The sequence below is a fragment of the Umezawaea endophytica genome, from assembly GCF_025061645.1.
In the GTDB taxonomy this organism is placed as follows: Bacteria; Actinomycetota; Actinomycetes; order Mycobacteriales; family Pseudonocardiaceae; genus Umezawaea; species Umezawaea endophytica.
In genome coordinates, this window is sequence record NZ_JANYMP010000001.1 from 839,102 (window position 1) to 894,764 (window position 55,663).

A 55,663-nucleotide genomic window follows, 5' to 3' on the forward strand; every position below is an offset into this window, starting at 1 on the left:
GCGCGGCGCCGGGTCGCCACGGGGTGGGGACGTCCGCGGACGTCCCCACCACCGGTTCAGCCGCCTACCTGGTACGCCCGCAGGACCGTCTGCCGCACCGAGGTGCCGTCGGCGGCGGTCGCGGTGGCGCGCAGGGACGCGTAGCCGCTGCCGGGGTGCCGCACGGTGGCGGTCCAGTGGTCACCGGCGGCCCGCACGCCCGCCTGCTCCCAGGTCCGACCGTCGTCGTAGGACACCTCGACGGCGGGCCGGACGCCCGGCACCGCGCCATCATGGCGTTCGACGTGGACGGGGAAGGAGAACAGCCTCCCGGCGGGAGCCCGGTTGCGCAGGTCCACCGCCGGGTCGAACCGGGTCGTCAACAACGGCAACGCCTTCGCGTCGGCGGCCGACGACGAGCGGAACGTCCACTCCGCAGAGACCGTCGTCGACAGCGGCCAGCGGTCGGACGCGACGTGGTTCTCCACGACCAGGCGGTACGCGTCGTCCTGCGCGGGCACCGGGATGGTCGCCCGGTCCGGTTCCGGCACCGTCGCCACGAGCGTGCCGCCCCGGTACAGGCTGATCGATCCGCTCATGCCCATCTCCGGGAAGACGTCGAGCTTGCGCGGCCTGCCCACCGCGTCGCCGTGCATCGGCAGCGACAGGTCGAACACGTCGTCCTTGCGCCACGCCCACGGCCGCGGCGGTTCGCTGACGTAGGTCTGGGTGAGACCGCGCAGCGAGGGGCTCGCCACCGCCTTGTTCCAGGCGATCCGGTGCTGTCCGCCCACCGTGAGCTCCCGCGTGTCGGTCAGCAGGCCCCGCCAGGCCGAACTCCACATGAGCTGCCACCTGCCCGGCGTGAAGTACTCCTTCCGCTCCTGCTGGGCGGCCGCGGGCTGGGTCAGGCCGAAACCCACCCAGCGACCGAAGAACTCCCGCGCGGCGTTGTACCTGACCTCCCCCGCGGCGTTGTCGTGGTACGCCGTGGTCACCTCCACGAGGTCGCTGGTCCTCGGTCGGTGCACCTGGTCCGCCGTGACCTGCTTCTCCACCCCGTAGACCAGTTCGTAGCGGTGCTCCGGCAGCGGGTTGCTCGCGTAGGTCGCCGTGGCGCCCGCCGTCCTGGCGTACGCGGTGAACCGCGTCCCGGTCACGCTGTACATGCTGTACATGGTCGGCAGCGCGAACGGTTCCGGCAGTGCGGAACGGAGCTGGACCAGGCCACTGGTGGAGAAGACCAGCAGCACCAGCCTGCCGCCCGCGGCCTTGACGGCGGCGACGCGCCTGCCCAACTCGTCGAAACCCGTGTTGGCGGGCAACTCCAGCACCACCAGCCTGCCGTTGGCGTCGATCCGGGCCAGGTCCTCCGGCGTGCCCGCGCCGCCGTGGGCCACGGGCAGCGCCAGGCTCTCGGCCGGACCGGCTCGGTCGAGCCAATTGGCCTTCACGTCGAAGCGCCGCCCGTCGTCGGCGGCGAGTTCCAGGACCGGCTCGGTCGCCCGGCGCACCTGCGCCATGGCGTAGCCGTCCGAACCGGTGCCGGGCACGGTCCCCCCGTACACCTCCTCCAACCGGGGGTCGACGGACAGCGTGTGGGACCACGTGCAGTCGCACGCGGTGACCTTCCGGTGGCTCCCGACCTCGTGGGAGCCACCGCGTGCCGCCGCGTTGTCCGGTTCGGCGGAGAACCGCTTGCCGTCACGGGCGTCCAGCACCTGGGTGACGTCGTGGTCGAGCACCAGTTCGGGATGGCTGATGAGGGTGGACGACGGCTCCTGGCCCGGCCGCGGCGTCTGGATGAGCCCGTCCACGACGTACCGGCCCTTCGGCAGTCGAACCGGCTCCGCACCGACGCTCGTGAAGCGGCCGGTGTCCAGGTTCTGGGCCGTGACCCGTGCGACGTCCGCCGGGACCGGGTCCCCGTTCCGGTCGGTCGCCGTCACGGAGAGGTGGTACATCTCCTCCTGCTGCCGCACGGACAGCGCGGTCCGGGTCGTGACCGAGCCGCTGGTGGCGGTGAGGACACCGGGAAACGTGCCCGGCCGGTCCTTGGCCGTGACGGTCAGCTCGACCGACGCGTCGCCGCCCGCGGGCACGGTGACGCTCGACGCCGACAGCGCGACCAGCCCGTCCGGAGCGCCCGGCAGGTCCGCGCGCAGGGCGAGGGTGACCGGCGCCGCGCCGGAGTTGTGCCACGTCGCGGTCCGCTTCTCCTGTGCGCCCCGGTTGGGCCACGGGAGGAAGGCCGAGACGGCACCCGTCGCGACGACGGGCGTTGCCGTGGCACGGGCGACGTCCACCCGGCCCGCGCCCACCCCGAACGGTCCGGTGCCCGCGACCTCGACCGCGCTGCTCACCAGCGCGTCCTTCAGCCGACCCGAGGTCCAGTCCGGGTGCTGCTGCGCGAGGATCGCCGCCGAGCCCGCCACGTGCGGCGCCGCCATCGACGTGCCGGACAGCCGCTGGTAGGCGTCCCCGACCGGCTCGCCGAGCGGTGGGACGCCGGACGGCATCGCGGCCACGACGTCCTCGCCGGGCGCCGCGATCTCCGGTTTGACCGCGCCGTCGCCGTCGCGGGGTCCCCTGCTGGAGAACGGGCTCGGCACGTCCTGCTTGGACACGCTGCCGACCGCGAGCGCAGCGTCGGCGGCCGCGGGGGAACTGACCGACCCGTCGGCCCCGGAGTTGCCCGCGGCGACCACGAAAAGGGTGCCGTGGTCGCGGGTCAGGGTGTTGACCGCCGCGGAGATCGGGTCCGTGCCATCGCTCGGGCGACCGTCGCCGAGGCTCATGTTGACGACCTTCGCGCCCGTCTCGGCCGCCGCCCAGGTCATGCCCGCGATGATGGCGTCGAAGCTGCCGCTGCCGTAGTCGTCGAGCACCTTGCCGACGGCGAGCCCGGCGTCCGGGGCCACTCCCCTGTTCCGGCCGCCCGACGCGGCGCCGGAGCCGACGACCGCGGACGCCACGTGGGTGCCGTGCCCGTGGCCGTCCTCGACGGTCCCCTTGCCGGAGAAGTCCTGGCTCTGCTCGACCTTCCCGACCAGGTCGGGGTGGTCGGTGTCGATGCCCGTGTCCAGCACCGCGACGCGCACGCCGCGCCCGGTCAGCCCGGCGGCCCACGCCGTCGGCGCGCCGATCCGCGGCACGCTCTGGTCCAGGTTCGCCCGCACGCGGCCGTTCAGCCACACCTTCCGCACGGCACCCGCGGCCCGCGCCCGCTCCCCGGTGGCCAGGTCGCCCCAGAACCGGGCCACGTCGGCCTTGGTCGCGTCGAGCGCCGTCATGCCGACGTCCGGCAGCTCCCGCCGGACGGTGCCGCCGGACGGCGTCGCGACCCGTGCCGCGGCGTCCTGCTGCACGAGCAGCGGCAGCGTCGGGGTGTGCGCGTCGTCGTAGCCCTGCCGGAGCAGGCCGGTGACGTTGAACAGTTCGAGGTCCAGCAGGCCGGAGCTGACCGCGCCCGCGGCGTCCGCCGGGACGACGTAGGTGTCGCCGTCGCGGGTGAACTCGCGGAAGGACGCGGTCCGGTCGCGCGCGGCCGGTTCCACGCGCACGGAGGTCCGCCCGTCGATGGTCGACGAGGTGACCCGGTCGCCCGTGATCAGCGTGACCCGGCTCTCCGGTGTCGACACCGGGTCCCCCGCGGGCGCGGCCTGCGCCGGAGCGCCGCCGGGTGGGGCCACCAGGGCGAACGTGAGCACCGCCGCGAGCAGAACCGGGCCCGGTGGTCGTTTCAGTCGTCTCATGACCACGACCATGGCCGCGGAGTGTTCGGGTTCCGTGACTGTTGCGCACGCTTTCCTCGACAAGATCACCTTGGCGCTAGGGTGCTGCCATGCCACGAGTTCTCCTGGTCGAGGATGACGAGGCGCTCGCCGAGGCACTGGCGCTGGGGCTCGGCGGGCTGGGACACCGGGTCGAGGTGGCCCGCACCGGCGCGCAGGGCCTGGCCGCGCTGTTCGGCCCCGGTTCGGCGGTCGAGGTGGTGCTGCTCGACGTGATGCTGCCCGACCTGGACGGCTTCGAGGTCTGCCGCCGCATCCGGGCCAAGAGCCTGGTGCCGGTGCTCATGCTGACGGCGCGCGGCGACCCCGTCGACGTGGTCGTCGGTCTGGAGGGCGGCGCGGACGACTACGTCGTCAAGCCCGCCGAGCCGCGGGTGCTCGACGCGCGGATGAAGGCCGTCCTGCGCCGGGCGACGGCCGGGGCGACCGCGCCGGAACCCGTGCTGCGGTTCGGCGCGCTGACCGTCGACCCGTCAGCGATGCTGGTGACGAAGAACGGCGTCGACCTGCGCCTCACGGCCACCGAGCTGAGGCTGCTCATCGAGTTCGCCCGGCACCCCGGCCAGGTGCTGAGCAGGCAGGTGCTGCTCAAGCGGGTGTGGGACTACGGGTACGTCGGCGACTCGCGGATCGTCGACGCCACGATGGCCAGGCTGCGCGCGAAGGTCGAGGACGACCCGGTCGCCCCGGCGCTGCTGCTGACCGTGCGCGGCTTCGGCTACCGCCTGGTGCCCGTGTGAGGCCGCACCTGGGGCTGCGCACCAGGATCACGCTGGTCATCGTGCTCATCACCACCGCGACGGCGACGGTGACGGCCGTGGCCGCCTACCGGCTGCAAGCCAACTCCACCGAGGGGCGCTTCCTCGCCGCGGCGCTGGCCGACTTCCGGTCCGACGCCGACCAGGCCCGCGCGGTCGCGACGCGGGTCGAGTCGAGCGACCAGGTCCTGAGGGCGACCACCGACTACCTGTGGGGCAGGCACGGCGTCGACTGGGCGGTGTTCGACTTCCGGTCCGAGGTCGCGCCCCCGGTGCGCGGCTCCTACCCGGTGAGCAGCGCGGCGCGGACCAACACGAGGGCGGCGGAGCCCGGTCCCCTGTCGCGGATGACCGACCTGCCCGCCGATCTCGTCGACAACGGGCACCGCGGCGCCCTCAACCACGCCACGGTGGTGACGGACCAGGTGTCGGTGCTGGCGCTCGCCGCGCCGCTGGGCGACGACCTCGTGCTCGTCGAGGTCTACGACTTGGCGTCGGTGCGGATGGAGCTGGCGTCCCTCCAGCGCAAACTCGTGCTCATCGCCCTGGTCGTCGCGGCCGTCGGCGTCCTCGCCGCCCTGCTGGCCGCGCACGCGGTCCAACGCCCGGTGCGCCGCGTCACCGCCGCGGCGGGCCGACTGGGGCAGGGGGAACTGGACGTCCGCCTCCCGGTCCGCGGCCGGGACGAGCTGGCGGACCTCGCCCGCTCGTTCAACGTCATGGCGGGGCGGCTCGGCAGGTCCATCGAGGAGCTGACGGCGAAGGACCTCCAGCAGCGCCGGTTCATCGCCGACGTCACCCACGACCTGCGCACCCCCGTGGCGTCGATGGTCGCGGTCGCGGACAGCCTCGCCGACACCGATCCCGAGGCCCGCTCCCGTGCCGCCCACCTGATGGGCACCCAGTCCCGCAGGCTCGCGAAGCTCGTCGAGGACCTGCTGGAGATCTCCCGGTTCGACGCGGGCGCGGCCGACCTCCGCCCGGAGCCGGTCGACCTGCACACCCTGTTCCTGGACGCCGTCGCGGTGACCGGCGTCCCGGTCGAGCCGCGCACCACCGGTGATCCGCTGGTGGTCGCGGATCCCCGCAGGCTGTACGCGATCGCCCGCAACCTGCTCGCCAACGCCGGGCAGCACGGCGCGGATCCCGTCACGGTCGCGATCGACGGTACGGGGCCCGACGGGGTGGTGGTCCGCGTCGCCGACTCCGGCCCCGGTGTGCCGGAGGACCTGGTCCCGATCCTCTTCGACCGCTTCGTCCGCGGCGACCGCTCCCGTGCCGCGACCGGCGGGAGCGGACTGGGCCTCGCCATCGCCCGCGAGAACGCGCGGGCCCACGGAGCCGGCCTGTCGGTCCACAACGAGGGTGGCGCCGTGTTCACCCTCACCCTGCCCCGCGTGCCGAAGTCCTTTGAGGACAACGGAACGCGGTGAGCGGCCGCCACCACGACGTCCGGTCCTCAGTGGACCTCCGACCGCGTCGCGGGTCACCGCCATGCGCCGGACGCATGGCGGTGACCCGCAACTCGCGTTGGCGGTGGCCCCGACCGCCGTGAACGCTGGACCGCATGACGCAGCACGAAGGCATCACCAGACGCGGCCTGCTCGGCATGGTGGGCACGGCCGCGGCGGCCGCCACCGTCCCGTTGGGCGGCGGGAGCGCCGCGGCGCAACCCGACACCGGAGAGGTCACCGTGCGGATGACCGTCAACGGGACGGCCACCTCGCTGACCGCCGACCCGCGCGTGACCCTGCTGGACGCGGTGCGGGAGCGGCTGGGGTTGACCGGTACCAAGAAGGGCTGCGACCGCGGCCAGTGCGGCGCGTGCACGGTGCACGTCGACGGGCGGAGGGTCGTCTCCTGCCTGACGCTGCTGGCCACGCTGGACGGCGCGTCCGTGACGACGATCGAGGGCCTCGCCGACGGCGACCGCCCGCACCCGCTCCAGCGGGCGTTCGTCGACCAGGACGGCCTCCAGTGCGGGTTCTGCACCCCCGGTCAGATCATGTCCGCCGCCGCGGTCATCGCCGAGGGGCGGGCCCGCACGGACGACGAGATCCGCGAGCAGATGTCCGGCAACATCTGCCGGTGCAGCGCGTACCCCGGCATCCTGGCCGCGATCCGCCAGGCGCGGACGGAGATGCGCTGATGCGCTCGTACGCGTTCGAGCGCCCCGGCACCGTCACCGACGCCGTGCGGCGCGCCGGTTCCGGCTCCGCCTTCCTCGCGGGCGGGACCACGCTGGTGGACCTGATGAAGCTCGAGGTCATGACGCCCGACCGGGTCCTCGACATCAACCGGCTCCCGCTGCGCGGGCTCGACACGACGGGCGGCGGCCTGCGGATCGGGGCGCTGGAACGGATGAGCGACGTGGCGGCCGACCCCCGCGTCCGCCGCGCCTACCCGGTGCTCGGCCAGGCACTCGACCTGAGCGCCTCCGGTCAGCTCCGCACCATGGCCAGCATCGGCGGGAACCTGTTGCAGCGCACGCGGTGCGGCTACTTCCGCGACGTGAGCACGCCCTGCAACAAGCGGCTGCCGGGCAGCGGGTGCCCGGCGATCGGGGGTGAGAACCGGACGCACGCCGTGCTGGGCGCCAGCGGCTCGTGCGCGGCCACCCACCCCAGCGACCTCGCCGTGGCGCTGGTCGCGCTCGACGCGAAGGTGCGGCTGCAAGGCCGGGAGGGCGCGCGCACCGTCGACCTGCGCGACTTCTACCTGCTGCCGGGCGACACCCCGCACCTGGAGCACGACCTGCGGCCCGGCGAACTGGTCACCGAGGTCGTCGTCCCCGCCCTCCCCTGGGCCAGGCGCTCGACCTACGTGAAGATCCGCGACCGGCGGTCGTTCGAGTTCGCGCTCTCGTCGGCGGCGGTGGCGGTCCGGCTCGACGGCGACACCATCGTCGAGGCGCGCGTGGCGGTCGGCGGCATGGGCACCAGGCCGTGGCGGCTGACGGCGGTCGAGCGGGCGCTGGTCGGCCGCCGGGCGACGGAGGAGACGTACGTGGCGGCGGCGGCCACCGCCGTGGAGGGGACCCGACCGTTGCGGCACAACGCCTACAAGCCCGAACTGATGAAGCGCACGCTGGTCCGCGCGCTGCTGGAACTGGAGCAGACCCGATGACCACCTCCCCCATCGGACGCATCGGACGCGAGACCGATCGCGTCGACGGCCCGCTGAAGGCCGCGGGCGGGGCGCGGTACGCCGCCGACCACCAGCCGGAAGGCCTCCTGCACGCCCACCTCGTCCAGGCCACCGTCGGCCGGGGCTCGGTCCGCCGCGTGGACGTGTCCCGCGCCGAGGCCGCACCGGGCGTCGTGGCCGTCTTCACGCCGTTCCGCCCACTCCCGTTGAACCCGCCGAGCCCCCAGCAGAGCGGGGAGAACTACAGCGCGTTGCAGGACACGGCGGTCCGGTTCCGCGGCCAGGTCATCGGCCTGGTCGTGGCCGACACCCCCGAACGCGCCAGGGACGCGGCCGCGCTGGTCTCCGCCGACTACGCGGTCACGCCGTCGCGGACCTCGCTGGCCGACGGGAGCCCCGGCGTCGCGCAGGGCGTCGTGCAGAAGCTGGCCGACGGCGTGCCGTCCATCGACGCCGCGCTGGCGGCGAGCCCGGTCACCGTCACCACCTCGGTCTCCCAGCACGCCCAGCACCACATCGCGATGGAACCCCACGCCACGACCGCGGTCTGGGTGGACGACCACCTCACCGTCTACACCGGGGCGCAGGCGCCGCAGCGGGCCGCCGCCACGATCGCCGCCCGCCTCGGCGTCGACCCCGCCAAGGTCCGGGTGCTCTGCCGCTACACCGGCGGCGGTTTCGGCCAGCGCTCCCCGGTGTGGAACGAGGCCCTGCTCTGCGCCGCGGCGGCCCGCGCGCTCGGACGTCCGGTGAAGGTGGTGCTGAGCCGCGAACAGGTGTTCACCGCCATCGGCCACCGGGGAGCCGTCCGGCAGACGATCCGGCTCGGCGCCGACACCGACGGCAGGCTCCTCGCGCTCAGCCACGAGAGCGACGGGGAGCTGCCCGCGGCGGGCGGCTGGCAGATGATGCCCGGCCGCGACACGTCGGCCGTCATGTACCGCACGCCGAACATCCGGATCGACCAGCGCCTGGTCACGTTGGACACCCCGCCGACCTGGTCGATGCGGGCACCGGCCGAGGCGCCCGGCATGTTCGCGCTGGAGACCGCGATGGACGAGCTGTCCGTGCGCACCGGGGTCGACCCGGTGGAGCTGCGGCTGCGCAACCACGCGACGGAGGACCCGGTGGAGGGCCGTCCCTTCTCCAGCAAGCACCTGGAGGAGTGCTACCGGGTCGGGGCCGAGCGGTTCGGCTGGAGCGGGCGCCGCGCGCGTCCCCGGTCCCGGACCGACGGCGACTGGCTGGTCGGCACGGGCATGGCGAGCGCCATCTACCCGGCGTGGCGCCAGTCCGCCACGGCGCGGGTGCGGTTCGGCGACGACGGCCGGGTCACCGTGTCGTCGGCCACCTCCGACCTCGGCACCGGCTCCTTCACCGTGCTGGCGGTGGTCGGGGCGGACGAGCTGGGTGTGCCGGTCGGCTCCGTGGACGCGGAGGTCGGCGACTCCGCCCTCCCGCCCGGCGGTGTCGGGGCGTACGGGTCGAGCGTCACCACCAGCACGGTGCCCGCGGTGCAGGCCGCGTGCCGGGCGGCCGTCGAAGCGCTCGTCCGGGCGGCCGTGGAGAACCCGCGCTCCCCGTTCGCCGGTCTCGACCCCGCGGCCGTGCGCTACCGGCGCGGCCGGGTCGAGGCGCGCGGCAGGTCGGTCGACTTCCGCACCCTGCTCCACGCCATGGGCGTGCCGCTCGTCGAGGCGGTCGGGGCCACGGACCCGAACACCACGTCCCCGTACCGGTTCCACTGCTTCGGCGCCCACTTCTGCGAGGTGCGGGTGCACCGGCTGACCGGTGAGCCGCGGGTCGCCCGCTTCACGTCGGTGTTCGACGTCGGCCGCGTCGTCAACGCGAAGGCGGCCCGCAGCCAGCTCAGGGGCTCGATCATCTGGGGCGTCGGGCACGCGCTGCTGGAGGCGGACCCGATCGAGCCGGACGGGAGGTTCGCGGCGGCGACCATGGCGGACTACCTCGTCCCGGTCCACGCCGACACCCCGGAGATCGACGTGCACTGGCTCGACCACCCGGACCCGCACATCAGCGAGTTCGGCGCGCGCGGGTTGGGCGAGATCGGCCTGGTCTCGGTCGCCGCGGCGATCGGCAACGCCGTGTTCGACGCGACCGGGACCCGCGTCCACGACCTGCCGATCACGCTCGACAAGCTGCTCTGAGGAAGGCCGTCACCCGACCGAGGTCATCTCGACCGCCGCGGCGCGGACCACACCGCGCAGCCAGGAGTTCATCGGGTCGGACTCCAGCCGCGCGTGCCACACCATCCCGTAGGGGAAGGCGTCGAACTCCTCCGGGGCCTCGACCAGCCGCAGCCGCGGGTCGACCTCCGCGCGCTGTTCGGCCAGCCTGCGCGGGATCGTCGCCACGAGGGGCGTGCCGGGCAGCGCGGGGAAGGCCGACCCGAAGTCCGCGACCCGCACGGCGGCCCGGCGGCTGCGGCCGAGTTCCTGCAACCGGCGCTCGATCATCGGCTGCTCCCGCTGGATCAGCGTGACGACCACGTGGCGGGCACCGGTGTAGTCGGCCAGGGAGAAGCGGTCCCGCACGGGGTGGTCGCGGTCCACCACGCAGACCACGTCGTCGGTGAACAGCCGCTCCCACCGCAGCGGGTCGGCCGGGCGGAGCACGGACAGCGCGAGGTCGGCCCGGCCCCGTTCCAGGTCCGCGAACGTGTCGTCGTCCCTCGGCAGGACGCACACCTCCAGCTCGGGCGCGGCCAGGAACAGCCGGGGCAGCAGGTGCGGTCCCAGCGTCGCGGTGGTGTAGTCGGTGCCGATGATCCGCACGGTCCCGGTCGCCGTGGAGGGGTCGAAGCCCTCGCCCGCCAGGAGGCCCTCCAGGCGAGGCAGGAGGAGGGCCAGCTCGTGCTGCACCTCCCGCGCGCGGGGCGTCAGCTCGTAGTCGCCGCCGGACCGGACCAGCAGCTCGTCACCGAACAGCGCGCGCAGCCGCTGCAACGTCCGGCTCATCGACGACTGGCTCAGGTGGAACCGGGAGGCGGCCCGCGTCACGTTCCGCTCCTCGAGCATGAGGGACAGGGCGCGCAGTTCGTGCAACAGCCCGAGATCACTGTGCGACATGCGCACAGTATGCCTTCGTGATCACCGGGGTCCCGGCGGCGGGCGCCCGTCCACGGCTCACCGGGGACGTCCCCCGAGGACGACCGTCACGCGTTGTCCTGGGGCTCCAGCACGAACACCGGGATCTGGCGTTCGGTCTTCGTCTGGTAGCCGGCGTAGGACGGGAACGCCGCCACGGCGCGTTCCCACCACTCGGCCCGCTCCTCCCCCTCGACCTCGCGCGCGGCGTAGGTCTTCTTCACGGTCTTGTCCTGCAACGCGAACTCGGGGTGCGCCTTGATGTTGTGGTACCACGTCGGGTGCTCGGCGGCACCGCCCTTGGACGCCACGACCGCGTACCGGCCCTCGTGCTCCACGCGCATCACCGGGGTGTAGCGCAGCGCGCCGGTCTTCGCCCCGCGCAACGTCAACAGCACGATCGGCGCCCCGAGGACCTTGATCCCCTCGGTGGTCCCCGTCTCCAGGATCTTCTTCGTCTGGTCCTGCACCCACGAGGTGGGGCTGAGTGCCACGGTTTCGTCCGACATGCCATGATCCAACGGCCGCCGCGCCGCGTCTATTCCCCCGCCCCGGTCGGCCTCACGAGCAGCGGTAGTGCGCCGGGCGCTTCGCCTCGGCCCCGACGATCGTGCGCTCGTCGTCGCTGAGCCCGGTCAGGGCGAAGGCCGCCGGGATGGGCTGGGCCACGACCACGCCGCCGCGCCAGAGCACCACGCGCTGCACCGAGCCCACGAAGGCGTAGCCCGCGAGCGTTCCGGCACCGCCGACGGAGCGCACCAGGACGGCGCCGTCGTGGATGGTGCGGACCAGCGAGCCCTGCGCGTCCCACTCGGCCGCGGCGTAGCTCGCGTCGTTGACGCCACCGACGACCCGACCGTCCCGGATGGCGTACGGCGTGCCGGAGCCGTCCGGGCTCCCGGCCGCGAGCTGGTGCCACTGACCGGCGGTCACCACGTAGCCGCCGCCGGGGCCGGTCTGGACGACGACCCGGCCCTGCTCGTCGAGGTCGACGATCGTGTTGGCGTAGAACGTCGGCGTGGGCACCTCGCGGTACGTGCCGGGCGCGTTCGCCGGCCACACGACCAGGATGGTCTTCGAGTCCTTCGTGGCCCACCCGACGACGTCACCGGCGTTGTTGACCTCCCAGGCCGAGTACCCGGTCCACGCGGGGTTGGCGGGCAGCGCGGTGGTCCGGCCGTCGTGCCCGATCGTGACGGCCACGAACCGGTCGTTGACGACGGTGTCGCCGACCACGAGCCCGGCGGCGTTCACGTCGCGGAGGTGCGGGATCTCACCCTCGACCCGCAGCACGACCTTCCCGTCGTCCCACAGCGTCCCCCTGCGGTTGTACAGCGTGCCCAAGACCGACTTCGGCCCGGTGACGCCCACCGCGTACCGACTCCCGTCGTAGCCCACGACCTCGCCGAGCGCGGCGCCGGCAGGCAGGTCCCACAGGGTCTTCTGCCACGTGCAGGCCGCGGCACCGGCCTGGCCCGTCGGGACCGACACCAACGCGGTCCCGAGCGCGACCGCGGCGACCAGACGTCTCAGGTGTTGCTGTAACACAGGAATCCCCATTTCTGCCGAAGATCGTTGACGGCGCCCGAGTCTGGCAGCGATCAAGCGGAGAACCGACCGAACCGCGGCAGAACACTTCGGTCCCGCACCCGGCCGGACGGGTGGTGACCCGCCTGGCACCACGCCGAGAACCGCGACGCCGGGCCCTCGTCGCGGCGGTCAGCCCGCCAGGGCCCGCATCGCGCGGCGTTCCCGGTCGGCGAGGTCGGTGAGGATCGCCGAGGCCTGGTCCAGGTGGTCCTGGTCGCCGGTCTCCCCGGCGGTCGTGATGTGCCGGGCGACCTCGGTCCAGAGCGGGGCGATCTCGGCGTACCGCTGGTGGGCGACGTGGATGGCGTCGTCGTCGACGATCGTCGCGCACTCGGCGAGGAAGTCGCGGTAGAGGGCGCGGAAGAGGCTTCCGCCGGTACCGCCGCGTTCCATCAGCGTCGCGGCCAGCGGCAGGTCGTGGGCGGGGTCGTCCGAGCGGTCGAGCCACCGCGTGACCTGCCGGGCCGCCTTGTCGACGCCGCGGTGGCCGAGGTTGGCGATGGGCGGGTCGAGGAAGGCGCGCGCGTTGTTCCGGACGGCCGTGCGGACGGCGGCGGCGAGGTCGGGCTCACCGGGGAGGCGGGCGACGGTGTAGGAGAGGTTGCGGGCGGTCATCGGTCCGCGTTCGCTCCGGGCGCGTTCCAGGCTCGCCAGCGTGGTGGTCACCTGGCCGCCCTGCTGGGCGGTGTCGATCAGGTGGGCGTGGGTGTCGTCGTAGCCGCGGATCGCGACGAAGTGGCCGCCGAAGTGGACCTTCGTGGTGAAGTGGTCGAGGTGGTACGAGTCCAGTTGCAGGCCGACCGGACGGCCCGCGTCGAGGGCGGAGACGACGTTCTGCCACGCCCTGCGGGGCGACGAGGTCTCCTGGACGCGCAGCGCCAGTCCCAGCCGGCTGGCGGCGGTCCGGGTGATCGTGGTCGGTTTGGTGCGACCGCCGAGGAACGGGAAGTCCAGGTTCTTGGCGTCCCAGTAGACGAATCCCAGGCCTTCGCCGAGACCGAACAGCATGGGCTCGGACAGCGTGAGGCCCTCGTGGCGCAGCAGCGCGCCGAGCGTGGTGGTCTCGCAGTGCCGCCCGGCGGGGAACGACACGTCCTCGATGATCATCCGTTGTCCCGATCCTGGTGTCCGGTGTGGTCAGCCCAGTGACGCGCTCGCCACCCGCAGCTCGTCGAGTGCCGCCAGCGCGTACCGGGCCAGGTCGTCCTCCGCGTCGCCCTCGGACCACTCGGCGTACCCGCGCTTGAACGCGAGGACCCCCATCTCGCTCGCGAGGGCCGCGGTCGGGTCGGGCACGCCGCGGGCGACCAGCGCGGCGGTCATGGCCGCCGCGAGGCTCACGCTCTTGAGGGCGTCGCGCTCCTGGAGTTCGGCGCTGGCGGCGACGGCCGCCTTCAGTCGGGGGGCGAGTTCGCGGCTCAGGGGACCCATCGCGGTCGAGGCGCGTTCGAGGCCCGCCCCCACCGCCGCCAGCGGACCGGCGTCGTCCGGCGCTTCGGCGATCCCCTCGGTCAGGAGCAGGCACAGCGCCTCCTGCCCGGCCACCAGCAGTTCGCGCTTGTCCGGGAAGTGCCGGAAGAACGTGCTCTTGGTGACGCCCGCGCGCTCGGCGATCTGCGCGACCGTCGTGGCGTCGTACCCCTGTTCGGTGAACAGGTCGACGGCCGCCACGACCAGGCGTTCGCGCGCTCCCGGTTCCCATCGACCCATGGGTCCATCATAGGCGACGGGACCTTTGTCCCATCACACTGCTACAGTGACGGGACAAGAGTCCCATCACTTGCGGGAGAGTTCCATGCGCGTTTTCGTCACCGGTGCCACCGGCCTGATCGGGTCCACCGTCGTCGCCGAACTGCTCGACCACGGCCACACCGTCCTCGCACTCACCCGCTCCGACGCGTCCGCGCTGGCCGCCGAGGCGTCGGGCGCCGAGCCGCTCCGGGGCGCCCTCGCCGACCTGGACGTCGTCCGCGCGGGCGCCGCGCAGGCCGACGGGGTGGTCCACCTGGCGTTCGCCAACGACTTCAGCAGCCCCGAAGCCCTGGCGAAGGCCATCGCCGAGGAGAGCGCCGCCCTCGCGGCGCTGGGCGAGGAACTCCTGGGCAGCGACCGCCCGCTCGTCACCGTCTCCGGCACGCCCCTGGTGCCGGGCCGCGCCTCCACCGAGGCCGACCCGGTGTCGACCGACGGACCGGTCGGCGGTCGCGGTCGCGCGGTCGCGGCCGTGCTGGACCTCGCCTCGCGCGGCGTCCGGAGCACCGCCGTGCGCCTGCCCCGCACGGTCCACAACCAGGGCGCGGGCGGGTTCGCCGGCCTGCTGACCGGCATCGCCCGCCGCACGGGCGTGTCCGGCTACCCCGGCGACGGCGCGCAGCGCTGGCCCGCCGTGCACGCCCTCGACGCGGCCGTCCTCTTCCGGCTGGCGCTGGAGCACGCGGCCCCCGGCACCTCGTGGCACGCCGTGGCCGACGAGGGGGACGAGGTGCGCGCCATCGCGACGGTCATCGGCCGACGCCTGGGCCTGCCGGTCGAGTCGGTGCCCGCCGACAGCTTCGGCCCGCTGGGCCCGATCTTCGCCGCCGACCAGCCCTCGTCCAGCACCCGAACCCGGCAGGAACTCGCCTGGACCCCGAAACACCCCGGCCTCCTGGAGGACCTGGAGAACGTCCAGCCCTGACGACGAACCCGGCACCTCCGGCGGTGCGGACCGGGTGGGTCCGAAGGTGTGTGCGGAAAAGGTGTCGTCGCGACGGGATTCGGCTCCTACCATTCCTGGCTCGGCGGACGAGCGAGCACGCGCGACGACCATCTGGGGGTCCGGCGTGGAGTTTCGGATCTTGGGGCCTGTGCGGCTGTGTGCCGGCGGGCGGGTGCTGGCGGTCGGTGAACCGCGCCAGCAGGCGGTGTTGGCGGTGCTGCTGCTCGAAGCCGGGCGCACCGTCGGTGTCGACGCGCTGGTGGACCGGGTCTGGGGGGAGGCGACGCCCAAGCAGGTGCGTCGTTCCCTCCAGGCCCACCTCACCCGTGTCCGGCGCGTGCTCGACCAGGCCGAACCGGGTGGTGCCGCGCTGGTGCGGGACGCGGGCGGGTACCGGCTCGACGTCCGGGCCGACCAAGTCGACCTGTTCCGCTTCCGCGACCTCCAGCGCGGCGGGTCCGCGGACCGCGCCGCCCTGCGCGCGGCGCTCGACCTCTGGCACGGCGAACCGCTCGCGGGCCTGCGCGGCGACTGGGCCGAACGCACCCGCCACGCGCTGGGCCAGGAGCGCACGGCCTGCGTCGTGGCGTGGGCGGACGCCGAGATCCGCGCCGGCGACGCGGCCGTGACGATCACCAGGTTGACCGAACTCGCCGACGAACACCCGTTGCAGGAGAGCACGGCCGCGACGCTGATGCGCGCGCTCTACGCCGTGGGGCGGGCGGCCGACGCGCTCGCCCGCTACGAGCGGGTCCGCCGGGCGCTGCGGGAGGAACTGGGCGCCGATCCGGGGCCCGAACTCGCCGCCGTCCACCAGGCCGTGCTGCGCAACGACCTACCGTCGCGGGCCGTGACGTCGGCACCCGCGCAGTTGCCCGCCGACGTCACCGCGTTCACCGGGCGGGGCGAGGAGCTGGCGGAGCTGGACCGCGTCACCGCCCGCGTGGGCCGGGAACCCGTGGTCGTGTGCCTCACCGGCACCGCCGGGGCTGGCAAGACGGCCACGGCGGTGCACTGGGGCCACCGGGTCCGGGACCGCTTCCCCGACGGGCAACTGCACGTCGACCTGCGCGGGTACGACCCGGACCAGCCCGTGGCGCCGACCGACGCGCTCGCCTCGTTCCTGACCGCGCTGCTGCCCGGTGGCGCGGAGATCCCGCTCGGGCCGACCGAGCGCGCGGCGCGGTTCCGCACCGAGGTCTCCGGCAGGCGGATGCTGATCGTGCTGGACAACGCGGCCACCGTCGACCAGGTCCGCCCGCTGCTGCCGGGCACCACCTCGTGCGCCGTGGTGGTGACCAGCCGGGACTCGCTCGCCGGGCTCGTCGCCCTGCACGGCGCCCACCGCGTCCCGGTCGACCGGTTGCCCGGCGCCACCGCCGTCGCGCTGCTGCGCCGCCTCGTGGGTTCCCGCGTCGACGACGACCCGGAGTCCGCCGCCGCGCTGGCCGACCGCTGCGTGCGATTACCGCTGGCGCTCCGCCTCGCGGCCGAACTCGCCGCGTCCCGACCGGCCTCCCCGCTGTCCCGGCTCGTCGACGAGCTGCGCGCGGACCAGCGGACCCTGGACCTGCTCAACGGCGGTGGTGATCGACGGGCCGCCGTGCGGACGGTGTTCTCCTGGTCGCTGCGGCACCTGGGGGCGGAGGCGGTCCGGGCCTTCTCCGCACTCGGCCGCCACCCCGCGCCGGTGTTCGACGCCCACGTCCTCGCCGCGCTCACCGACCGCCCGCTCGACGAGTCCAGGGCCGTGCTGGACGTCCTCGTCCGCGCGCACCTGGTCCAGCGGGCGGGCGTCGACCGGTACGGCATGCACGACCTGCTCAGGGCGTACGCCGCGGAGACCGGCGGCGGGGACGACGAGCACGCCGCGCTCGACCGGGTCCACCGCTACTACCTGGCGACCGCCGCCGCGGCGATGGACCTGCTGTACCCCGGTGAAGCCCACCGCCGCCCCACCGTGCTCCCCGCGGCGAGCCCCGTGCCGGAGTTCACCGGCCCCGACGACGCCCGCGACTGGCTGGACGCCGAACTGGCCACCGTCGAGGTGCTGGCCGCGCACGCGGTGGCGACCGGCGCGCCGGAACACGCCATCTCCTTGTCGGCGTTGCTGTTCCGCTTCCTCGACGGGTACGCCGAGGCGCTGGCGTTGAAGATCCACGAGCACGCCAGGGTCGCCGCGCGGAACACCGGCGACCGGGCAGCGGAGGCCACCGCGCTGACCGCGCTCGGGGGCGTGCACCTCCAGGCCAGCCGGGCGGAGGTCGCGGCGGCGGACACGTGGGCGGCGTTCGAGCTGTTCACCGAGATCGGCGACGTCGGCGGCCAGGCGCGGGCGCTCGGCAACGTCGGCCTGCTCGAAGAGCGGAGCGGACACCACGGTGCGGCCGTCCGCCACTACACCGGCGCGCTGGCCGGGTACCGCCGGGTGCACGACGTGACCGGCTGCGCGCACGCGTTGACCCGGCTCGGCACGATCGAGGCCCGGCTCGGCCTGGAGGACGCGGCCAGGAGCCACCTGCGGCAGGCGTTGGAGCTGCACGGGCGGGCCGGGCACCGCTTCGGCGAGGCGTGGGTGAAGATCGGGCTCGGCGAGCTGGCCACGGCCGGGGAGCGGCTGGCCGACGCCGTCGGGCTGCACGCCGAAGCGGCCGCGCTGTTCGCGCTGTGCGGCCACCGGGACAGCGAGGCGTGGGCCGTCGACGGGCTCGGCAGGACCGAGGCGATGCGCGGCCGTCCGTGCGACGCCGCCGCCCACCACCGGCAGGCGCTCGACCTGTTCCGCGGGTACGGCGACCGGGACGGCGAGGCGTGGTCGCTCAACGGGCTCGGCGAGGCGCTGCACGCGTGCGGCAGCACCGCCGCGGCGCGCGCGAGCCACGCCGAGGCCCTGACCGTGGCCACCAGGATCGGGTCGCACGAGCAGGTCGCCCGCGCCCACCTCGGCCTCGCCCGGACCACCGCCGACGACACCGCCCGCCCGCACTACGACAGGGCGTTCGCGATCTACACCGAGCTGGGGCTGACCGCCTCCCGACAGGTCCGGGCGGAACTGGCGGGCCTGGCGCGGTGACCGGACGGTATTCGTCCACTGTGGACACGGGCGGAGGGGCCCGCCGCGGGTGCGGCGGGCCCCTCCGGACTCGTCGTGGCTAGTAGGTGTGGGACTCCAGGTTCAGGAAGTAGTCCGGGAAGAGGTCACCGCCGGAGAGCGGCGGCTGGTAGGCGCACATGCCGAGCAGGTTCTCGTCGATGCAGCCGAGCACGTAGTAGTACGGGTCGGCGTTGAACAGGCTGCGGGCGTTGTTCGCGGGACTCTGCCCCTGCCCCTCGCCGGGGGACACGAACGCGTTGTCGCGGTAGGTCCCGTCCCGGAATCCCGGAATGGCGGGGAAGTCGATCCCACTGCCCTGGAACCCGTTCAGGTGGAACATGCACAGCTCGTAGTACTCGCAGTAGCCGTTGTAGTAGCCCTGCGTCTTGACGTCGGATCTGGCGCGGACCGGACTCGACTTCGTGTCGGCGGGTGCCGTCATGGTGTCGGCGGTCGAGGCGGCGGGCGCGGCGGAGGCCGTGCCCGTGAAGCCGACCACCGCCAGCGCGCCTGCGCCCAGCAGCAATCCCAGTCGGGAGAGGATGTTCCGCATCTTGGTGTTCCTTTCTCTCGCACGGCGCGTGTGGCCGTGCTGTCTCAGGGGCCGAGCGCCCGGCGCGCCCGGTCGACGTCCGCCGCGTTGGCCTCGCGCACCGAGGCCAGTGCCGCGCGGTTCGCCGCGACCAGGTCGCGCTGGATCGACCGCTCCTCGGCGAACCAGGTGCCGACGAGGTTGGTGGACCTCTTGCACTCCACGTCCGCCGTGGCCGCGGCCACCTCGGCCGGGGTCACCGGACCCGCGAACCGGTCGTCCGACGCGAGTGCCAGCGGGTCGGTGGAGTCGAAACCCCTGGCGCGCACGCACTCCGACCACGCTTCGACGACGGCGCGCACGCGCGGGGCTCCTCGGGAACGGGTGAAGCTCTCGTTGGCGAGGCGCAGCGGCAGCTCCCGGTCGACGCCGGAGGGCTCGTCCCGGCCCTGTCCGGCCTCGACCCGCTCGATGCAGCCGTCCGCGCCCTCCAGCGCCGCCCGCTGCTCCGGCGTGGGCTCGGGCCGCGGCGTCGACGGCCGCGCCGCCGGATCGCGCGCTCCCAGCCCGTACCCGTCGACCGCGGCCAACGCCTCGTCGGTGATGCCGTACCGGCGCTCGTTCCAACTGGTCAGCCCGACGTCGACCCGCTCTTCGGCCGGGGGGAAGTCGAATCCCGCTCCCCGCATGCACTCGCGCGTCATCGCGACCCGCGCCCGCCCCAGCTCGCGCAGTTGACCGGGTGACAGCAGGTACTCGTCCAGCGGCAGGCGCAGGTCCGCGCTCGCCACCAGCACCGGCGTCGGTTCCTCGTCGGGGGCCGGGGCGCAGCAGGCCACGGCCAGCACGGCGGCGAGCGCCGCGGCGTGTCGTACGAGCATCGGTCCTCCCCGTTCCCTCGTCGTGGGAGGAGGATGACCGCCGCGACGGTGCGGAAGTGTTGTGGAAGTGTTGTGGCTCGGCCGAAGTGACGCTTGGTGAAGTGGCGTCCACCGAAGTGGAGCCACTCGGAGGCTTCACCACCGGGGGTGATCACCCCCTAGGCTCCGGGGTATGCGCGTGTTGATCGTGGAGGACGAGCCGTACCTGGCCGAGGCCGTCCGTGACGGTCTCCGGCTGGAGGCGATGGCGGCCGACATCGCGGGTGACGGCGACACCGCGCTGGAACTGCTCGGCGTCAACTCCTACGACCTCGCGATCCTCGACCGCGACATCCCCGGCCCGTCCGGCGACGAGGTCGCCCGGCGGATCGTCGCCTCCGGCAGCGGCATCCCGATCCTGATGCTCACCGCGGCCGACCGGATCGACGACAAGGCCTCCGGGTTCGAACTGGGGGCCGACGACTACCTCACCAAACCGTTCGAGCTGCGGGAACTCGTCATGCGGCTCAGGGCGCTCGACCGCAGGCGCGCCCACGCCCGACCCCCGGTCCGCGAGATCGCCGGCCTGCGGGTGGACCCCTTCCGCCGGGAGGTCTTCCGCGACGGCCGCTACGTCGCGCTCACCCGCAAGCAGTTCGCCGTGCTCGAGGTCCTCGTCGCCGCCGAAGGCGGTGTCGTCAGCGCCGAAGCGCTGCTGGAGCGGGCCTGGGACGAGAACGCCGACCCCTTCACCAACGCCGTCCGCATCACCATCTCCGCGCTGCGCAAACGGCTCGGCGAGCCGTGGCTCATCGCCACGCTGCCCGGTGTCGGCTACCGGATCGACACCGCGCACCCCGGCGGCGCTCGGGGGTAGGCGCGCGGGGTCAGCGTTCGAGCAGCCGGAAACCGCTGGCGTGGAACACGATCGGCTCGACCTCGGGGTGCGGGTCGACGCTGTGCACGCGCAGCACGGCGATGAGGTGGTCGCCCACGGGCACCTCCCGGTCGAGCGAGCAGACGGCCCGCATCGCCGCGTCGTGCAGCAGCAGCGCGTCGCCGTCGACGTCGTGTCCGAGGCCCGCGAAGCGGTCGCCCCCGCGGGCGGCGAGCCTGCGGACGACGTCGCGGTGCCCCTCCCCCAGCACGCTCACCCCGATCCGCGTCGCCGTCCGCAGGACCGGCCACGTGCTTGAGGTGTGGGCGATGCAGACCGACACGAGGGGCGGGTCCAGCGACACCGAGGTGAACGAGCTGGCCGCCATCCCGGTCGGCTTCCCGTCGACCAGGGCGCAGATCGCGGTCACCCCGCTGGGGAACATGCCGAAGGCACGTCGGAGCAACCCCGTGTCCAGAGTGGACTCCACCACCGTCATCCCTCCTCTTCGGACGGTGCGTTCCCGTCGACCGACAGGACCACGTGCCCGACCTTGGTCCCCGCCTCGACCAGCCGGTGCGCGTCGGCGGCCCGCTCCAGCGGGAACACCGTGACCAGCTCGGGCGGGATCGTGAGCGGCTCCCGGTGTTGGGCGGCCCAGAAGGCGTCCACCGGACGCGGGTCGCCGACGACCAGGCCGGTGAGCGAGGCGCGGCGGTTGTAGAACGAGACGACGTCGACGGGCAGCGGTTCGCCGTGGCCACCCGCCCGGCCCGCCGTGACGATCCGGCCGCGCCGGGCGACGGCGGGCCAGTACCGCCGCCACAGATCGGGATCGGTGACGTTGTCGACCACCACGTCCACCCCGCGCGGGGCGAGCGAGCGCAGCCGGTCGGCCAGGTCCGGGTCGCGGGTGTCGACCACGGCGTCGGCCCCGAGCGCCAGCAGTTCGCCCGCCGCGCGCCGCCCCCTGGTGGCGGCCACGACGCGCGCGCCGCGCCGGAGGGCCAGCGACACCAGGAGCACGCCCACCGACCCCGCCGCGCCGGGGACCAGGACCCAGTCGCCGGAACCCACCCTGGCCACGTCGAGTTCCTCCCACGCCAGCGGGCCGCTCGCCGCGAGCGCGGCGGCGTGGTCGAACGGCGTCGCGGCCGGGAGTTCGGCGGTGTTGGCGACCGGGACCGCGGTGTACTGCGCGTTGGACCCCGGACGCTGGATACCGATGCCGTGACGGCGCCGCAGTCCCACGGACGCCCGTCGGCGCACGCCCCGCACGTCCCGCACACGACGGGCGCGCTGACGGCGACGCGGCGGCCGAGCACCGCCTCGTCCACACCGGGGCCGACCGCGGCCACGACGCCCGCGTGCTCACCGCCCAGCACGTGCGGCGGGGTGACCAGCCCGCGGAAGACCGGATGACGGCCCCCGCGGGTGGTGACGTCCCGGCCGAAGGCCACGGAGGACGCCCGGACCGCGATCCGGACCTCACCGGGACCGGGTTCCGGGCGCGGTACCGCCCGCGGCCTCAGCACGTCGGGTCCGCCGAACGCCTCCATGACCACCGCCCGCATCGTCATCGGCCCGCCGCCGTCGGGTCGGCGACGCACAGGGTGCGCTGGTGGCCCAAGCCCGTGACGGTCGCCTCCACCACGTCACCGGGCCGGAGCCGGCGGCCACCGCGCGCGCCCGCGTTGCCCGCCGGGGTCCCGGTGAGGACGACGTCGCCCGGCGAGAGGACCGTCGCGTGGGAGAGGTAGGAGACCAGCTCCTCGACGCCGTGCACGAGGTCCCCGACCCGGCCGTCCTGCATGACCTCGCCGTTGACCTCCAACCGCATCCTCAGGCCGCGGTGGTCCGGCACGAACCGGCGCGGCACGAGGTAGGGGCCGATCGGGAAGAACGTCGGTCGGTTCTTCGCCATGAGGAAGTCGCTGAGCGCGAAGCCGGGCCGGACCATGAGGTCGCGGGTGCTGACGTCGTTGCAGATGGTGTAGCCCGCCACGTGGTCGAGGGCCCGCTCCGGCGCGACGCGGTGCGCCGTCCGGCCGATCACGACCGCGACCTCCACCTCCCAGTCGTGCTGGACGCCGGGGCCCCACAGCACCACGTCGTCGCGGGCGCCCGCCAGCGCGCTGGGCAGTCCGAGGAACACGTACGGGTCCCCGGCCTCCACGCGGTCGGCGATGGCCGTCGCCTCCTCCACCAGCTCCGCGTCGGGCCGCGTCTCCTCGGGGTCGCCGCGCAGCAGCACCAGCGACATCTCCACGGTGTGCTCGCGGTGGTTCGCGCCCGCGCAGAAGACCTGGCCCGACGGGAACACCGGGGGGCAGTGGACGCACCTCGGACAGCGGCGGTCCGGTGTGCGCCGTGCCCACGAGCGCCTCCAGGCGCGGGAAGGACACGTCCCAGTCGTCCAGCAGCGCGCCCGTCGTGACGTCGTCGCCCAGCGACGGCCGCAGGTCGACCACCCGGTCGTCGACGACCAGCCCGGCGAACCGGTCCGCGCCCACGGCGAACGTGCCGAGCCCGAACACCCCGCCCCGGCTCACCGGACGGTCACCACCGTTCGACCCGCGATGTGCCCGCGGGCGCAGGACTCGTGCGCCTCGCCCGCCCGGTCCAGCGGGAACGACCGGGCGACGGGGATGCGGAACCGGCCCCGGCGGACGAGGTCGACGACCTCGGCCAGCGCCGCCCGGTGGTCCCCCGCCGCGGATGAGGTCCGGACCCCGAGGCCCGCGCCGCCGAAGTCCGCGATGGTCACGACCCGCTCCGGGTCGCCGGTGAGGTCGACCAGCTCGGGCAGGACACCGGACCCGGCGATGTCGAGCGCGGCGTGGACGGGCCCGCCCGCGAGCGCGCGGACCCGTTCGACCAGGCCGTCGCCGTAGGTGGTGGCGGTCGCCCCGAGCGACCGCAGGTAGGCCTGGTTCTCCTCGCTCGCGGTGCCGATCACCCGCGCGCCCCGGTGCAGCGCGAACTGGACGGCGGCGGATCCCACGCCGCCCGAGGCGCCGCTGATCACGACGGTCTCGCCCGGCCGCACCGCGGCCACGTCGAGGACGCGGATCGCGGTCTCGACCGGCAGCGGGTACCCGGCGGCCTCCTCGGGCGACAGGCCGTCGGGCACGAGGGCCCAGCTCGTGAGGACCGCGGACTCGGCCAGCGTGTCGCGGCCGTTGCCGAAGACCTCGTCGCCGACGACGACCCCCTCGACCCCGCCGCCGACGGCGATCACCGTGCCCGCCGCGTCGAACCCGGTGCCTGCGGGGAGGGAGAGCGGCATGAAGTCCTTCAGGTGACCGGCGCGGAGCTTGTGGTCGATCCCGTTGACCCCCGCCGCCCGGACGGCGACGAGGATCTCGCCGTGCCCCGGCTCCGGGTCGTCGACGTCGACGAGGTCCAGGACCTCCGGCCCGCCGTATCCGCTGAACCGGATGGCTTTCACCTGTCCTCCAAGGGTTCGGTGTGCTGTCCGTCGAGGACCGTGGGCCGTTTCCGTTCCGGTGTCACGAGAACGCCGCCGCGTGGTCGGTGACGAACGCCTCGAACGACCGCGCCCGCCTGCCCACGATCGACGGCACGTCGTCGGTCAGCCAGTCGGAGTCGCCCTCGGCGAAGAGGCTGAGCGCCTGCGCGTTCATCCCGGCGACGACCTCGGGAACACCCGCGTCGACCATCGCCCGCTTCTGCTCCTCGAACGTGAGCGGGCGGTAGGCGATCCTCCTGCCGAGCACCTTCGTGAGCACCGCCGCCGCGTCCGCGTAGGACAGTGACTCCGGGCCGGTGAGCCAGTACGTCTTCCCCCGGTGCGGGGCGGGGGCGGCGGCGATCTCGGCGGCGACGGCGGCGACGTCGCGGGTGTCGACCATGCCGACGCGCCCGTCACCGGCCGACGAGCCGAAGCCGTCCGCCTTGACGATCCCCGGTGCCAGCACGAGGAAGTTCTGCATGTAGGCGTTGTTCCGCAGGAGCGTGCAGCCGAGCCCGGACGCGATCAGGCCGTTCTCGATCTCGGTCTGGTCGCGCCGCCGGGCGATGGGCGAGTCCGCGGAGGCCTTGCTGGTGATCTTGACGACGTGGTCGACGCCCGCGCGGACGGCGCTGTCGACCACGGCCAGTTCCTGCGCGGGGACCGCCGGGCTGACGAGCACCACGGCCGAGGCGCCCTTCACCGCCGCGTCGACGGTCGCCGGATCGCCGAGGTCGCCCCGCACGACGTCCACGCCCGCCCGCGCCAGCTCGGTCGCCTTCCCCTCGTCGCGGACCAGCACCCGCACGGGCACCCCTCGTCCGGCGAGCAGCCGCGCCGCCTCCGCACCCACCTTGCCCGCGGTGCTGATGAAGATCATCGTGTCGTCTCCTGTTCGTCCATTGTGGCCGGTCCGGGCATATTTTTAGAGTACACCCTAATTTTAGAGTTGACTACAAGTTCGTTCCCGTTCGTCTAGGCTGGCCCGATGACCGGCCCCGGAATCCGCGAGCTCAAGAAGGCGCGCACCCGACGACTCATCGCGGACACCGCGGCCCGGCTGTTCGCCCAGCACGGCTACGAGAACGTCTCCGTCAACGACGTCGCGCGCGAGGCCCAGGTCTCCGAGCAGACCGTCTACAACTACTTCCAGACCAAGCAGCACCTGGTCACCGACCGCGACCAGCAGATACAGGACCGGCTGTGCGACCTGGTCCGCTCCCGCCCGGCGGGCACCAGCCCCGCGGCGGCCATCCGCGACTACACCCTCGCGTCCGTCGACGCGATCCGCGCCGTCCCCGCCGAGATCTGGCCGGGCGAACTCGGCCACCTGGCGGCCATCAGCCCCACCGTCCGCAGGCTCGCGCTGGACCTGACCGACCGCCAGGCCACCGCGCTCGCCGCCGCCATCGGCGACACCACGCCCCTGTCCCCGGAAGTGGCCAGGCTGCACGGCATCGCGCTCTCGGGCGTCTTCCAGATCATCATCGGCGAAGCGGGCCGACGCACCCTCGAGGGCCAGGACCAGGACCGGATCGCCGACGAGCTGCGCGGCATCGTCGAGAACGTGCTCGACGAACTCGACCGCTGGTTCACCGCACCGGCCGCGCCGCGGTAGTCACCGCTTCCGGACAGCTCCCGCCATGGCCAGCGCCAGGTGGACGTCGAAGGTGCCCGCTCCGAGGCCGATCTCGACGAACCGGTCGAACGCGCCCTGGCCGTCCCGAGCGGCGGCGGTCGCGACGTCCAGCGGCCACGGGCGCCCGGTGAGCCGGGCCAGCACGTCGGTGTGGCGGAGGTGCGTGCCCAGGTGACGGCGCAGCGCGCGGCGGTACGTTGCCGCCGGGTCGGCGGTCAGCGCCGCGGCGCCCGCGAGGCGACCGGACAGGACCGCGTAGTAGATGCCCTCACCGGTCAGCGGGTTGATCAGCGACGCGGCGTCGCCGGTGAGCAGGACCCGGCCGTGACCGACGTCGGGTCGGCCGGTCGACAGCGGCAGCCGGTGCCCGCGCAGCCGCAGCGCCGGGAGGCCGGGCAGCAGGTCGCGCAGCCGTTGGGTCAGGTGCGCCCGCGTGGGCGCGGTGGCGCGGACGAGCTGCCCGTACCCGACGTTCGCGGTCCCGTCCCCGACGGGGAAGGCCCAGGCGTAGGCGGGCCAGTGCTCGGCGGTCATGGTGAGCGACTGCTCACCCTCCCGCCACGGCCCGGAACCGGCGTAGCCGCGCAGGGCGATGGCCACCGTGCCGGGGCGGGCGGGGCGGGCACCGCAGTGGCGGCGGACCACCGACTCGGCACCGTCCGCGCCGACGACCGCCCGCGCGCGGACGGTCCCGTCGACCAGGACCGCGCCGTCGACGGCGGTGACCGTGCGCACCCGGTGGCGGCGCAGCACGGCGCCCGCTTCCACCGCCGCGCGCACGAGGCGCTCGTCCAGCAGGAATCTGGGCACCACGGCGGCGGGCCGGGCGAACGCGCGGGCGGCCACGACCCCGCGGGGTGACACCAGCCGCAGCGAGGTGATCGGGCGCGTTCCGCCGACGAGCGCGTCGACGTCGACGCCCAGGTCCGAGAGCACGTCCAGCGCGTGCGGTGCGACGCCGTCGCCGCACACCTTGTCGCGGGGGAAGTCCGCCGCGTCCAGCAGCAGGACGCGCGCGCTCGGGTCGGCCCGCAGCGCCGCGAGGGCCGCCGTGGACCCCGCGGGCCCGGCCCCCACGACGACGAGGTCCCACTCGTCGCGCCCGCTCATCGGGCCAACTGGTCGACGGCGAGGGAGAACACCCTCGGCGCGCGGGCGGCCAGCGGCACGACGCGGCGTGCCAGCGCGGGCCTGCCACGGGTCCACAGCAGGCCGGAGGTCAGCCAGCGGGACCGGCGCGACGTGCCCGCCCACGCGCGGTCGTAGTCACCGGGCCGGTCGGCGCTCAGGCACCGGACCAGCTCGGCGGCGGCGGTCAAGGACAGCGCCAGCCCTTCGCCGGTCAGCGCGTCGATGTAGCCGGCGGCGTCCCCGACCAGCAGCACCCGGCCCGCGACCCGGCCGGAGGTCCGCTGGCGCAGCGGACCCGCTCCCCGGACGGCGGAGGCCGGGGGCGCCCCGGCCAGCCGGGCGGCCAACTCCGGGAACGCCGCCAACTGGTCCGCGAAACCGCCGCGGACGGACGACAGGACCGCGACGCCGATGGTGTCCTCCGCGATCGGGGTCACGTAGGCCTCCGAGTGCTCAGCCCACGTCACCTCGACCGAATCGCTGAACGGGCGCACGGCGTAGTGGCGCCGCAGCCCCCACCGGGGAGCCCCCCGACCGCCGTCGACGGCCAGGCCCACCTCACCGCGCAGCGAGGAGTGCAGGCCGTCGGCGGCGACGAGGTACCGCGCGCGCAGGTCGCCCACCCGCACGTGGTCGGTGTGCTGGACGATCCCGGCGACCGGGCGCGTCAGCACCGGGACGCCGTGCCGCGCCACCTCGGCGCGCAGCGCGTCGTGCAGGACGGTGCGCCGGACGCCCCGCCCCGCCCCGTCGCGGAACGCCGCGTGCGCGACGGTCGCCCCCTGCCGGTAGGTGATGCCGTTGATCGGGTGGCCGGGCGGGTCGACGCCGAGAGCGGCCAGCGCCCGCACCGCGCCGGGCATCAGGCCCTCCCCGCACGCCTTGTCGATGACCCCGGCGCGCTTCTCGCACACCACGACGTCCAAACCGGCCCGCGCGCAGCCCAACGCCACCGCGAGCCCGGCCGGGCCGCCGCCCGCCACCACGACGTCACGCATACGCCGACCGCAGGGCCTCGTCCTCGGCCCGGATCCGGACGACCAGGAGCCCGGCGTTCAGCACGGTGAACACCGCGGCCGTGAGCCACGCGCCGTGCACCAGCGGCAGGGCGAACCCCTCGACGACGACGGCGACGTAGTTCGGGTGCGAGCACAACCGGTACGGGCCGCCGGTCACCTTCTCCAGCCCCGGCACGACCACGATCCGGGTGTTCCACTGGTGGCCGAGGGCGCGGACGCACCACCACCGCAGCACCTGGGCGGCGAGCACCAGGGCCAGCATCGACCACGCGAGCACGGGCCGGAAGCCCGTGTCGCGCGCCCACACCTCGACCAGGCAGCCCGCCAGCAGCCCGGTGTGCAGCACGACCATGAACGGGTAGTGCGCGAACCCGCTCTCCCGACCGCCGCGCACCAGGCTCCAGGCCAGGTTCCGCTTGGCCACCACGAGTTCCACCAGGCGCTCGACCGCCACGAGGCCGATGAGGACCGAGTACCAGGCCTGGCTCACCACCGGAGCAGCACCAGTTCGGCGCAGAAGCCGGGCCCCATCGCCAGCAGCACGCCCCAGTCCCCCGGCGCGGCGGGCCGTTCGGCGAGCGTGTCGGCGAACACGTGCAGCACGGACGCGGAGGACAGGTTGCCGATCCGGTTGAGCGAGCGCCAGGTCATCGCCAGGTCCTCCGCGTCGAGGGCGAGTACGGACTGGATGGTCTCGATGACCTTGGGTCCGCCGGGGTGGCAGATCCACCGCGCCACGTCGTCGACGCCGAGGCCGTGCGGCCCCAGTAGCTGCTCCACGTCGGCGGCCAGGTAGGTCCGCACCAGGTCGGGGACCTCGACCCCCAGGACGATCTTCAGCCCGCCGCTGCCGACGTCCCAGCCCATGGCCCGCTCGGAGTCCGGGTACTGGTGGCTGACGGTGTCCACCACCCGCGGGCCGCCCGCCGAGCGGGGGTGGTCCGCGCCGACCGCCACCACGGCGGCGGCGCCGTCGCCGAACAGGCCCGCCGCGATCGTGTTGGCGGTGCTGGGGTCCTGGCGCTGCAAGGTGAGCGAGCACAGCTCGACCGACACCAGCACCGCGACCGACGTCGGCCAGCCGCGCAGGAAGTCGTGCAGCCGGGCGACGCCCGCGGCACCGGCCAGGCAGCCCAGGCCCAGCATCGGCACGCGCTTGACGTCGGGCCGCATCCCGATCCGGGCGGCGATCCTGGAGTCGAGGGAGGGGACGGCGATCCCCGTGACGGTCGTGGACATCACCAGGTCGACGTCCTCCGGCTCGAGGCCCGCGTCGGCGAGCGCGCCGAGCACGGCCTCGCAGCCGAGGTCCACCGCGACCGACAGGAAGGCGTCGTTCGCCGCGGTGAACCCGTCCAGTTCGGGGTAGCGCTCGATGGGCAGGGCCAGGTGGCGGGTGGCGACCCCCGTGTTGTCGTGCAGGCGCTCCGCCAGGGCGCGTGACGTCGGGTCGGGCAGGCAGAGACGGGCGAACAGGTCGGTCAGCATCCGCTGCGGGTAGCGGTGCGGGGGCAAAACCCCGTGCACCGCCGCTACCGTTGTCATCCTGCTCACCGTACGGGTCGCGCCTACACTCCGCAGATGACGGGAACACCGTTCGCACCAACGAATCGCGCGCTGGTCAGCGGTCTGGCGGGTTCGTGCCACCCCGTCCCGTCGCTGGCCGTCACGACCGTGGCGGTGCTGCTCGCCATCGGTGTCGGGCACGGGGTGGGCGGGGTGCTGCTGATCGGCGCCGCCGTGCTGACCGGGCAGTTGTCGGTCGGGTGGTCGAACGACTGGGTCGACAGCGCCAGGGACCGCGCCACCGGACGGACGGCCAAGCCCGCGGCGACGGGCCGGGTCCCGGTCCCCGTGGTCGCCGCGGCGGCGGGACTGGCGCTGGCGGCCACGATCGCGCTGTCCGCGTTGCTGGGCGTTTACGCCGCCACCGCCCTCCTGGTGGGCGTCGCCGCGGGGTGGGCCTACAACCTCGGGCTGAAGGCGACCGCCTGGTCCGGCGCGCCCTACCTGCTCGCCTTCGGCGCCCTCCCCCTCGGGCCCTACCTGGCGCTGCCCGGCCATCCCTGGCCGCCGTGGTGGGTGCCGGTGGTCGGGGCGCTGCTCGGGTTCGGCGCGCACTTCGCGAACGTCCTGCCCGACCTGCGCGCGGACGCCGCCACCGGGGTCCGCGGCCTCCCGCAGCGGCTCGGCCCGCGGTGGGGCGTGGTGGTCATGGCCGTCGCGCTGGCGTCCGCGTCCGTCGTCCTCGCCTTCGGCCCGGCGGGCACGTCGAGGGTGTTCGCCCTGGTCGCCGTGACCGGAGGGGTCGCGGGCGCGCTCGGCGCGGTGGTCGCCGCCCTGCGGGCCCCCGACGGGCCTGCGGCGTTCCGGATCACGATCGCCATCGCCGTCCTGGACGTCGGGCTGCTGATCGCCGCGACGACGTGACCGAGCCCTGTCGGCTCCCCGCCGCGGCGGTGGAGCGGTGAAGGGCGACGAGCCGCCGCCGAAGACCGAGGACGGGCACTTCATCGTCGTCTCCGGTCGTCGCTGGCGCGCCACCGACCCGGACATCCCGGAGGCCGTCGCCGCGGAGCTGCGCAAGGCGTTGATGGCCGCGCGCCGGGACGTCGGCCGAGCGCTGCGCGCCGGGGAGGACCCGGCGTCCGCGCGGGCACGGGTCCAGGTGGCCAAGGTGGCACTGGGCGAGCGCGGCACCCCGTGGTGGGAGCAGACCCCCGAGCAGCGCAGGGAGCGCTGGGAGCGGGGGCTGCGCGAGGTCGGGTCGTAGGGGCCCGAGCCGCCGAAGAGCATCCATGTCCGTGCGGCATGGATCGGCCGGAGCAGGCATTTCACAGCGCTCTCGGGCGCCACTAGCTTCGTGGTGGCGGCGGGGACCGCGCCGGACGCGGAGGGAGGGTGTCCACAACGGACGGTTGGAGTCCATTGTGGATGCTCGACCACCACGGCCGAAGCGCCCGCGAACCGCTGATCGACCAACCGCGAACAGGAGAACCACCATGACCACCACCGACCAGAAGGTCGCCATCATCACCGGCGCCTCGCAGGGCATCGGCGCGGCGCTCGTCGAGGCGTACCGGAAGCTGGGCTTCGCGGTCGTCGCCAACTCGCGCTCGATCGCCCCGGCGCGCGAGGCGGACTACGTCACGGTCGCCGGTGACATCGCCGACCCCGCCGTCGCCACCGAGGTCGTCGAGACCGCCGTGCGGGAGTTCGGCCGCGTGGACACGCTCGTGAACAACGCGGGCGTCTTCATCGCCAAGCCGTTCACCGACTACACGGAGGACGACTTCCGGGCCGCGGTCGGCGTCAACCTCACCGGTTTCTTCACCACCACCAAGCTGGCCGTGGCGCAGATGCTGCGGCAGGGCGGGGGCGGTCACGTCGTCCAGATCACCACCAGCCTGGTCGACCACGCGAACAGCGGCGTCCCGTCGGTGCTCGCCTCGCTCACCAAGGGCGGCCTCCAGTCCGCGACGAAGTCGCTGGCCGTCGAGTACGCCAAGCGGGGTGTGCGGGTGAACGCCGTCTCGCCGGGCATCATCCTGACGCCGATGCACGCCCCCGAGACCCACGAGGCGCTGGCGTCGCTGCACCCGGTGGGGCGCCTGGGCACCACGAGCGACGTCGTCGACGGCGTGCTGTTCCTGGAGAACGCGCCGTTCGTCACCGGTGAGGTGCTGCACGTCGACGGCGGGCAGAGCGCCGGGCACTGACCCGGCCGGTCAGCGGGCGGAGTCGACGGCCGCCTCGGCGAACCGGCGCAGCAGCCGGGGCAGGTGGTCGGGCAGGAAGGCGATCGAGACCGGACTGGAAGGGGCACCGGTGAGCGGGACGAAGCGCACCGCGGGGTGGATGTTGCGGCGCATCGCCACCTCCGGCACGACACCGATGCCCCTGTTCGCCGCCACCGACTCCAGCCACTCGTCGAAGTTGCCGGTCTCGACGACCTCCGAGGGCCCGCCGCCGTCGGTCCACGACCACGGGCCGGTGGTGCCGCTGACGGTGTTGACCACCAGGGGCCACCGGGCGATCTCGTCCCAGCGCAGCCGGTCGGCGGCGGCGAGCGCGGAGTCGACCGAGCAGACGGCGACGCGCGCCTCGTCGAACAGGTGCACGACCCGCGCGGGCGAGCCCCCGTCGACCGGCCCGCGCACCACGGCGACGTCGATGTGGCCCTGCACGACGGCCGCCAGCGGGTCGTCGACCCGGATCAGCGAGACCCGGCTGCCGGTGAGCTGTTCGTAGCGGGCCAGGGTCCGCTGGGCCCAGGGATCGGGCAGCAGCCAACTGAACCCCATCCGGAGGGCCACCTGCTCGCGCGTCGACGCGAGGGCCTGGTCCATGGCGAGCAGCACCTGCTGGGCCCGTTCGAGGAACTCCGCGCCGACCGGGGTCAGCGAGACGTGGCGGGAGTCGCGGTCGAGCAGGCCGACCTCCAGCGCCGCCTCCAACTGCTTGACGGTGCGCGTCAACGCGGGCTGGGTGATCAGCAACTGCTCGGCGGCACGGGTGAACGACAGGTTCTGCGCCACCGCGACGAACGCCCTGAGGTGGCGCAGCTCGACATCCATGATCCACGAGTATAGGACCGCGGGCCCACCGTCGGTTTAGGACGGTTCCACCGGAGGAGGAGATGATGAGCACCGGTTTCCTGGACGGTCTCGGTGTGCGGCTGCCGGTGCTGGCGGCCCCCATGGCGGGCGGTCCCTCGACACCCGAGTTCGTCGTGGCCGCCGCGCGGGCCGGGTCGCTGGGCTTCCTGGCGGGCGGGTACAAGGCGCCCGCGCTGCTCGGCGAGCAGCTCGCGGCCGTGCGGTCGGAGACCGGCACGTTCGGGGTGAACCTGTTCGCCCCGAACCCGGTCCCGGTCGACGCGGCGGCCTACCGCCGCTACCGCGACGCCGTGCGCGGTGACGCCGAACGGTTCGGCGTCGCGGTCCCGGCCAAGCCCGTCGAGGACGACGACCACTGGCGCGACAAGGTCGACGTGCTGCTGGAGCACCCCGTCCCGATCGTGTCGTTCACCTTCGGCCTGCCCGACGCGGGCGCGGTGGCGGCGCTGCACCGGGCGGGCAGCGTCCTGGTGCAGACGGTCACCTCGGCCGACGAGGCGCTGCGGGCCGTCGACGCGGGTGTCGACGCGCTCGTCGTGCAGGCTTCGGCCGCGGGCTGCCACTCCGGAACCCTGACACCCCAACGGATCCCGCCCGCGACACCGCTGCGGGAGCTGCTGGCCGAGATCAACCACGCCGCGGGGCTGCCCAAGATCGCCGCGGGTGGCGTCGTCGACCCCGAGGACGTGGCGGCGATGATCGCCTGCTGCGCCCGCGCGGTCCTGGTCGGGACCGCGCTGCTGCTCGCGCCGGAAGCGGGCACGTCCACCGCGCACCGCCGGGCGCTGCTCGGCGCGGACCGAGGCGACACCGTCGTCACCCGCGCCTTCACCGGGCGGCCCGCCCGAGCCCTGCCCAACCGGTTCACCGCCGCCCACCACGACCACGCGCCGTCCGGCTACCCGGCACTGCACCACCTCACCAGCCCCGTCCGCCGGGCCGCCGCCGCGGCCGACGACCCCGAGCACGTCAACCTCTGGGCCGGGACCGGCTACCGGCACGTGCGCGAACGCCCCGTCGCCGACACCCTCACCACCCTCGCGAGCAAGCTCTGAAACGGAGAAGCACCATGAACGAGAACGACATCCTGGTCGGCGTCCTGTCCGAGTGGAAGTCGGCCGTCGACGCCCACGAGCCGGATCGGGTCGCCGCGGTGTTCACCGACGACGCGATCTTCCAGGGGCTGCACCCCTACACCGTCGGCCGCGAGGGCGTGGCCGCCTACTACGACGGCCAACCGCTCGGCCTGACCGCGGACTTCGCGCTGCGGGAGTCCCGGCGGCTCGCCGACGACGTCGTCCTCGGCTACTTCGCCGTCGACTTCGGCTTCACGGACCGGCCGACGCTGAGCCTGCACCTCGGTGTGGTCCTGCGGCGGATCGACGACACCTGGCTGATCAGCCACTACCAGGTGTCCAAGCTCGACGCCTGACCTCGCGACGAGGGGTCGATCCCGACGACCCGTTCGTGTTACCTTAGGTAACTGTAACCATGGGTAGCACATAACTCGTCATCAGGGAGGCCTCATGACCAGCGCGGATACCCGAGGTGGAGCGGTCGGGTCCCGACCCGACCGGCAGGCCGTCGCCCGAAGGTTGCTGGACTCGGCGGAGGCCCTGTCGTACGACCCCGTCCAGGAGGTCGACTGGGACACTCCCCTGGACAAGGACTTCCACGGCACGAGCCCGGAGTGGAGCACCCTGTACGGGACGCCGTACTGGGACGAGATGTCCGCCGAGCAGCAGCGCGAACTCACCCGGCAGGAGGCCGCGTCCGTCGCGAGCACCGGGATCTGGTTCGAGATGATCCTCCAGCAGATGGTGCTGCGGGACTTCTACGCGAAGGACCCGACCGACCCCGCCTTCCAGTGGGCGCTGACCGAGATCGCCGACGAGTGCCGCCACTCCATCATGTTCGCCCGCGGCGCGGCGAAGCTCGGCGCTCCCGCCTACCGGCCGCGGCGGCTCGTGGTCGAGCTGGGCCGGGCGTTCAAGACCGTCGCCGTCGGCGAAGCCGCCTACGCGGCGATCCTGGTCGCCGAGGAGGTCCTCGACGTCATGCAGCGCGACTGGATGCGCGACGAGCGGGTCGCCCCCTTCGTCCGCACCATCAACAACATCCACGTGGTCGAGGAGTCGCGGCACATGGAGTTCGCCCGCGGCGAGACCCGTGACCGGCTCGCGGGGGCGGGCCCGCTGCGCAGGCAGTTCAACGCGCTGGTCGTGGCCATCGCGTCGTACTGCATCGTCACCAGCATGGTCAGCGAGAAGGTGTACGCGAACGCCGGGCTCGACCCCGAGCGCGCGATCCGCGAGGCCAGGGCCAACGAGCACCACAGGTCGATGCTGCGGTCGAGCTGCGCGGGGCTGATGGAGTTCCTGCACTCCGCGGGCCTGCTCACCAGGGCGGCCACCCGGATCTACCAGCGCGCCAACCTGATCTGACCCATGGCCTACGCGATCACCCAGAACTGCTGCGCCGACGCGTCGTGCGTCGCGGTCTGCCCGGTCAACTGCATCCACCCGACGCCGGACGAGCCGGACTTCGGCACCACCGACGTGCTCCACGTCGACCCGAAGGCCTGCATCGACTGCGGGGCGTGCGCGGAGGCGTGCCCGGTCGACGCGATCTTCCCCGTGGACGCGCTGACCGGACCGCTCAAGCCCTACGCGAAGGTCAACGCCGACTACTACGCGGCGACCGCGGACGCGCCCGATCCCGCGCCGAACTTCCACGGCTGGGGCCCGCCCGCGTTCACCCGCGCGACCCCCGCCGACTTCAAGTCGCTGGACGTCGCGGTCGTCGGCACCGGTCCCGCGGGCCTGTACGTCGTCCAGGACCTGTTGCTGCGCACCAACTCCCGCGTGACGCTGTTCGACCGGATGCCGGTCGCGGGCGGCCTGGTCCGGTACGGCGTGGCGCCCGACCACCCGTCGACGAAGCGGATCGGCGAGGCCTTCGCCCGCTTCCACACCCACCCCCGGCTCCGGCTGCGCCTGGGCGTCGAGGTCGGGAAGGACATCACCGCGGAGGACCTGGCGGCACGGCACGACGCGGTGGTCTACGCCGTCGGCGCGTCGGCGGCGAAACCACTCGGCGTGCCAGGTGAGGACCTGGCGGGCAGCGTCGCCGCCACGACCGTGGTGGCCTGGTACAACGGCCACCCCGACGTGGCGGACGACGCGGTCGACCTGTCGTCCGAGCGCGTCGTCGTGGTCGGCGGCGGCAACGTCGCCCTGGACGTGGCACGGATCCTGACCGCCGACCCGAAGACCCTCGAAGGCACGTCCATCGCGCCGCGGGCGTTGGCGCGGTTGAGGTCCAGCCGGGTTCGCGAGGTCGTCGTGCTCAGCCGCCGCGGCCCGGACGCGGCGGCGTGCAGCAGGTCGGAACTGCTCGCCCTCGTCGAGCGGACCGGGGTGGACGTGGTGGTCGACGCGCAGGACGACCGCACGACGCGGGCCGTCGACACCGCCGCCCCGACCGGCAAAGCCGTTGTGCTGCAACGGGTGGCGCGGGAGGTGGTCGACTGGTCGGCACCTCCCCCGCCCGGCAGGCGCGTCGTACTCCGCTTCCACTCCGCGCCCGTCGCCGTCGTCGGCGACACCGCGGTGCGCGGCCTCCGCGTGACCGGCCCCGCCGACGACGTGGAGATCGGCACCGGCCAGGTCGTCCGCGCGGTCGGCTACCGCGGCACCCCGCTGCCCGGCCTGCCGTTCGACGAGGGCACCGGCACCGTCCCGCACACCGGAGGACGGGTGGCGGGCCGGCCGGGGACCTACGTGGTCGGCTGGATCAAGCGCGGCTCCACCGGTGGCATCGGCGCCAACAAGACCTGCGCCGCGGAGACCGTGGCCGCGCTGGTCGACGACGCCGTGAACGGCAGGCTGCCGTCCAAGCGCACCACGCTGCTGTCCCGCTTCCTCAAGCGGTCCTGACGGGCCCGCGTGTCGGCAGGGTCCGCTGGTCGGCCAGGCCGGCTCGGCAGGGTCCGCTCAGCCGGTGCGCGCTCAGCCGGTGCGCACCAGCGCCCGGCCGGGCTCGCGCGTCGTGCGCACCGGTGCCCGGCCGGATCTGCGGGATACTGGACGGATGCCCCTCCCGTTGCCGATCGCGTTGCCGACCTCCCCTGCCCCGACGTGCGCCGACGTGCGCCCGTGGTGAACCGCGGAGTCCGTCCCGCGCTCGTCGGCGCGCTGCTCGTGGTGCTCGGAGCCTGTTCCGCGGGCCCTGTCGACGGTCCGGCGCCGACGTCGACCACCACCAGCCCGCCGCCCGTCGAACGCGTGCTCGTGTCGCTGGGCGACTCGTACGCGACCGGCTACCGGCCCACCGACGCGGGTGTGCCCGCCGGTCCGAGCGAGGACGGGTTCGCCCACCTCGTCGCCGACCAGGCCGACCTGGAACTGATCAACGTCGCGTGCAGCGGCGCCACGTCCGCGCAGTTGCGCGACCAGACCGGCTGCGCGCTCCGGAACCGGCCCGTCGACGGGGTCGACGTGACCGGGAGCACGCAGCTCGACGCCGCCGTGCGGGCGCTGCGGGAGAACGCCGGGCGCGTCGGACTGGTGACGGTGGTGATCGGCGGCAACGACCTGGCGCCGTGCGCGCTGTCGTCGGACGCGGTGGCGTGCGCGACGCAGGCCGTGGCGGGCATCCGCGCCAACCTGGCCTCCGTGCTGCCCGCGCTGCGCGAGGCCGCGGGTGACGCGCCGATCGTGGGGCTCACCTACCCGGACGTGTTCCTCGGGGCGTGGGTGTCGTCCGAGTTCCCGAACGGGCAGGCCCTGGCGCGGCTGTCGGTGCCGCTGTTCCGCGACGTGCTCAACACCGCGCTGGCGGAGGAGTACGGGAAGGTGGGGGCGTCGTTCGTCGACGTGACCGCCGCGACCGGTGGGTACGAGCCGTTGACGGAGGTGACGCAGGACCCGACCTACGGTCCGATCCCCACCCCGGTGGCGAAGGTGTGCGCCCTGACGTACTTCTGCCGCCACACCGACGTGCACCCGACTCCCGCGGGCCACCAGGAGATCGCCACCGCCGTCCTGGCCGCCACGGGCCGCTGACGGAGCACGATCGTGTGGCACGGCTGGTGGGGCGGTGAGGGCCGTGCCTACCATCGTCCACATGGGACAGGGAACGGAGCAGGACCTCAGCGGGCTCGGCGTCGGGCTGCTCGTGGTGATCGCCGTGCTCAGCGTGGCGGCGTTCGTGCTGTGGGTGGCGGCGATCGTGTCGGTCGCCCGCGACCCGCGGTTGACCGGCGGCGGCAAGCTGCTGTGGATCGCGGTGGTGCTGGGCTTCCCGTTCCTGGGCAGCATCGGCTGGTTCGCGGGTGGCCGCAGGGCCCAGCTCGTCCGGGGCCCGGCCGCCCACCAGGCGTTCGGCTGAGCCGGTGGCGCCCGGTCCGCGGGCGCCACCAGCTCACCGGTCAGGCCTCTCCGGCGGGCACCGCCCGGTCCCACACCCGGTGCAGGCCGACCGCATCCAGCAGCGCGATCGCGGAAGCCTTGACCATCGTGTCGGCGAGCAGCACGCCGGGCGCGTCGGTGTCGATCCCCGCCGCTCGCAGGAGGTCGGCGCCGCCACCCCAGGCCCCGAGCACCTTGCAGTGCCGGAACGCCTCCTGGAGCAGCACGGGGAGGCGCGGATCGGTTACGGTGGCGCCGCCCGCGACCACCACCGCGTCGAACTCGACGGAGCGGGTCGCGAGCAGCGTGCGCTCGACGACCTCCTTCGTGGCCCCCTTGCCGAGTTGACCTCCCACCTCGGCGATGACGCGCACCACGGCGCCCCGCGCCTCCGCGGCCTTGCGCAGCTTGGCGATTCCGGGGACGTCGGCGCCCGGCGAGGCGACGACGCCGATCACCCGACCCGCGATCGGCCCTGGCGCCACCGGGACCTGGGAGAGCGCGGGTGACGGCACGACCCCCTTGGCGGGCTTGCCGGTGGGTGCGGGGAGCCCCAGCCCGGCGGCGACCCTGGCGCACAGCTCACCGTCCACGTTGGCCAGCACGGCGAGTTCGCGTTCGCGGATCGCCATCTCGTACACCTTGGACAACTCGAAGGTGAACGCCTCCACGATGTGCGCCTTCTCCACGGCGCTCATGCTCAGCCAGAACAGCGTGGCCTGGGTGAAGTGGTCGTCGAACGACACCGGGTTGGCCCGGACCTTCACGCCCTCGACCGGGCGGGGCAGGTGGACGTACCCGGTGTCGTCGGCGATCGGCCGGTCGCCGTCGATGCCGTTCGGCTTGTAGGGGGTGACGCCCTGGTGGATCGCGGTCTGGTGCATGCCGTCGCGCAGGTTGTCGTTGACCGGCACGTGCGGGCAGTTGATCGGCAACTGGGTGAAGTTGGGGCCGCCGAGGCGGGTCAACTGCGTGTCCAGGTAGGAGAACATCCGCGCCTGCATGAGCGGGTCGTTGGTGATCTCGATGCCCGGCACGAGGTGTCCGGTGTGGAACGCGACCTGCTCGGTCTCGGCGAAGTAGTTGGTGGGGTTGCGGTCCAGGGTCAGCTTGCCGACCAGGACGACCTCGGCCAGCTCCTCCGGCACGATCTTGGTCGGGTCGAGCAGGTCGATGCCCTCGAACGTCTCGTCCGGGGTGTCGGGCAGCAGTTGCAGGCCCAGTTCGTACTCCAGCGGCGCGCCCGCCTCGATGCCGTCGGCCATGTCCCGCCGGTGGAAGTCGGGGTCGGCGCCCGCGGCGATCTGCGCCTCCTCCCACACCAGGGAGTGCACGCCCGCGACCGGCTTCCAGTGGAACTTCACCAGCGAGGTCTCGCCCGCCGTGTTGACCAGCCGGAACGTGTGGACGCCGAAGCCCTCCATGGTCCGGTAGGAGCGCGGGATGCCCCGGTCGGACATCGCCCACAGCACGTGGTGGGTGGCCTCGGTGTGCAGCGACACGAAGTCCCAGAACGTGTCGTGCGCGGTCTGCGCCTGCGGGATCTCCCGGTCCGGGTGCGGCTTGCCCGCGTGGATGACGTCGGGGAACTTGATGCCGTCCTGGATGAAGAACACCGGCATGTTGTTGCCGACGAGGTCGAAGTTGCCCTCCTCGGTGTAGAACTTCACCGCGAAGCCGCGCACGTCGCGGACGGTGTCCGCCGAGCCGCGCGAGCCCAGCACGGTGGAGAACCGGGTGAAGACCGGCGTCTCGCGGCCCTTGGCCAGGAAGCCCGCCTTCGTCACGGACTCGGCGTTGCCGTAGGCGCGGAACGTGCCGTGCGCCGCCGCGCCCCGCGCGTGGACCACGCGCTCCGGGATGCGCTCGTGGTCGAAGTGCGTGATCTTCTCGCGGAGGTGGAAGTCCTCCAGGAGCGACGGTCCGCGCGCCCCGGCCTTGAGCGAGTGGTCGGTGTCGCTCAGCCGCAGCCCCTGGGCGGTGGTGAGGTGCTCCCCCGCCTGAGCGCGGCGGTCGTCGCCGAAGCTCACGCCCACCTCCACCTTGCCCGTCGGGCTCGTCGGTTTCGGTGCGGCCTGGTCGCGCTGGCGTTTGGGGGGCATCGCGTTTCTCCTCCGGGAACCTTCGAACGGGGTCGGCGGGTACCCGGCGCCGGGCCTCCCAAGCGTCGAGGGCTCAAAGAGGACTCGTTGGTGCGTCGAGGGTTCCGCACGCCCCCACAGGGGTAGTCACAGGCATGACGAAGGTTGATCTCGACATCCCCCGTTCACCCGACCAGGTGTTCGCCGTGCTCTCCGACGGCTGGTCCTACGCGGGCTGGGTGGTCGGGGCGACGCACATCCGCGACGTGGACGACCGGTGGCCCGAGACGGGCACGCGCATCCACCACAGCGTCGGGGCGTGGCCGTTGCAGATCGAGGACGAGACCGTCGTGCAGGCCGTCGAGCCTGGGAGGTCGCTGGAGCTGCACGCGAAGCTGTGGCCGGTCGGCACGGCGTGGATCCGGTTCGAGCTGAACCCCACGACGAGCGGCGGCACGCGGGTTACGATGCACGAGAAGGCGATCAGCGGGCCCGGTTCGCTGCTGCCCGAGCCAGCGCAGGCGGTCTTCCTCATCCCCCGCAACCGGGAGACGCTGAAGCGCCTGGCCGACCTCGTCCTGCGCGGCGATCAGCGGTAGACCGCGCGCAGCGCCGCTCCCACCACCGCCCGGTACGCGCCGCCCGCGTGGCCGTGCCGGGCGAGCGCCGCGCGGGCCGCGTTCGCGCCGCACGCGCCGTGCACCCCGCCTCCGGGGTGGGCGGACGCGCTCGCCAGGAACAGCCGGTCGACCGGGGTGTCGGCACGGGACAGCCCCGGCGTCGGCCGGAACACGAGCTGCTGGTGGATCCCCGCCGTGCCCGCGTTGATGGCGCCGCCGTCCACGCTGCGGTTGCGCGCCTGCAAGTCGCCGGGCCCGCTGACCGACCGGGCGATGACCAGGTCGCGGAACCCCGGCGCGTGCGTCTCCAACACCTGCTCCACGCGGTCCGCCCGCCGCCTCAGCCGGTCCGGCGACCACGTCTCGCCGCGCGGGACGTGGGTGTACGCCCACACCGACTCGGTGCCCGCCGGCGACCGGGTGGGGTCGGTGGTGGTCATCTGGCCGAGCAGCAGGAACGGGTGGCGCGGCAGCCTGCGGCACGCGAGGTCGTTCGCGAAGTCGGCCAGGCCGTCCAGGTCGGCGCCGAGGTGGATCGTCCCGGCCTTCCTGGCGTCCTCGGAGAGCCACGGGACGGGACCGGACAGGGCCCAGTCGACCTTGATCGTCGCGTCGTCCCACTCGAACCGGTCCAGGTCCTCCAGCAGCCGCGCGGGGAGGTGGTCGGGGCCGACGAGGCCCAGGTAGAGGGCGGGGGCGGGCACGTCGGCGAGTACCGCGCGCCGGGCTCGCACGAGGCCGCCGTCCGCGTCCCGCACGCCCAGCGCCTTCCCGTCCGCCACGACGACCTGCCGGACGGGCCTGCCGCACTCGACCCGGCCGCCGCGGGCTTCGAGCCTGCGCACGAGCGCCGCGGCCAGCTCACCCGCCCCGCCCCGCGGCACGGGGAAACCGACCTCCTGGCCGAGCATCGCCAGCAGCCACCCGAACACCGCGCCGCCCGCCTGGTCGGGGCCGAGGTCGGTGTGCAGCGCGTTGCCCGCCAGCAGGATCTTCGCCCCGTCGCCGTGGAACCGCTCGTCGCCGAACGCGCGCACGGGCTGCGTCGCCATCCGCGCGAACCGCAGCGCGTCGGACGCGCCCAGCTCACGCAGCAGCCGGGCACCCGCGCGGACCGGCGGGAACGGGCGCAGCAGCGCCCCCAACAGGTCGTCGCGCACGCGCCGCCACACCTCGAACTCGGCCAGCCACGCGTCGGCGTCGCGCTCGTCGAACGCGCCGACCGAGGCGGCGGTCCGCTCGGGGTCGCGCGAGAGCAGCGCGGAACGGCCGTCCGGGAACACGTGGGCCAGCACCTCGGGGGCGTGCACCCACGTCAGCCCGTGGTCGGCCAGCCCGAGCCCGGCCAGCACCGGCGAGGCGACGCCGAGCGGGTAGAACGCGCTGAACAGGTCGTTGCGGAAGCCTGGCGCGGTGATCTCGGCGGTCCGGACGGCACCGCCCGGCGTGTCGGCGGCCTCCAGGACGAGGACGCTCCAGCCCTCGTCGGCCAGCAGGTTCGCCGCCACGAGACCGTTCGGACCCGCCCCCACCACGACCGCGTCGTAGTCGTCCACCGCGCCTCCCGGCCTTGGGTCTGGTGCTCGCGCACCACGCCCGGTTACCCGGTCCGGACGAGTTGACACGTGACTCACGCCGTCCATCGAGACCGCCAGGTGTCGGAATGCGCGACGCGGGGTAACCGGCCTGCACAGCGTGCGACGAACGGAGCGGCCGATGCGGATCCCACACCTGGTCAGCGAGCGGGCGGTGGACACGATCAGGGTCGCCTCCCGCGAACACGTCCTCGCCGCCGTGCTCGGCATCCCCCGCCTCCTGCGCCACCGCGCGTGGACCGACGTCGACCCGGAGCAGGGGCAGGGCCTCGGGGTGCTGCTCGTGCCGGGTTTCGGCGCGCACGACCAGTCGCTGGCGCTCACCACCGCGTGGCTCAAGGCCCGCGGGTACCGCCCGACCGGCGCCCGCGTCGGGTTCACCGTCGGGTGCACCACGGACCTGGTCGACCGGGTCGAGCGCGTGCTCGAACGGCACGTCGCGGCGACCGGCGGTCCCGTGGTGCTCCTGGGCCAGAGCCGCGGCGGCATGGTGGCCCGCCTGACGGCCGTCCGCAGGCCCGACCTGGTGCGCGGCCTGGTGATGATGGGCAGCCCCGTCGTGGAGCCACTCAGCGCCCAGCGGGACGTGCTCGCCATCGCCCGGCTGCTGACCCGGCTGTCGGCGATGGGCGTGCCGGGGCTGATGAACGGCGACTGCCTCACCGGTGACTGCTTCACCGAGAACTTCACCGCGCTCGGCCGTCCGCTGGAGGTGCCCGCGCTGTCGCTCTACTCGCGCTCGGACGGCATCGTGCCGTGGCAGTGCAGCCAGGACCCGCACGCGGACTGCGTGGAGGTGCGGAGCACCCACACCGGCATGGGCTTCGACCCGGACGTCTACACCGCCCTGGACCAGCGGCTCCGGCAGTGGAACCCGACGGCCGCCCTCGCGCGGGCGTGCTGAGCACGGCACTCCACAATCGAAGGGGGTTTCCGCTGGTCAGCGATTTCAAACCTCTTGAGGCCATGATTTTCCCAGGCTGGCCTGACGGCTCCGCACACGCCAGAATCAGGGGATGACCCTCTCCAACGACGCGGTGAAGTCCACCGCGGACGACGGCACGACCGTCCTGCGCATCGCGGGCGAAGTCGACATGTCCAACAGCGACTCGCTCCGCAAGCAGTTCGTCGACGCGCTCGACGGCGGTGCCAGAACGCTCGTGCTCGACCTGTCCGAGGTGACGTTCTTCGCGTCGTCCGGCATCGCCGCGCTGGCCCACGCCCGCGAGTACGGCAAGCAGAGCGGGGACCGGCCGGTCCACGTGGTGGCCAGCCGGAGCGTCCGCCGGTCGTTGGAGGCGACGGCGATGGACCGGCTGCTGCCGCTGCACGCCACGCTGGACGAGGCGCTCGCCGCGGCCAGGTAGGCCCGGCCGTCCCGTTCGAGGAGCCCGCACGTCGCCCACGACCCCGGTCGGGGGCGACGGCACCCGCCTTCAGTCCACTGTGGACATACGCGTCCCTTGTCGGCCAGTGCCGGAAACGGATACCGTCGACCACCAGGCACGGCACTCACAGGGCGTTCCGCCCGTCGGGCGACGGGTGCGCACCCCATCTCCCACCGCGGAAGGCCGCGGCGGGAGACCGGTGGTGGGGATGCGGATCGCGATGGGGGCGGCCTCGTGGGAGGTCGACACCGACGAGCGCCGCACGCACATCTCCGAGCTGTCCCACGGCCTGGCCCGCGGCGGCCACCACGTCACCCTCTACACCCGGCGCGACTCGCCCGGCCCCTTCCGCCGCGGCCCCCAACGGCTGGTCCGCGTGCCCGCCGGTCCCGCGGCGAGGCTGACCGAGGCGGACCTGCTGCCCCACCTCGACGAGTTCGCCGCCAACCTGGACAAGCACTGGGGCGGTCACCCACCGGACGTCGCGCACCTGCACTCGTGGACGTCCGGGCTGGCCGTGCGGGCGCTCGACATCCCGGTGGTGCAGTCGTTCCACGGTCTCCGCGCCACCCGGCAGCGCCCCTCCGCCGGTGTGCGCGGGCTGGTGGAGATCGAACGCCTCGTCGGGTTGGCCGCCGACCACGTGATCACCGCCAACGACGAGGAGCGGACCGCGCTGGCGTTCCTCGGCATCCCCCGCGAGCGGATGACGCTCGCGACGACGGGCGTGGACACCGACCACTTCCGTCCAGGGGGCGCCACCTGGACGAGGAGGCCGGGGCACCGGCTGCTGGGCCTCGGCGACGTGGAGCCGCACAGCGGCTTCTACACCACGATCGGCGCGCTCCCCCGCGTCCCGGACGCGGAACTCCTGATCACCGGCCGGATCCGGCACGCCGTGCCGCGCGACAGCCCCGAGGTGACCAGGCTGCTGCGGCACGCGCGCGACCTCGGGGTCGCCGATCGCGTGCGCTTCACCGGTCCCGTCGGCCGCGCGGACCTGCCCGCGCTGCTGCGCTCGGCGGACGTGGTGGTGCGCGTGCCGTCCCACGACCCGCTCGGCACGCCCGCGCTGCGGGTCATGGCGTGCGGGGTCCCCGTGGTCGCGTCCGCCGTCGGAGCGCTGCGGGACCTCGTCGTGGACACCACGACCGGTCTGCTGGTGCCACCGCGCGTCCCCACCGTGCTGGGGCGCGCGCTGCGGGACCTGCTCGCCGAACCGGTGCGGCGGAACACCTTCGCGGTCGCGAGCACGGACCGGGCGCGCTCGGCCTACTCCTGGGCGCGGGTGGTCGCCACCACCGTGGACGCCTACCGGAAGGCGATCTCGGCGGGCTCGCGCCGACGGGGGACCAGGTCCGACACCAGGTGATCCCGACCGGGCCTCAGCCCGCGGCGCGGGCGGACAGCGCCAGTTCCAGCGCCCGCAGCGCGGCGTCCGTGTCCGGGTAGACGCGGACGACGGTGTCGACCTTCGTCACCCGCAGCGGTCGGAGCACGCACGCGCGCCCGGAGGCCACCGCGAACCCGACCCCCGCGCGGGTGGTCCGCTCGACCGTGTCGATCAGGATGGCGAGACCGCCGGACCCGAAGTAGTCGGTCTCGGTCAGGTCCAGCACGAGCGCGGTCGGCCGGTACTCCAGGAGGGTGCGCAGGGTCTCCCCGACCGACGTGGACGTCGTCATGTCCACCTCGCCCGCGACGCAGACGACCGAGATCTCGCCGTGCATCGTGAAGTCGACGGTGATCTGCTCCTCCGGCGACCGGAACTCCCCCACTGCGCGCTCTCCTCGACTCGACCGACCAGGCCGGAACCCGCACGGCCCGTGCTGGAGACGCGGAACTGGCCGCGTCACCACCGTACTCACCCGCCGTTCCCGGATGCAATCGGTTCGACCTCGGCGTTCGGGGGATCCCTTGTGCAGCAGCGTGTGCACCCGCACGACCGCTCCGCCCGGCGCGCTCGCCCCCCGGTCACAGCGCCGCGTCGTCCGGCCTCGCCCACCGGGCGAGCAGCACCGTCGCGTCGTCGCGCAACTCCCCCTTCCGGTGGCGGACCACGGCGCGGACCAGTCGGCGGACCGCCTCGGGTGGTGACCTGCCCGCCTCCGCCTCGCGTTCGAGCAGGTCGACCAGCCGCGCCTCCCCGAACCACTCGCCGCGGTCGTCGCGGGCCTCCGTGACGCCGTCGGTGTGCAGCACCACCCAGTCGCCGGGCCGCAGGACGTCCTCGGCGACCGCGAACGAGCCGGGTCGCTGCCCGAACGGCACCCGGTGGCCGCCGATGAGGCTCCTGATCACCTTGCCGGACCTCAACAGCAGCGGCTCCGGGTGACCCGCGTTCAGGTAGCGCAACCGGCCGGACGTCACGTCCAGCTCGGCCAGCACCCCGGTGGCCGCCGCGCCTCCGGGGAACCGGTCCGCGATGGCGCGGTCGACGGCCGCCGCCTGCTCCACCAGCGACTCGCCGACGTGCCGGGCGCCCCGGTACCCGGCCAGCGCCGCCGCGGCGACGAACCCGTCCGCCGTGGTGCCGCCCGCCGCGTCGAAGATCGCCAGTGCCCCCGTGGTCTCGGACAGCGCGTAGTCGAACGCGTCGCCGCCCCCGTCGGACCCGGTCTCCACCAGGCCGGACAGCACGAACGACCCGACACCCGCGGTCGACGGGGGCAGCAGGCCCCGCACCAGTCCCGCCGCCGCGGAACTCGGCCCGTCCCGCCGAACGGCGTCCAGCCCGTCGCCGTACCTCGCCATCGCGGCCACCAGGTAGCCGATCAGGGCGGCGATCCACCGGCACTGCGCCCGCAGCGTCCGGTCGTCCGCGTCCGCCGGGTCGGACGGCGTGAACCCGACGACCCCCAGCCGCTCGACGCCGTCGAGCAGCGGCAGCCACAGCGTCCGCTTCCCGCGCTTCTCCGACGACGCGGTCCGCACCGACCGGAACACCATGCCCGGCACCGTCGTGTCCACCCCGAGCGGCTGCCGGTACCCGCCACCGGGCCCCGGCAGCGGCACCAGGAACCGCTGCCCGTGGTCGACCAGGTAGACCTCGACCCCCAGTCCCGCGGCGCGGCACGCGACCTCCACGACGGCGGGCAGCCGTTCGGGTGGCGCGAGGTACGCGCCGTCGAGCAGGCCCACCAGCGCGGCCAGCGGACCGCTGCTCGGCCCCGTGTCGTCGTCGGGGTGGTTGTAGGGCACCCGGTGCGGCCACGTCAGCTCGTCCAGCCGCTCGTTGACCGCGTGGGCGAGCACGTCGCACTGGTCGGCGGGCAACGGCATCATCCCGTGCAGGTACGCCTCCACCTCGGTCAGGCCGACCTCACCGCCGAGGGAGAAGTACCTGATCCAGAGCTGTTCGAGCGTCAGGTCGGCCCGGCGGAGCGATGCCGTGAGCGCACGGCGCTGCGCCTCCAGCCTGCTGTCCGCGTCCACGGGTCAGCGCCCCGCCTCCGAGGTGGTGCGCAACAGGGACTGCGCCACGTCGTGCAGCGTCTTGCGCTGGCGCCGGGCCAGGTCGGCCAGCGCGGCGAACGCGGTGTTCTCGTCCGATCCGTGACGGGCCATCAGCACACCCTTGGCCATGGCGATCTGGTCGCGGCTGCGGAACGCCCGCCGCAGCTCGTCCCCGACGCGCTGCGCCGCCTCCACCGTGCGCACGTTGGCGACCAGCACGGCGGCCTGCGCGGCGAAGAGCGTCAGCAGGTGCTCCTCGCGCTCCCCGTAGGCGTTCGGCGGAGCCGCGTACACCTTGAGGGCGCCCAACGCGTCGTCCTCGGTCACCAGCGGCGCGCTCAGCGAAGCCCTCATGCCCAGCGGCCGGGCGGCACGGGTCCACCGCGGCCAGCGCCGGTCGTGGTCCAGGTCGTCGACGCGCACCAGCGTCCGGGTCTCCCACGCCGTCAAGCACGGGCCCTCGTCCAGCTCGTACTGGAGGGCGTCCGCGCGCAGCACCACCGCGTCGGTCGCCGACGTGCTGGTCCGGTGCCCCTTCGGGTCGACCAGCGACACGCCCGCCCCGATGGTGCCGGGGATGGCGCCCTTCGCCAGGGACGTCACGAGTCCCAGCACGGTGCCCAGCGTCTCGTGCGACAGCAGCAATCCCCACATCCGCGCTGTCACGGCCGCCAGTTCATCCGCCAAAGGCAGGTCGTCGTTCACCGGGACCACCCCCCGCTGTCCGCTCCTCCACAGGTCGCGCGTTCCGGAAGTTACCCGCGCGGAGGGCGCGCTGCCAGACTCCTTCTAGATGACCTTCTGGGGCGAGAGCAGGAGGGTGCCGAGCCCCGTCACCTTCAGCACCCGAGCCAGGAACGGCGGCACCGGGTCGAGGACCACGGTGTGGCCGTGCGCCACCCCCGCCTTGTACGCCGCGACGAACGCGCTGAGCCCGCTGGAGTCGACGAACGTCACCCCGGCGAGGTCGAGCACCACGTCGGCTTCGGCCGCGGCGGCGAGGAGCACCCCCTCGAACTCCCCCGAGGTGGTGATGGTGACCGCGCCGACCGGTACGACGACCACTCGTCGCGCTTCGCGTTCGACGGTCCAGGACAACTCGTTCACGATGCGGTTTCCCCTTGCAGGACAAGGCCGTCGGCCCAGTGGCGGACGACGAGCCCGTGCGCCGTCGGGAAGTCCCGCAGCGTCGAGGCGAGCACGTCGCCGAGTTCGGCCGCCAGCCGGGGGTCCGCGCCCCTCGCGGTCAGCAGCCGGTCGATCCACGCCGCCGTCTCCGGGATCGGCCGCGGGTCGCCGGTGAGCAGCGTGGCCGACACGGCGTGCAGGGCCTGGTGGAGCACTTCCCCGCAGGCGGCGGAGAACAGCTTGCGCGCCAAGGGGTCGTCCGGGGCCGCGCGGGCCGCGGGCGACCACCGTCCTCTGAGGACCTCCACCAGCCGGTGGTGGCCCAGTTCGATGGCGGACTGCTCCGCCAGGGGTTCCCTCGGCAGCGGCGCGGCCCGGCGCACCACGGCGGGCAGTTCGTCCAGCAGCGCCACCGCGCCCTGCGCGTTCGGCGCCCACGCCGTCGCGCCGAGCGCCAGCGCGCGGGTGGGGTCCGAGCCGAACGCCGAACCGCCGACCACGACGGGGATGCCCGCCGTGGTGCTCGCCTCGATGAACCGGCGGGTCGTGGGCAGCGCGCCGAGCACCGAGCAGCTCACCGCGGTCGCGTCCGGGCCGACGTCGTGCAGGCACTGGCTGAGCCGGGCGGGTGACGTGCTCGCGCCCAGCAGTGTGGTGTCCCAGCCGTGCAGGCGCATCGCGGAGCTGATGATCAGCGCGGGCAGCGCGTGCCACTCCCGTTCCGCGCAGGCGACCACGACCCGGCCACGGGTGACCGGGGTGCGTTCGGCGAAGCGCGCGACCACCTCCGTCGCCGAAACCGCGACGGCCGTGGCGGCGTGCTCCTTGGCGATCGACCACTCGCCGCGCTGCCACCGCTCGCCCACCGTCCGCTGGCCCGCGGCGATGACGTCGACCAGCACCGCGAGCGGGTCCTCGCCCGCGTCCAGCAGCTCCCGCACCAACGACGTCGCGGCACGTCCGTCCACGGCGGACAGTGCCCGGTCGAACTCGGCGACGGCCCGGTCCACCCCGATCACCTCTCGCAGGACACCGCGAGCAGGGCGATGTCGTCGTGGGCCCGGCCGTCGAGGTACTCGACGACGCTCCGCTCCACGGCCTCGCACAGCGCCACCGGACCCGCGCCCGCGTAGTCGGGCAGCAGGCCGAGCAGCCGGTCCATGCCGTAGAAGCCGTCCGACCCCCTGGCCTCGTCGACGCCGTCGGTGAACATCAGCATCGTGTCGCCCGCCTCGATGCGGACCCGCACCTCGGTGTAGGAGGCGCCCGGCACCACGCCCGCGACGATGCCCGCCACCTCGACCTGCTCCACCTCGCCGTCCGCGTGCACCACGATCGGGGCCGGGTGGCCGGCCACGGCGATGTCGACCTCGGCGGAACTCCCGTCCGGGGACGGGTGGAACCGCGCGCACACGACCGTCACGAAGCGCGAGGAGTCGTTCTCGCACAGGACGTCGTTCAACGCCTTGAGCACCGCGGACGGCCTGCGGTCGAAGTACGCGGCCATCCGGATGCCCTGCCGGGCCCGACCGGTCAGCACGGCCGCCTCGACACCCTTGCCGCACACGTCGCCCAGCACCAGCAGCCAGTCGTCCGCCGCGCCGTGGACGTCGTAGAAGTCGCCGCCGATGTCGAGGTGCTCCGCCGCGGGCCGGAACCGGGCCGAGACGCGCGCGCCGGGGATGGCGGGCAGGTCCGGCGGGCGCAGGCTGGCCTGGAGGATCGAGGCGACCCGGCCGCGCTCCTGGTAGAGCCTGGCCGAGTCGAGGGCGATCGACGCCTGGCTCGCGATCTGGCCCGCGAACTCGACGTCGTCGTCCGGGAAGCCGCGACCGGCGCCGCGGATCATCACGAGCGTGCCGATCGTGCTGCCCCGTGCCGTCAGCGCCAGGCTGAGCACGTCGGCGGGCCGCAGCTCGACGGCCTCCTCCCGCAACCGCGGGTGCGGGATCATCGTGTCCAGGCCCTCGGTGCTGTCCAGCTCCACCGAGACGTGCAGCAGCTCGTCCTGGCCGGAGCGCAGCACGCGCTCCACGCCGGTGCCCTCGATCAGCGCTCGGGGGATGCTGGTGGCGAAGGTGGGGTCGGCGCCGCCGTGCAGCGTGAGGCCGCTGGTGTCGTCCACCAGGACGACCATCGCCCAGTCCGCCACTCGGGGGGTGAGGAGGTCGAGCAGCCGGAGCACCGTGCGCCGCAGGTTGAGGGAACCGGTCAGCGCGGAGGTGACCTCGCCCAGGAGGTCGACGCGCAACCGCGCTTCGGCCAGCAGTTCGTGCTCGGTCGCGGACCCGGCACGCACCGCCTTCGCCTCGCTCGTGGTCATGACGCCCTCTTCCCGATCACCGACAGACGGTCCTGAGCCTACCGAACGACTTCCCGGCCCGAAGGTCGCCACGCACGGGCGGTGCTGCTCAGCGGTACGTCGGTAGACGTGAAATCATCTCGATCAAGTCGTCCGGAACGAGGTGGGACAGCGCGTGGCTGGTGTCGACGGGCAATACGCGACGGGTGGGCGGACGCCTGACCTCATCGCGTTCGTCGAGGGTGACGGGAGGCTGTCGCGCCTGGACGACGCGGGTCGCGAGCTGCTCGGCCTGGCGCCCGACGCGGACGCCACCGGGCTGCGGCTGGCCGACCTGGTGCTCGGCGGCGGGAGCGCCGCGGAGCGCGTCCTGGCCACCGCCTCGCGCGACCGGGTCTGGGCCGGTGACCTCGCCCTCGGCGTGCACGGCCGGACCGTCGACGTGTTCCTGGTCTGCGCGGCGCAGGACAGCGGGTTCGCGGTCGTCGCGCGCACCGCGTCCGCGACGGCCTTCACCGCCGACCTCGAACTCGGGATGCAGGCGCTGGAGGACCCCGAGGCCGTGATGGCGCTGGCGACCCGCGCGCTCGGCACCCACCTGGGCGTGGACCGCTGCGCGTACGCGCGGACCGAGCCGGACGAGGACCACTTCGTCATGAGCGGCGACCACGCCACCGGTCTGCCCAGCCTGGTCGGCCGGTTCGCGATGTCGCAGTTCGGCTCGGGCTGCCTGCGGGCGATGCGGGCGGGCGAGCCGTGGGTGGTGCACGACAGCGCGGACGACGACCGCCTGCTGCCCGAGGACCTGGCGGTCTACCGGGCGACCGGGATCCGCGCGGTGGTCTGCCTTCCGCTGCACAAGTCCGGCCGGTTCGTCGCCGCCATGGCGGTCCACCACGCGACCGCCCGCCGGTGGACGCGGGCGGAGATCGACTTGGTGGTCGTGGTCGGCAACCGCTGCTGGGAGTCGATGCAGCGGACCCACGCGAGCCGGGCGCTGCGCGAGAGCGAGGAGCACTACCGGCTGCTGGTGGAACTCGCCACCGACGCCATCTGGATGGTCGACCGCGACCTGCGGTTCGTCGACGCGAACGCGGCGGCGTGCGAGCTGCTCGGCTACCGGCGCGAAGACCTGCTCGGCATGGCCGTGACCGACCTCGTCGTCGCCGAGAACGAGGACCGGCTCGCCGACCTGGTCGCGGACCGGCCGACCCCGCAGGTCGTGACCGAGGTGTGGGACGTGCGCCGCGCCGACGGCACCGTGCTGTCGGTGGAGCTGAGCGTCCAGAGCACGCCCGGAGGGCTCCAGGCGATCAGCCGGGACGTCACCGCCCGGCGCCGCGCCGAGGTCGAGCAGGACGAGCTGCTCCAGCGGGAACGCGAGATCGCCCAGGCGATGCAGCAGAGCCTGCTGCCCCGTGAACTGCCCGAACTGGCGCGGCTGGCGGCCTCGGCCCGGTACCTGCCCGCGTCGACGCACGCCCAGACCGGCGGCGACTGGTACGAGGTGCTGCCGCTCGGTGACAACGTCGTCGCGCTGTCCGTGGGCGACGTCGTCGGCAAGGGCCCGACCGCCGCCGCCGTGATGGGGCAGCTCCGCAGCGCGCTCGCGGGGTACCTGCTCGAAGGCCACTCCCCCGGCGCCGCGCTGGAACGGCTGGACAGGTTCGCCGACCGGATCAAGGGTGCCGCGGGCAGCACCTGCGCGTGCCTCACCTTCAACCACGACACCGGCGAGCTGCGCTGGACCGCGGCGGGCCACCCGCCGCCGCTGGTCGTGGAGTCGGAGACCTCGCGGTTCCTGTCGGACAGCGGTGGCGCGGTGCTGGGCGTGCCGGACCGCGGGCGCTACGCCGAGCACCGGACGGTCCTGGAGCCGGGAACGTCGATCGTGCTGTACACCGACGGGCTGGTGGAACGACGGGGCAGCCTGATCGACGAGGGCCTGGACAGGCTGCTGCGAACGGCGTCCGAGGCGCGCGACCTGCCGCCCGAGGACCTCGCGAACGCCATCACCGGGGCCCTGCTGGCCGATGGGCACGACGACGACGTGGCGCTGGTCGTCGTCCGGCACGTCCCCGCGCCGCTGCGCGAGAGCCTGCCCGCCGAACCGGGGGAACTCAGCGGGATGCGCCGCAGGGTGGGTCTCTGGGGCAGCGCGGCCGGGCTCTCGGCGGACCTGCTGGACGACCTGCAACTCGCGCTCGGGGAAGCGGCGGCGAACTCCGTCGACCACGCCTACCCGGACGGGTCCGGCGACTTCGACTACGAGGTGGCCCGCGACGACCGAGGCGGCGTCCACGTCGTCGTCCGCGACCACGGCCGGTGGCGGCCGGTACCGCCGGACAACGGCCACCGCGGCCGGGGGCTGCGGATCATCCGGGCCCTGTCCGAGAGCTCCTCGTTCGACCACGGCGCGCACGGCACCACGATCGACTTCGTGCTCGTCGAACCGACAGCCCCTCCTCGGCGGCGGAAGACCGACCACGTGGAGACGCCCACCGGGCTGACCGTCGACGACACCGGAGAGTCGGTCCAGGTCATCCGGATCACCGGCGACCTGGACCTCACCACCTCCGACGGCCTGCGAGCCGCGGTGCTGGACCGGGTCGCCGCCGCCGCCCAGCCGCGCACCGACGTCGACCTGACCGGGCTGAACCACCTGAGCAGTTCGGGGATCGCGCTGCTGCTGGAAGCCGCGAGCGCGACCGCCCGTGCGGGCAGGTCCCTGTCCGTGCTGGCCGAGGAGGGGTCCGCGCCCGCCCGGATCCTGGAGCTGTCCGGGCTGAGCGGCGTCTCCACCGGCCGGAACCTGGTGGTGCGGACCATTTCGCGCTAGAAGATGACGACCAGCAGCAGGACGACCGCGAGCACGATGGCCAGCACCATCCAGTGGAACCCCGGCTTCCTGCGGTGGTGCGCCTGCACGGTGGTGGTGCGGAACCAACTGCCAGGCAGACGGCGGCGGTGTCGGTCAACCCAAGGCATGTCCGCTCCCTACATCCCAAGTGCCCCTTCGGCACGCTCGTAGCGGGGCTACCCCGGAACAGGCGTGAGGACACCTCGGATTCGAAGAATTTTCATCCGCTGGCTCCTCCTCTGTGGAGCGTCGTGCCGGAACTTCGGGGACCCGCACCCGTTCGAACGGACCGGGTGCCGGTCGGAACCGGCGCGAGGGCGGTCACCTCGACGGCGCGGCCGGATCCGTCGAGGTCGAGGTGTTCGAGTCGCCGGGCCGGGAAGACCGCCACCAGGCCGACCCGTGCGACCGGGCTCGGGGACGTGGTGCACGCCCCCGAGCCCGGCGTGAGCGGATCGGGTGGAGCGCTTCCGGGTTGTCCGTCCTCAAAGGACTTGCCGCGGGTCGACATCCCCTGCGCGGCGAGGACTCCCCCGTCAGGCGTCGATCTGCTTGACCTCTTGGGCGCCGCCGGTGTTCGTGATCGAGATCTTGCGCGGCTTCGCCTTCTCCAGCACCGGGATCCGCAGGGTCAGGACACCCGCGTCGTAGTCGGCGGTGATGCCCTCGGTGTCGAGGGTGTCGCCGAGGAACAACTGGCGGGAGTACACGCCCAGCGGCCGTTCGGCGACCTGCATCTCCACGTCCCGCTTGTCCGCCCTCGGACGCCGTTCGGCCTTCACGGTCAGCACGTTCCGCTCGACGTCCAACTCGATCGCGTCCGCCGACACGCCCGGCAGGTCGAACGCCACCACGAACTCGTCGCCCGACCGGTAGGCGTCCATCGGCATCGCCGTGGGCCGCGACCACGTGCCCTGGCCCCCGAACACCTGCTGCGTCAGCCGGTCCAGTTCCCGGAACGGGTCAGTGCGCATCAACATCCGGCACCTCCTCGTGAGTCTTCGTCTCCGTCAACGCGCACCACTGTTGTAACATGTCGTCCAAGTGATGACAAGCCCTCTGTCGTCGAAAGGATGACAAATGCCGATCGGTGACTACGAGACCCTGCGGGCCGCCGCCACCGCCTCCGACCGCCTGGAGGCGGCGCAGGTGCTGGCGGCGCTGGAACTCCTCCGCGAACTGCGCGCCGAACTCGCGGACTGGGAGCCCCGGCTGATCGCCGCGGCCCGTGATGGAGGAGCGAGCTGGGCCGACCTCGCTCCCGCGCTCGGCGTGGCCAGCCGCCAAGCCGCCGAGCGCCGCTTCCTCCGGCTGCGCACGTCCGAGGTCGGCGGGTCGACCGGCGAGCAGCGCGTGAAGGCCGAACGCGACCGTCGTGCCGGCGACCGCGCCGTGTCCCGTTGGGCCCGCGACAACTCCGCGGTGCTGCGCGGCCTGGCGGGCCAGATCGGCGACCTCGACCCGTCCGTGCACCGCGCGCTGGGCGAGGACGACGCCGCCGCGCTGCTCAGCCCGCTCGCCGGGGCGCACGACCACCTGAGCGCGACGCACCCCGACCTGGCGGCCCGCATCGGCGTGATCGGCGAGCACACGGACCGCGTCCGCCGCGACACCCAGTCGCGGCGGGACGAGCCCGACCCCGGCGGGCACTGACCGGGCCGGTTACCCGAACAGAGCGCCCAGGGAGGACCAGCCCTCGGGCACGCTGCGGTAGTACGCCCACGTGCCGCGGCGTTCGCGGGTCAGCAGGCCCGCGTCGGTGAGCACCTTGAGGTGGTGGCTCACGGTCGGCTGGGTCAGGCCCAGCGGTTCGACGAGGTCGCACACGCAGACCTCGCCCTCCGGCGCGGAGTGGATGATGCTGAGCAGCCGCAGGCGCGCCGGGTCCGCGACGGCCTTGAGCAGCTTCGCCAGCCGCTCCGCCTCCTGGCGGTCCAGCGGCTCCCCCGCCTGGCTGAGCCGCGCGCGGTCGGCGCCCGCCGCCGGGAGCCTGGCCGCGCTCGTCGCACTCACGACCGCCAGGATACGCAAGATCACCGACCGCCACCGGACCCCCGTACTGTCGGGGTGAGGACGACGTGGGGGGACGCGATGGTGAGCAGGCCGTTGGCGCTGCTGCTGGACTTCGGTGGTGTCGTGGTGACCTCGCGGCGCAGGCCGGAGTGGGCGAAGGAACTGGCGGGCGAGATACACGGCCGGTTCGCGCGCCTCGGTTTCGACGAGCCGGACGAGGACCGGATCCGGCAGGACGTGGAGTACGGGCAGGCCGCCGCCCGGCGGTGGCGGGACGCGGTGTCGCGGACGCCCGAACCGCTCGAACTGGCGCACCGGCGGTTCTGGGCCGACTTCGTCGCGGCCGACTGGCCCGCGCCCGCCCGCGCCTGGGTCGACGCCGAGGCGACGGCGCTGTGCGGGCGCCTCGGCGAGCTGGGCCAGGAGCGGACGTTCAGGCCCGGTCTGCACGACCTGCTGGACACCGCCGACGGGCTGGGCGTGCCCGTCG

At 73.9% G+C, this 55,663-nt stretch carries 54 protein-coding genes and 1 pseudogene (1 of these 55 only partly in view); 25 read left to right on the top strand and 30 right to left on the bottom strand.

Annotation, left to right across the window (positions count from 1 at the left end; genetic code table 11):
• Positions 1 to 56: 56 nt before the first annotated feature.
• Positions 57 to 3,734 (bottom strand): S8 family serine peptidase, encoded by a 3,678-nt coding sequence (locus NZH93_RS03300; protein WP_259621367.1) that lies wholly within the window; start codon positions 3,732 to 3,734, stop codon positions 57 to 59.
• 89 nt (positions 3,735 to 3,823) lie between these two features.
• On the opposite strand from NZH93_RS03300, the gene NZH93_RS03305 reads away from it, so the two are divergent.
• The 5 genes from NZH93_RS03305 to NZH93_RS03325 all read left to right on the top strand — a co-directional run bounded on the left by NZH93_RS03305 (position 3,824) and on the right by NZH93_RS03325 (position 9,846).
• A complete protein-coding gene (locus NZH93_RS03305; protein WP_259621368.1) occupies positions 3,824 to 4,513 on the top strand; it encodes a response regulator transcription factor in 690 nt (229 codons plus the stop codon).
• Entirely contained in the window at positions 4,510 to 5,964 is a 1,455-nt protein-coding gene (locus NZH93_RS03310) for a sensor histidine kinase (RefSeq protein WP_259621369.1), read from the top strand. The genes NZH93_RS03305 and NZH93_RS03310 overlap by 4 nt, the downstream gene beginning before the upstream one ends.
• A 266-nt stretch (positions 5,965 to 6,230) precedes the next feature.
• The gene (locus tag NZH93_RS03315) at positions 6,231 to 6,680 is read left to right on the top strand and encodes a (2Fe-2S)-binding protein (protein WP_259621445.1); all 450 of its coding nucleotides are present in this window, start codon (positions 6,231 to 6,233) and stop codon (positions 6,678 to 6,680) included.
• Positions 6,680 to 7,657 (top strand): FAD binding domain-containing protein, encoded by a 978-nt coding sequence (locus tag NZH93_RS03320; protein WP_259621370.1) that lies wholly within the window; start codon positions 6,680 to 6,682, stop codon positions 7,655 to 7,657. Before NZH93_RS03315 ends, NZH93_RS03320 begins: the two co-directional genes overlap by 1 nt.
• On the top strand, positions 7,654 to 9,846 hold the full coding sequence (locus tag NZH93_RS03325; RefSeq protein WP_259621371.1) for a xanthine dehydrogenase family protein molybdopterin-binding subunit: 2,193 nt from the start codon (positions 7,654 to 7,656) through the stop codon (positions 9,844 to 9,846). The genes NZH93_RS03320 and NZH93_RS03325 overlap by 4 nt, the downstream gene beginning before the upstream one ends.
• 9 nt (positions 9,847 to 9,855) lie before the next feature.
• Here the strand turns inward: NZH93_RS03325 and NZH93_RS03330 are convergent, their stop codons facing one another.
• The 5 genes from NZH93_RS03330 to NZH93_RS03350 all read right to left on the bottom strand — a co-directional run bounded on the left by NZH93_RS03330 (position 9,856) and on the right by NZH93_RS03350 (position 14,085).
• Positions 9,856 to 10,767, bottom strand: coding sequence for a LysR family transcriptional regulator (locus NZH93_RS03330; protein WP_259621372.1), 912 nt, complete (start codon positions 10,765 to 10,767; stop codon positions 9,856 to 9,858).
• An 86-nt stretch (positions 10,768 to 10,853) separates the two neighbouring features.
• The gene (locus tag NZH93_RS03335) at positions 10,854 to 11,294 is read right to left on the bottom strand and encodes a nitroreductase family deazaflavin-dependent oxidoreductase (protein ID WP_259621373.1); all 441 of its coding nucleotides are present in this window, start codon (positions 11,292 to 11,294) and stop codon (positions 10,854 to 10,856) included.
• Positions 11,295 to 11,346: 52 nt separating this feature from the next.
• Entirely contained in the window at positions 11,347 to 12,333 is a 987-nt protein-coding gene (locus NZH93_RS03340; RefSeq protein WP_259621374.1) for a hypothetical protein, read from the bottom strand.
• A 171-nt stretch (positions 12,334 to 12,504) separates the two neighbouring features.
• The gene (locus tag NZH93_RS03345; RefSeq protein ID WP_259621375.1) at positions 12,505 to 13,482 is read right to left on the bottom strand and encodes a BtrH N-terminal domain-containing protein; all 978 of its coding nucleotides are present in this window, start codon (positions 13,480 to 13,482) and stop codon (positions 12,505 to 12,507) included.
• A gap of 30 nt (positions 13,483 to 13,512) precedes the next feature.
• Positions 13,513 to 14,085: a TetR/AcrR family transcriptional regulator gene (locus NZH93_RS03350; RefSeq protein WP_259621376.1), complete on the bottom strand. Its 573-nt coding sequence runs from the start codon at positions 14,083 to 14,085 to the stop codon at positions 13,513 to 13,515.
• A gap of 85 nt (positions 14,086 to 14,170) precedes the next feature.
• On the opposite strand from NZH93_RS03350, the gene NZH93_RS03355 reads away from it, so the two are divergent.
• A complete protein-coding gene (locus tag NZH93_RS03355; RefSeq protein WP_259621377.1) occupies positions 14,171 to 15,052 on the top strand; it encodes an SDR family oxidoreductase in 882 nt (293 codons plus the stop codon).
• A gap of 169 nt (positions 15,053 to 15,221) precedes the next feature.
• Positions 15,222 to 18,146 (top strand): AfsR/SARP family transcriptional regulator, encoded by a 2,925-nt coding sequence (locus tag NZH93_RS03360; RefSeq protein WP_259621378.1) that lies wholly within the window; start codon positions 15,222 to 15,224, stop codon positions 18,144 to 18,146.
• A 79-nt stretch (positions 18,147 to 18,225) separates the two neighbouring features.
• Here the strand turns inward: NZH93_RS03360 and NZH93_RS03365 are convergent, their stop codons facing one another.
• Positions 18,226 to 18,720 (bottom strand): hypothetical protein, encoded by a 495-nt coding sequence (locus tag NZH93_RS03365; RefSeq protein ID WP_259621379.1) that lies wholly within the window; start codon positions 18,718 to 18,720, stop codon positions 18,226 to 18,228.
• A gap of 44 nt (positions 18,721 to 18,764) precedes the next feature.
• The gene (locus NZH93_RS03370) at positions 18,765 to 19,580 is read right to left on the bottom strand and encodes a hypothetical protein (protein WP_259621380.1); all 816 of its coding nucleotides are present in this window, start codon (positions 19,578 to 19,580) and stop codon (positions 18,765 to 18,767) included.
• Between the two features lie 172 nt (positions 19,581 to 19,752).
• Between NZH93_RS03370 and NZH93_RS03375 the strand changes: the two genes are divergently transcribed.
• A complete protein-coding gene (locus NZH93_RS03375) occupies positions 19,753 to 20,436 on the top strand; it encodes a response regulator transcription factor (protein ID WP_259621381.1) in 684 nt (227 codons plus the stop codon).
• A gap of 10 nt (positions 20,437 to 20,446) precedes the next feature.
• On the opposite strand, the gene NZH93_RS03380 is transcribed toward NZH93_RS03375, so the two are convergent.
• The 6 genes and pseudogenes from NZH93_RS03380 to NZH93_RS03400 all read right to left on the bottom strand — a co-directional run bounded on the left by NZH93_RS03380 (position 20,447) and on the right by NZH93_RS03400 (position 24,791).
• Complete coding sequence (locus tag NZH93_RS03380) at positions 20,447 to 20,935, bottom strand: flavin reductase family protein (RefSeq protein WP_259621382.1); 489 nt, start codon at positions 20,933 to 20,935, stop codon at positions 20,447 to 20,449.
• Positions 20,932 to 21,705 carry a quinone oxidoreductase family protein gene (locus tag NZH93_RS03385; protein ID WP_259621383.1) on the bottom strand — a complete coding sequence of 258 codons (774 nt, stop codon included), beginning with the start codon at positions 21,703 to 21,705 and terminating at the stop codon, positions 20,932 to 20,934. Before NZH93_RS03385 ends, NZH93_RS03380 begins: the two co-directional genes overlap by 4 nt.
• Before the next feature lie 26 nt (positions 21,706 to 21,731).
• Positions 21,732 to 22,016, bottom strand: a pseudogene (locus tag NZH93_RS51170) (alcohol dehydrogenase catalytic domain-containing protein); the annotation flags it as partial.
• The gene (locus tag NZH93_RS03390; RefSeq protein WP_259621384.1) at positions 22,013 to 22,759 is read right to left on the bottom strand and encodes a fumarylacetoacetate hydrolase family protein; all 747 of its coding nucleotides are present in this window, start codon (positions 22,757 to 22,759) and stop codon (positions 22,013 to 22,015) included. The gene NZH93_RS03390 and the pseudogene NZH93_RS51170, both read right to left, overlap by 4 nt.
• 225 nt (positions 22,760 to 22,984) lie before the next feature.
• Positions 22,985 to 23,887: an NADP-dependent oxidoreductase gene (locus NZH93_RS03395; protein WP_259621385.1), complete on the bottom strand. Its 903-nt coding sequence runs from the start codon at positions 23,885 to 23,887 to the stop codon at positions 22,985 to 22,987.
• 61 nt (positions 23,888 to 23,948) lie between these two features.
• Positions 23,949 to 24,791 carry an NmrA family NAD(P)-binding protein gene (locus tag NZH93_RS03400; protein WP_259621386.1) on the bottom strand — a complete coding sequence of 281 codons (843 nt, stop codon included), beginning with the start codon at positions 24,789 to 24,791 and terminating at the stop codon, positions 23,949 to 23,951.
• 108 nt (positions 24,792 to 24,899) lie between these two features.
• On the opposite strand from NZH93_RS03400, the gene NZH93_RS03405 reads away from it, so the two are divergent.
• On the top strand, positions 24,900 to 25,529 hold the full coding sequence (locus tag NZH93_RS03405) for a TetR/AcrR family transcriptional regulator (RefSeq protein ID WP_259621387.1): 630 nt from the start codon (positions 24,900 to 24,902) through the stop codon (positions 25,527 to 25,529).
• Here NZH93_RS03405 and NZH93_RS03410 read toward each other — a convergent pair whose 3' ends face one another.
• From NZH93_RS03410 to NZH93_RS03425, 4 genes are read right to left on the bottom strand one after another with little or no spacing between them, the layout of a single operon-like run.
• Positions 25,530 to 26,660 carry a geranylgeranyl reductase family protein gene (locus NZH93_RS03410; protein ID WP_259621388.1) on the bottom strand — a complete coding sequence of 377 codons (1,131 nt, stop codon included), beginning with the start codon at positions 26,658 to 26,660 and terminating at the stop codon, positions 25,530 to 25,532. It lies immediately after the preceding gene.
• A complete protein-coding gene (locus tag NZH93_RS03415; RefSeq protein ID WP_259621389.1) occupies positions 26,657 to 27,679 on the bottom strand; it encodes an NAD(P)/FAD-dependent oxidoreductase in 1,023 nt (340 codons plus the stop codon). The genes NZH93_RS03410 and NZH93_RS03415 overlap by 4 nt, the downstream gene beginning before the upstream one ends.
• Positions 27,672 to 28,190 carry an isoprenylcysteine carboxyl methyltransferase family protein gene (locus NZH93_RS50510; RefSeq protein WP_259621390.1) on the bottom strand — a complete coding sequence of 173 codons (519 nt, stop codon included), beginning with the start codon at positions 28,188 to 28,190 and terminating at the stop codon, positions 27,672 to 27,674. Before NZH93_RS50510 ends, NZH93_RS03415 begins: the two co-directional genes overlap by 8 nt.
• Positions 28,187 to 29,245, bottom strand: coding sequence for a type III polyketide synthase (locus NZH93_RS03425; protein WP_259621391.1), 1,059 nt, complete (start codon positions 29,243 to 29,245; stop codon positions 28,187 to 28,189). The genes NZH93_RS50510 and NZH93_RS03425 overlap by 4 nt, the downstream gene beginning before the upstream one ends.
• Positions 29,246 to 29,281: 36 nt before the next feature.
• Between NZH93_RS03425 and NZH93_RS03430 the strand changes: the two genes are divergently transcribed.
• From NZH93_RS03430 to NZH93_RS03440, 3 genes are all read left to right on the top strand, one after another.
• Positions 29,282 to 30,130 (top strand): UbiA family prenyltransferase, encoded by an 849-nt coding sequence (locus tag NZH93_RS03430; RefSeq protein WP_259621392.1) that lies wholly within the window; start codon positions 29,282 to 29,284, stop codon positions 30,128 to 30,130.
• 37 nt (positions 30,131 to 30,167) lie between these two features.
• Entirely contained in the window at positions 30,168 to 30,473 is a 306-nt protein-coding gene (locus tag NZH93_RS03435) for a hypothetical protein (protein WP_259621393.1), read from the top strand.
• Positions 30,474 to 30,702: 229 nt separating this feature from the next.
• A complete protein-coding gene (locus NZH93_RS03440; protein WP_259621394.1) occupies positions 30,703 to 31,419 on the top strand; it encodes an SDR family NAD(P)-dependent oxidoreductase in 717 nt (238 codons plus the stop codon).
• Between the two features lie 9 nt (positions 31,420 to 31,428).
• Here NZH93_RS03440 and NZH93_RS03445 read toward each other — a convergent pair whose 3' ends face one another.
• The gene (locus tag NZH93_RS03445) at positions 31,429 to 32,277 is read right to left on the bottom strand and encodes a LysR family transcriptional regulator (protein ID WP_259621395.1); all 849 of its coding nucleotides are present in this window, start codon (positions 32,275 to 32,277) and stop codon (positions 31,429 to 31,431) included.
• A gap of 11 nt (positions 32,278 to 32,288) precedes the next feature.
• Here NZH93_RS03445 and NZH93_RS03450 point away from each other — a divergent pair, with 11 nt between their 5' ends.
• The 6 genes from NZH93_RS03450 (at position 32,289) to NZH93_RS03475 (ending at position 37,710) form a co-directional block, all read left to right on the top strand.
• Positions 32,289 to 33,374: an NAD(P)H-dependent flavin oxidoreductase gene (locus NZH93_RS03450; RefSeq protein WP_308214159.1), complete on the top strand. Its 1,086-nt coding sequence runs from the start codon at positions 32,289 to 32,291 to the stop codon at positions 33,372 to 33,374.
• Positions 33,375 to 33,388: 14 nt separating this feature from the next.
• On the top strand, positions 33,389 to 33,751 hold the full coding sequence (locus tag NZH93_RS03455; protein ID WP_259621397.1) for a YybH family protein: 363 nt from the start codon (positions 33,389 to 33,391) through the stop codon (positions 33,749 to 33,751).
• 94 nt (positions 33,752 to 33,845) lie between these two features.
• On the top strand, positions 33,846 to 34,763 hold the full coding sequence (locus tag NZH93_RS03460) for an AurF N-oxygenase family protein (RefSeq protein WP_259621398.1): 918 nt from the start codon (positions 33,846 to 33,848) through the stop codon (positions 34,761 to 34,763).
• 3 nt (positions 34,764 to 34,766) lie between these two features.
• Complete coding sequence (locus NZH93_RS03465) at positions 34,767 to 36,257, top strand: FAD-dependent oxidoreductase (protein ID WP_259621399.1); 1,491 nt, start codon at positions 34,767 to 34,769, stop codon at positions 36,255 to 36,257.
• A 219-nt stretch (positions 36,258 to 36,476) separates the two neighbouring features.
• Positions 36,477 to 37,385 carry a GDSL-type esterase/lipase family protein gene (locus NZH93_RS03470; protein WP_259621400.1) on the top strand — a complete coding sequence of 303 codons (909 nt, stop codon included), beginning with the start codon at positions 36,477 to 36,479 and terminating at the stop codon, positions 37,383 to 37,385.
• A 61-nt stretch (positions 37,386 to 37,446) separates the two neighbouring features.
• Positions 37,447 to 37,710 carry a PLD nuclease N-terminal domain-containing protein gene (locus NZH93_RS03475; protein ID WP_259621401.1) on the top strand — a complete coding sequence of 88 codons (264 nt, stop codon included), beginning with the start codon at positions 37,447 to 37,449 and terminating at the stop codon, positions 37,708 to 37,710.
• A 40-nt stretch (positions 37,711 to 37,750) separates the two neighbouring features.
• On the opposite strand, the gene NZH93_RS03480 is transcribed toward NZH93_RS03475, so the two are convergent.
• Positions 37,751 to 39,832, bottom strand: coding sequence for a catalase (locus tag NZH93_RS03480; RefSeq protein ID WP_276022595.1), 2,082 nt, complete (start codon positions 39,830 to 39,832; stop codon positions 37,751 to 37,753).
• Between the two features lie 134 nt (positions 39,833 to 39,966).
• On the opposite strand from NZH93_RS03480, the gene NZH93_RS03485 reads away from it, so the two are divergent.
• The gene (locus tag NZH93_RS03485; RefSeq protein WP_259621402.1) at positions 39,967 to 40,410 is read left to right on the top strand and encodes an SRPBCC family protein; all 444 of its coding nucleotides are present in this window, start codon (positions 39,967 to 39,969) and stop codon (positions 40,408 to 40,410) included.
• Here NZH93_RS03485 and NZH93_RS03490 read toward each other — a convergent pair.
• Positions 40,401 to 41,987, bottom strand: coding sequence for a phytoene desaturase family protein (locus NZH93_RS03490; RefSeq protein ID WP_259621403.1), 1,587 nt, complete (start codon positions 41,985 to 41,987; stop codon positions 40,401 to 40,403). The two genes, NZH93_RS03485 and NZH93_RS03490, sit on opposite strands and share 10 nt — an antisense overlap.
• A 160-nt stretch (positions 41,988 to 42,147) precedes the next feature.
• Here NZH93_RS03490 and NZH93_RS03495 point away from each other — a divergent pair, with 160 nt between their 5' ends.
• The 3 genes from NZH93_RS03495 (at position 42,148) to NZH93_RS03505 (ending at position 44,786) form a co-directional block, all read left to right on the top strand.
• On the top strand, positions 42,148 to 42,930 hold the full coding sequence (locus NZH93_RS03495) for an alpha/beta fold hydrolase (protein ID WP_259621404.1): 783 nt from the start codon (positions 42,148 to 42,150) through the stop codon (positions 42,928 to 42,930).
• A gap of 112 nt (positions 42,931 to 43,042) precedes the next feature.
• Positions 43,043 to 43,393 carry an STAS domain-containing protein gene (locus NZH93_RS03500; protein ID WP_259621405.1) on the top strand — a complete coding sequence of 117 codons (351 nt, stop codon included), beginning with the start codon at positions 43,043 to 43,045 and terminating at the stop codon, positions 43,391 to 43,393.
• A gap of 229 nt (positions 43,394 to 43,622) precedes the next feature.
• A complete protein-coding gene (locus tag NZH93_RS03505) occupies positions 43,623 to 44,786 on the top strand; it encodes a glycosyltransferase (RefSeq protein ID WP_259621406.1) in 1,164 nt (387 codons plus the stop codon).
• 13 nt (positions 44,787 to 44,799) lie between these two features.
• Here the strand turns inward: NZH93_RS03505 and NZH93_RS03510 are convergent, their stop codons facing one another.
• The 6 genes from NZH93_RS03510 to NZH93_RS03535 all read right to left on the bottom strand — a co-directional run bounded on the left by NZH93_RS03510 (position 44,800) and on the right by NZH93_RS03535 (position 50,321).
• Positions 44,800 to 45,192 (bottom strand): STAS domain-containing protein, encoded by a 393-nt coding sequence (locus NZH93_RS03510; RefSeq protein ID WP_259621407.1) that lies wholly within the window; start codon positions 45,190 to 45,192, stop codon positions 44,800 to 44,802.
• 196 nt (positions 45,193 to 45,388) lie between these two features.
• The gene (locus tag NZH93_RS03515) at positions 45,389 to 46,849 is read right to left on the bottom strand and encodes a PP2C family protein-serine/threonine phosphatase (RefSeq protein ID WP_259621408.1); all 1,461 of its coding nucleotides are present in this window, start codon (positions 46,847 to 46,849) and stop codon (positions 45,389 to 45,391) included.
• Between the two features lie 3 nt (positions 46,850 to 46,852).
• The gene (locus NZH93_RS03520; protein WP_259621409.1) at positions 46,853 to 47,575 is read right to left on the bottom strand and encodes a GAF and ANTAR domain-containing protein; all 723 of its coding nucleotides are present in this window, start codon (positions 47,573 to 47,575) and stop codon (positions 46,853 to 46,855) included.
• A gap of 84 nt (positions 47,576 to 47,659) precedes the next feature.
• Complete coding sequence (locus NZH93_RS03525) at positions 47,660 to 47,977, bottom strand: STAS domain-containing protein (protein WP_259621410.1); 318 nt, start codon at positions 47,975 to 47,977, stop codon at positions 47,660 to 47,662.
• Entirely contained in the window at positions 47,974 to 49,017 is a 1,044-nt protein-coding gene (locus tag NZH93_RS03530; RefSeq protein ID WP_259621411.1) for a cobalamin B12-binding domain-containing protein, read from the bottom strand. The genes NZH93_RS03525 and NZH93_RS03530 overlap by 4 nt, the downstream gene beginning before the upstream one ends.
• Complete coding sequence (locus NZH93_RS03535; RefSeq protein ID WP_259621412.1) at positions 49,014 to 50,321, bottom strand: PP2C family protein-serine/threonine phosphatase; 1,308 nt, start codon at positions 50,319 to 50,321, stop codon at positions 49,014 to 49,016. Before NZH93_RS03535 ends, NZH93_RS03530 begins: the two co-directional genes overlap by 4 nt.
• A 154-nt stretch (positions 50,322 to 50,475) precedes the next feature.
• Here NZH93_RS03535 and NZH93_RS03540 point away from each other — a divergent pair, with 154 nt between their 5' ends.
• Positions 50,476 to 53,139, top strand: a complete 2,664-nt coding sequence (locus tag NZH93_RS03540) for a SpoIIE family protein phosphatase (RefSeq protein WP_259621413.1) — start codon at positions 50,476 to 50,478, stop codon at positions 53,137 to 53,139.
• Here NZH93_RS03540 and NZH93_RS03545 read toward each other — a convergent pair.
• Positions 53,136 to 53,288 (bottom strand): hypothetical protein, encoded by a 153-nt coding sequence (locus tag NZH93_RS03545; RefSeq protein ID WP_259621414.1) that lies wholly within the window; start codon positions 53,286 to 53,288, stop codon positions 53,136 to 53,138. The two genes, NZH93_RS03540 and NZH93_RS03545, sit on opposite strands and share 4 nt — an antisense overlap.
• 408 nt (positions 53,289 to 53,696) lie before the next feature.
• Entirely contained in the window at positions 53,697 to 54,140 is a 444-nt protein-coding gene (locus NZH93_RS03550) for an Hsp20/alpha crystallin family protein (protein ID WP_259621415.1), read from the bottom strand.
• A gap of 100 nt (positions 54,141 to 54,240) precedes the next feature.
• Between NZH93_RS03550 and NZH93_RS03555 the strand changes: the two genes are divergently transcribed.
• Positions 54,241 to 54,813, top strand: coding sequence for a hypothetical protein (locus NZH93_RS03555; RefSeq protein WP_259621416.1), 573 nt, complete (start codon positions 54,241 to 54,243; stop codon positions 54,811 to 54,813).
• Between the two features lie 9 nt (positions 54,814 to 54,822).
• On the opposite strand, the gene NZH93_RS03560 is transcribed toward NZH93_RS03555, so the two are convergent.
• The gene (locus NZH93_RS03560; RefSeq protein WP_372506503.1) at positions 54,823 to 55,173 is read right to left on the bottom strand and encodes an ArsR/SmtB family transcription factor; all 351 of its coding nucleotides are present in this window, start codon (positions 55,171 to 55,173) and stop codon (positions 54,823 to 54,825) included.
• A 54-nt stretch (positions 55,174 to 55,227) separates the two neighbouring features.
• On the opposite strand from NZH93_RS03560, the gene NZH93_RS03565 reads away from it, so the two are divergent.
• Positions 55,228 to 55,663, top strand: partial view of an HAD family hydrolase gene (locus tag NZH93_RS03565; protein ID WP_259621417.1) — the 5' portion only. It continues 356 nt past the right edge of the window; only the first 436 of its 792 coding nucleotides appear in the window; the start codon lies at positions 55,228 to 55,230; its stop codon lies off the right edge, out of view.

Bases quoted from the DNA above. Each gene is read 5' to 3' on its own strand.
- NZH93_RS03415 (WP_259621389.1), bottom strand. From the start codon at position 27,679: ATGCGTGACGTCGTGGTGGCGGGCGGCGGCCCGGCCGGGCTCGCGGTG.
- NZH93_RS03305 (WP_259621368.1), top strand. From the start codon at position 3,824: ATGCCACGAGTTCTCCTGGTCGAGGATGACGAGGCGCTCGCCGAGGCA.
- NZH93_RS03410 (WP_259621388.1), bottom strand. From the start codon at position 26,660: ATGAGCGGGCGCGACGAGTGGGACCTCGTCGTCGTGGGGGCCGGGCCC.
- NZH93_RS03375 (WP_259621381.1), top strand. From the start codon at position 19,753: ATGCGCGTGTTGATCGTGGAGGACGAGCCGTACCTGGCCGAGGCCGTC.
- NZH93_RS03500 (WP_259621405.1), top strand. From the start codon at position 43,043: ATGACCCTCTCCAACGACGCGGTGAAGTCCACCGCGGACGACGGCACG.
- NZH93_RS03495 (WP_259621404.1), top strand. From the start codon at position 42,148: ATGCGGATCCCACACCTGGTCAGCGAGCGGGCGGTGGACACGATCAGG.
- NZH93_RS03320 (WP_259621370.1), top strand. From the start codon at position 6,680: ATGCGCTCGTACGCGTTCGAGCGCCCCGGCACCGTCACCGACGCCGTG.
- NZH93_RS03400 (WP_259621386.1), bottom strand. From the start codon at position 24,791: ATGATCTTCATCAGCACCGCGGGCAAGGTGGGTGCGGAGGCGGCGCGG.
- NZH93_RS03485 (WP_259621402.1), top strand. From the start codon at position 39,967: ATGACGAAGGTTGATCTCGACATCCCCCGTTCACCCGACCAGGTGTTC.
- NZH93_RS03355 (WP_259621377.1), top strand. From the start codon at position 14,171: ATGCGCGTTTTCGTCACCGGTGCCACCGGCCTGATCGGGTCCACCGTC.
- NZH93_RS03535 (WP_259621412.1), bottom strand. From the start codon at position 50,321: ATGACCACGAGCGAGGCGAAGGCGGTGCGTGCCGGGTCCGCGACCGAG.
- NZH93_RS03335 (WP_259621373.1), bottom strand. From the start codon at position 11,294: ATGTCGGACGAAACCGTGGCACTCAGCCCCACCTCGTGGGTGCAGGAC.
- NZH93_RS03475 (WP_259621401.1), top strand. From the start codon at position 37,447: ATGGGACAGGGAACGGAGCAGGACCTCAGCGGGCTCGGCGTCGGGCTG.
- NZH93_RS03430 (WP_259621392.1), top strand. From the start codon at position 29,282: ATGACGGGAACACCGTTCGCACCAACGAATCGCGCGCTGGTCAGCGGT.
- NZH93_RS03480 (WP_276022595.1), bottom strand. From the start codon at position 39,832: ATGCCCCCCAAACGCCAGCGCGACCAGGCCGCACCGAAACCGACGAGC.
- NZH93_RS03300 (WP_259621367.1), bottom strand. From the start codon at position 3,734: ATGAGACGACTGAAACGACCACCGGGCCCGGTTCTGCTCGCGGCGGTG.
- NZH93_RS03445 (WP_259621395.1), bottom strand. From the start codon at position 32,277: ATGGATGTCGAGCTGCGCCACCTCAGGGCGTTCGTCGCGGTGGCGCAG.
- NZH93_RS03405 (WP_259621387.1), top strand. From the start codon at position 24,900: ATGACCGGCCCCGGAATCCGCGAGCTCAAGAAGGCGCGCACCCGACGA.
- NZH93_RS03425 (WP_259621391.1), bottom strand. From the start codon at position 29,245: ATGACAACGGTAGCGGCGGTGCACGGGGTTTTGCCCCCGCACCGCTAC.
- NZH93_RS03545 (WP_259621414.1), bottom strand. From the start codon at position 53,288: ATGCCTTGGGTTGACCGACACCGCCGCCGTCTGCCTGGCAGTTGGTTC.
- NZH93_RS03555 (WP_259621416.1), top strand. From the start codon at position 54,241: ATGCCGATCGGTGACTACGAGACCCTGCGGGCCGCCGCCACCGCCTCC.
- NZH93_RS03315 (WP_259621445.1), top strand. From the start codon at position 6,231: ATGACCGTCAACGGGACGGCCACCTCGCTGACCGCCGACCCGCGCGTG.
- NZH93_RS03440 (WP_259621394.1), top strand. From the start codon at position 30,703: ATGACCACCACCGACCAGAAGGTCGCCATCATCACCGGCGCCTCGCAG.
- NZH93_RS03505 (WP_259621406.1), top strand. From the start codon at position 43,623: ATGCGGATCGCGATGGGGGCGGCCTCGTGGGAGGTCGACACCGACGAG.
- NZH93_RS03325 (WP_259621371.1), top strand. From the start codon at position 7,654: ATGACCACCTCCCCCATCGGACGCATCGGACGCGAGACCGATCGCGTC.
- NZH93_RS03350 (WP_259621376.1), bottom strand. From the start codon at position 14,085: ATGGGTCGATGGGAACCGGGAGCGCGCGAACGCCTGGTCGTGGCGGCC.
- NZH93_RS03380 (WP_259621382.1), bottom strand. From the start codon at position 20,935: ATGACGGTGGTGGAGTCCACTCTGGACACGGGGTTGCTCCGACGTGCC.
- NZH93_RS03550 (WP_259621415.1), bottom strand. From the start codon at position 54,140: ATGTTGATGCGCACTGACCCGTTCCGGGAACTGGACCGGCTGACGCAG.
- NZH93_RS03345 (WP_259621375.1), bottom strand. From the start codon at position 13,482: ATGATCATCGAGGACGTGTCGTTCCCCGCCGGGCGGCACTGCGAGACC.
- NZH93_RS03465 (WP_259621399.1), top strand. From the start codon at position 34,767: ATGGCCTACGCGATCACCCAGAACTGCTGCGCCGACGCGTCGTGCGTC.
- NZH93_RS03370 (WP_259621380.1), bottom strand. From the start codon at position 19,580: ATGCTCGTACGACACGCCGCGGCGCTCGCCGCCGTGCTGGCCGTGGCC.
- NZH93_RS03460 (WP_259621398.1), top strand. From the start codon at position 33,846: ATGACCAGCGCGGATACCCGAGGTGGAGCGGTCGGGTCCCGACCCGAC.
- NZH93_RS03365 (WP_259621379.1), bottom strand. From the start codon at position 18,720: ATGCGGAACATCCTCTCCCGACTGGGATTGCTGCTGGGCGCAGGCGCG.
- NZH93_RS03330 (WP_259621372.1), bottom strand. From the start codon at position 10,767: ATGTCGCACAGTGATCTCGGGCTGTTGCACGAACTGCGCGCCCTGTCC.
- NZH93_RS03455 (WP_259621397.1), top strand. From the start codon at position 33,389: ATGAACGAGAACGACATCCTGGTCGGCGTCCTGTCCGAGTGGAAGTCG.